Raw genomic sequence first — 57,671 nt, forward strand, 5'->3', positions numbered from 1 at the left:
GCCCAAAGAATTGATTATCGAGAAGCTATGGGGCTTCGATTCCGAGGCGGAGCATAATAATGTGGAGGTGTATATTTCTTTTTTGAGGAAGAAGCTTGTCCACTTGAATTCCAATGTAGGAATTAATACCATTCGCGGAGTCGGCTACGTGCTGGAGGTGAAGGGCAGTGTTTCGTAAGCTGCGAAATAAGTTCCTTCTGCTGAACATGGTCACCATCTCGGTCATGATGCTTCTGGCTTTCGCCTGCATTTATTTCATTATGTATCAAAATGTTAGCCGCGATATCGATATGGAGCTGCACCGGGAGGCGGATATCGGACGGAAATCGGGCAATATGGGCGGCCCGCCGAAGTCCGGCAATCCCATTGCCGAGCCTGGCAAAGGCGATAGGCAGCCTATGGCCCGCTCCATTTCCTTCATGCTCATTACCGATAGCCAGGGGACGATCAAAAGCACCCGCTCCAGCTTCGAGCTGGCCGAGGAAAGTTATCAGGAGGCGGCGAAGGCGGCCTTGTCCGGTAATGACCAGCAGGGCAAATTCAAGCTGGAGGACACTTCCTGGGCTTACCAAGTCCAAAAGCTTCCCGACGGCTTTGCGATCTCATTTCTGGATGTTACGGCTCAGCAGGCCTTTCTGACCAACCTGATCTATGCTTTTCTGCTTGTAGCGTTCGTTATGCTCTTCATCATATTCTTCACCAGCCGCTATTTCGCCAATCGTTCGATTGAGCCGGTGCAAGAGGCATTCGATAAGCAAAAGCAGTTCATAGCCGACGCTTCGCATGAGCTCAAGACGCCGCTGGCTGTCATCAACACTAACGTAGACGTATTGTTAGCTCATTCGGATGATACCATCCAGAATCAGTCCAAATGGCTCACGTTTATCAAATCGGAATCCGAGCGGATGGCGAAGCTCACGAACGACTTGCTCTATTTGGCGCAGATTGATCAAGCGAACACCGGCGTGATGATGGCCCCTTTTGATGCAAGCGATGCAGTGGAGCAGGTTGTGCTGACGATGGAAGCCGTTATTTTCGAGCGCGATCTTCATCTCTCCTACGAGATTGAACTCGGATTGAAAATCCGCGGCAGTCTGGAGCAGTTCAAGCAAGTGGTCATGATCCTGCTGGACAATGCCTTGAAATATACAAGCCCTAACGGCTCTGTAGAGATTGAGATGAGAAAACGCCATCAGCATATGGAGCTAAGCGTTACCAATTCGGGGGAAGCGATTTCCGAGGAGCATTTGGCTCGGATTTTCGATCGATTCTATCGCACCGATCCATCCCGTACGCGCAGCCAAGGCGGCTATGGGCTTGGACTGGCTATCGCCAAAGCCATCGTCGATCAGCATAAGGGCCGTATTTATGCCAAAAACAAAAAGGATCACAAGGTCGCGTTCGTCGTCGAGCTCCCGCTTCACTCGTGAGGCAATACAAAATCCACATCTTCCTATCCGATGTGGATTTATTTTGGATACAAGTAAGGGGTTGTCCCCCCGTTCTTGCTCCACTGTATTTAATTCCAGCTACATAGCGGCGTCGTCCGGACTATTGAATTACTCTTCGTTCTCCTCCACCGTAACGGCAAATACCAATCTCGCCACACATTCAAAGCAATTAGCTACGATGACAGTGACCAGTGTAGTGCCCGGATTGCGGCCGGTAACCGATGCACTTGTTCTATCGTTGGAACAAGTAGCAATCGAACAGTTCATGCTCGTGCAGTTTAAAATAAATTGCCCGTTTCTAAGAGGAATAGGTAACTTAACCGTATCGCCGACGGAAACGGTTATTTTTCTTGTATGGTTGTTTCCCATTCTTCTCACCTCCTTCTGAATTATTCTATGAAAATCTGCTAGAACCGGCTTGTACCTTTGTCATGCTAAGTGAAAAGAATTCATTTCTGGAGCTGGGTTTGAGCCCGGAAAATACCCCAAGAATTTCGATGCTTCTTCGCTTTATGAACGGGTTGATTTGCCTAAGGGAGGATGAGTCGTAAAATGCCAAAAAGAAGCTTGGCCACACCTGTTGGCAAAGCTTCTTTTCGTGTTTATGGAGCGCGTCCAGCTGGAGATGAACCGCTACCGGGTGGGTAGGCAAACTACCCGTTTCGGACATCGGATCGGGTCATGGATTTCAAGGCGCCGACCTCACCTTGTCATTTGTTCTTTTCTATAAGATGTTTGTTGATTCTAGTAAAAATAAGAGAGGGGAAGCTCCTTGAGCTTGAATGAATAAGCTTGCAAATATCATAGCCATTTTGCTTATCTAAGTGCATTAACAATGGCGTTGACCCATACATTCTGCTGATCAGGCCAAATCCGTAGCCCTCAATTTTGTATACATGATTTTCCTTCACACTTGAACGTTTTTTCAAGACCTCGCTTTTCTCCCATTCGTCCGCAAAAATCAAATAAACGTTAGATAAAAAACAAAGCTCATCGTCTCCTTGATAAAAAGCACCGACCAATTAGATCGATATTTTTTTCATTTTAACCATAAAAACCCGCACGAATATTTTAAAAAGCTTCAAGGAATATTAAACATACATGAAGGGGGAGTTCTGATTGAGAAATTCAAAAAAGACAGGAAAAGTGCTTTTTGTTTCGATGCTTTTGCTATTTTCCGTTACAGGTTGTACTTCGAACCCTCACGGGGCTTTACCACCAGGAAATTCAACAGGTACAGGCGGGGGGCATACGGTCGCACAAAGCACTCCTCCCCATACGAACAATGCTCCTCGTTATATTGGGGTCACAAAAACAGACTATGATGAAGCTGCAAAAGAAGCCAGGATAGAAGTTCAATCGGTAAATGAGTCGGATCTTCAAAATAATAATAATGAGGGTATCTTGGATACTGCTATTCCTGAAGGAATTGTAAATTTCGCCACCTCACAACTTCCTGGAAAAACTGTAAATCGTATTCGAGTAAAACATACTGGTTTAGGCGCTGAACTGTTCAATCTCCCTGTCACCGATTCAAGTAATTCTGCTCAAAGTGGAAACAGGTTTCAAGCTCAACAATTTACTGGAAACACAAGCACCCCTCTCCCTCCTCCAGGAGTAGAAATGGATAAAAACATTCAGCCACTGGCTTCGTTAAATGCAAGCTCGGAAGCAAAAGTCGCTGCCCTTCGTAAGATAGCCGAATCTAAGCTCGGTATGCCTTATGTTTGGGGTCACAATGAAGACCGCGGAGAGTATGGATTTGATTGTTCAAATTACACCTCGTATGTCTATCATCATGCTCTAGGATATTCGTTTACCACTAGCAGCCGAAATCAATACAGTTCAGTAGGTAAACCTGTACCCTTCAGTGACATGAGACCCGGTGATTTGTTAGCTTTTAAAGAAGGGGCGCATGTGGGTATTTATATGGGTGACGGACAGATGATACAGATGGGCGGCGGCACTGGTAAATGCTCCTATCTTCCGGTAACACCGGATTCGTTTTGGTATGGTGAGCTCTCTTCTGTTAAACGGATGTTCTAAACCATTAAGAAAAGCCGTTAGCGTTAGCTGCTGACGGCTTCTTTTTTGAGTTGAGGCATTAAAAAAGACAGCTGGCGAGACGAGGGGAGTGTATCGATATCTTTCCATCTCACTTCTCACGATGCCCATTCGACGAAGACAACCCTGTGGTAGATTTCGATCCCGTGCTCCTCCGCTCCGCTGCGATCCACGCGGACTGAACCCCTTAGCATGGGATCTCCTCCCCTTCATCCGGCAAAACCATAACCCGCTTGATGATTTGGCGACGAATTTAAAAATTTTGTTTAAATATCTTACAAATTACTCCAGTTATCAATAACTATTCAGCAGCAGGTGCTGCCTCATCAAATACTGTATCTGGTAGGTATTCCAATTGTTTAAACGATTCATGAAATACTTGTTTAACAACATTAAGCCAAGAATGGTTAATTGACATCCAATCAGCAGTCCAATTTGTACTTATATAATTATAAGCCTTGTACGGTTTTTCTTTTGAAGGAGCAGCATAGCCCAAGACATCTTCAATACAGTTCGTCAGCATAATACGTTTTTGTGCATCACCTACTGCCTCGAGAATAGGCAGATTAAAAATCTCTGCACGGTCGGTACCCGCATCAGCATCATGAATGACAACTGGGTTGATCCCCATAATTCTTAGATACTTTACAAGTGATATTATTGTTGCCTTCCCTCTAGCTTTAACAATTTGCCAGTTACATTGAATATCTTTCCTAATTTCATTGGGTAGACGCGCAATGGTTTCCCTAAGTACGATATCTTCAGTATCGCCTTCAACTATAAGTACATTTTTAGAGAAGAAGACGCGCGCAATATGATCGTCTATTTTTAAAAGCATTTTTACATACTCTTTATCATCTGACTGTAAGGAATTGAATGAGTCACTTGTGTTAAACGGAATACATTTTACTTTTTCAGTAAGTACTTTATTACCTTCTTTTAAAACAGAAAATTGTTCTAGTGATAAACTATTCAAGATTTGAGATGGCCGCTTACTCAAATCAATCATATATGGAGAATGAGATGTACAGACGATTTGATTGTTATCTGTTGAAGCAAGCTCGTATATTGTATCCCTCATCTGCTGTGCCGCATTAGGATGAAGATAGATTTCAGGCTCTTCAAAACCTATTAATAATGGACGCATATGTGGATTTCCAAATCTTCTATTTTCTCTTAGGTTCCTATATCTTAACAATGCAAAGACAGCAGATCTTATCATCCCTGTACCCTGTAGAGCTACAGGCGTTAATATATTACTGAACATTGATATTTTAAATTGCGGTTTAATAACCTTATCAGCATCTGATAAAGAAGTCTCTGCTTTTAACCCCGTATTTGGAAATACTTCCTTCATCACATCATTTAATTCTGACATCATTATTCCAAACTCACTTTGATTATCTGTGGGATCAAGTTCCCTTGCTAGCAACTCTAGATATTTTTGTGCTTCACGATAATTCACCGATGCTTCTCTAACATCATTAAAGAGTTCTGTCAATGTCGAAATTAATGTACCCGACGATTCGGACAATTCATTTGCTTTATCCTGTGCTGGAATCAACAAATACTTCGGTAACTTTTGAAGTACAATTCCAGGAATGCCTCCTGGATTCCTAAACCATTCTTCTTCATCTTCTTTATAGTCGTAAAGATCTTCAACTTCATCTATTATTTGCTGTTGTCTTGCTGTTAACCTTCTCTCCGGATCAATATCAGCCAATTTACTACCGATACCTGTTAAATCTAGTCCAGCCACTTTGTATTGATTTATTGTAGAACATTCATTATACTGTGCTTTCTTAGTCTTTACCTGTTCCCTAAGTTCAACTACATAATCTGCATTTGGAGCGAACGTCTTTCGGTAAATAATCCTTAAACCTGTGCTTTCACCCTCGTAATAAGTAAGAATACGCCCCTTAAAGCCTGTCCAATTCTTGGCATCAGCAGGTAATCCTCTGAACTCAGCTGTTAATACAATATTATCAGCAACTTTTAAATTACCTACTTCTCCATTGCCAGTAATGTGAAAAAACTCATCCTCTGAAATCTTCTTTATATCGTTTAACAAGTAATTAAGCGCAGCAAGGATTGAACTTTTACCTACATTGTTTTCTCCTATTAAGAAAGTAGCATCTGAAAAACGAACAGTTGTATCTATATGTCTACGGAATCCCTCTAACCTCAAACTATGTAGCTTCATTCGGCAACCCCACCTAGGTAATTATTGGTATATTGCTAGAATACTACCAGATAAAACCCCATATATTAACAACTATAAATATTTCTTTAGCAAAAAAACATAATACTAACTTTTAAATGAAATTCAAGATAAAGAATCCACAAGGTTGTGGATTTGGCTTATGGAGACGAGGGGAGTATCGAAATCCTCCATTTTCCTGCTCACGACGCCCACCCACGAAGACTACCCTAGTGGTAGACTTCGATCCCGTGCTCCCTCCGCTCCACTGCGGTCCGCGCGGACTGAACCCCTTGCAGGGCTTCGCCTCCCTCCTCGCGTCTCCATAATGCAAAAAAGCACCGACCGAATGGTCAGTGCTTTCTGCATTAGTATGGAGACGAGGGGAGTCGAACCCCTGTCCGAAGATAACGCCACATAGGCTTCTACGGGTGTAGTCACAGTTTTGATGTCACCCGAGCAGCGCCCCGTAACCGGCTCTGCGTTAGGTCAGCCTGGTTGTCTTCTTCAGCTAGCCGCAGGCGGAGACTAGACAGCGTATCCCACTATAGGTTGAGCCCCTATCCCGCCACATGGGCGATGGAGGGTAGAAGCGCTCCAGCAGTTTCTTAGGCTGCTAAAAGAGCAGGTTGTTGTTGTTTGCCATTTAATAGGCTTTAGCGTTGTAAAGTGGTCGCGTCCCCACTACCCGCTACCCATGCTCGAACTATCCCCGTCGAATCCAAGAACGTCCCCGCATAGGTGGGCTTTCTGCCAGGAAAGCCGCAATAGATAAAGCATGCATCCGCTTGGGATGCTTAATTAGTATATCATATTTCCAAGCAAAGTGAAGCACATCTTGTTGGAAATCGAACCAGCGCTAACCCACAATACCAAAGTAACGGTTACCGCGCCACCTTCTGCTTCTCGCGTAGAGCGCGCTGAATGTCGCGCTGAGCGTCCTTTTTCGCGGCGGATTCCCGCTTATCGTACTGCTTCTTGCCTCGGCCGAGACCGATCAGCAGCTTGGCGTAGCCGTTGCGCACATAAATTTTGAGCGGCACCAGCGTGTAGCCTTCCTGCTTCGCCAGACCGAACAGCTTGCCAATCTCCTGCTTCTTCAACAGCAGCTTGCGGGTACGCGTCGGATCCGTCGGATTGTGCCGGTTGCCCTGCTCGAACGGGCTGATATGAACGTTGTGGATGAACGCCTCTCCGTTGCGAATCGTCGCGAAGGCATCGCCAATGTTCGCTCGTCCCATCCGCAAAGATTTAATCTCCGTACCGGTGAGCACCATGCCGCACTCGTACGTATCTTCAATGAAATAATCATGAGAAGCCTTCTTGTTCTGTGCCAGAACCTTGCCGTCGGCTTTCTTGCTCATCGAATCCTCACTCCTTCCCCCACAGCGCTTTCGAAAAAAAAGGGATTGGAGTTCATTTTACCAACTCCAATCCCCCGAAGCAAGCGAAAAAGCTACTTTTTCGGCTTTTTCTTCCGCTTGCGAGGTCCGCCGGAACGGCTGCCTTCGCCGCTCGAGCGCTTACCGGCGGTGGCGCCACCCTCCAGCGCCCGAGCTTTGGCCGCTTCGACGCCGGTTCCGCGCGAAGCCCCGGCGGCGGCGGCGTCGAACACTCCGCTGTTGCCCGAGCCTTTGCGGGCACGGCCGCTCTTGCTGCCGGCGCTGGCGCCCGACTTGCTGCCGCGCTTACCGCTGCGCGAGGACTCGGCTGCCGCACGTTCGCGGTCTCCTCCGCGCCCGCGCGGGCCGCGTCCCGCTCCGACGGCGGCTTCGCTGCGACGGCCTCCGCGCTTCTTGTCGCGGCGTACCCCTTTCAGCGCGTCGACTAAGCTCACCTTCTGCTGACGCGGCTTCATATCCACCATCTCAAAATCGATGGTGTGCTCCTCCATGCTGACGCGGGCGACGCGCACCTTCACTTCATCGCCAAGGCGATAAATTTTCGACGTACGCTCCCCGATCAGCGCATGCTGCGCTTCATGGTAATGGTAGTAATCATCATGCATGTCGCTTAGACGGATCAGTCCCTCGACCGTATTGTCGAGCTCCACGAAAATACCGAAGTTCGTCACGCTGCTAATGATGCCTTCGAATTCTTCGCCGACCTTATCGAACATGAACTCCGCTTTCTTCAAAGCTTCCGTTTCCCGCTCGGCATCAACCGCAACACGCTCCCGCTCGGAGGATTGCTTGGCGATATCCTCCATCCGTCCGGCTAGATACTCGTTGCGCTTGTCGTCAAGCGTTCCGCTTTCGAGCACTTCCCGGATAACCCGGTGAATGATCAAGTCCGGATAACGGCGAATCGGCGACGTGAAGTGAGAGTAGAATTCCGCCGCAAGGCCGAAATGGCCGAGACTCTGCGCATCATACCTGGCCTGCTTCATCGAACGGAGCATGACCGTGCTGATAACCGTCTCTTCCTTCGTTCCCTTGATTTCTTCCAGCAGCGATTGCAGCGCGCGGGGATGAACCGTATTGCCTTTGCCGCGAACGACATAACCGAAGTTCGTAATAAACTCCATGAAATGCATCAGCTTCTCGGCATCCGGGTCCTCGTGAATCCGGTACAGGAACGGCACCTTCAGCCAGTGAAAATGCTCCGCTACCGTCTCGTTGGAGGCAAGCATGAATTCCTCGATAATCATCTCGGCAATGGTCCGGTCTCTTTTGATGATATCCGTCGGCTTGCCGTTCTCGTCGACCAAAATTTTCGACTCCTGGAAGTCGAAATCTATCGCGCCCCGATTCATCCGGCGCTTGCGCAGCTTCATGGCCAGCTCTTCCATCAGACGGAAGTCGTCCATCAAGTAGGCGTACCGCTCCACCAGCTCTTCTTCCGCTTCCCCGGTAAGCAGCTTGCGCACGTTCGTATAGGTCATCCGCTCGCTTGTCTTGATTACGCTCGTAAAAATATCATGGCGCACTACATTCAAGCTTTCGTCAAACTCCATCTCGCAAGACATCGTTAACCGGTCTACCTTCGGGTTAAGGGAACAAATGCCGTTGGACAGCCGGTGCGGCAGCATAGGAATAACGCGATCCACCAAGTAAACGCTGCAGCCGCGGTTATACGCCTCTCTGTCGAGCGGAGAGCCTTCCCGAACATAGTAGCTGACGTCCGCGATATGAACGCCCAGCACGTAGTTTCCGTTCGGCAGACGCTCAACATTAACCGCATCGTCCAAGTCTTTGGCATCTTCGCCGTCGATCGTTACGATACGCTTATTCCGCAAATCCCTGCGGCCTTCCAGATCGCTTTCTGCGATCACCTCAGGCACCCCCATAGCTTCTTCCAACACTTCATCCGGGAACGCCTCAGGCAGCATATGCTTGCGGATAATGGAGATAATATCGACTCCCGGATCATTTTTATGACCCAAAATCTCAATAACTTCCCCTTCCGCCGCAGCGCGTCCCTCAGGATAGGATACAATGCGTACGACGACCTTATGTCCGTCCATCGCTCCGTTAAAGGCATGCTTCGGAATAAAAATATCCCGAATCACCCGCTTATCGTCCGGAACGACGAATGCATAGCCTCCGTCGTGGGCCTGAAACAGCCCTACCATTTGCGAGTTCGCGCGGGTTACGACCCGTACAACCTCGCCCTCCAGCTTGCCGCCGTGGGCGCTTTTGGACGTAATACGTACGAGAATAATGTCCCCGTTCATGGCTCCGGCCATATCGTTCGCGTGAATGTACACGTCAGGATGATCCTTGTCATCCGGTATGAGGAAGCCGAAGCCTTTAGGATGCGCCTGCAGCTTGCCTCTCAGCAGGTTCATTCTTTCCGGAACGCCGTAGCGCTCCGTTCTTGTTCGCAATATTTGCCCCTCGTTCTCCAGTTCATTCAACAGCTTGAGAAATTCCTTGAAGTCGTGGGCGCTTTCGATTTGAAAATGCTTTTCCAATTCCTGATATGTCAACGGTTTATATGCCGTTTCCCTCATGAAATCCAATACTTGTTCTCTTGTAATCAATATGTCACCTTCCTTCTTTTCTTCTATAAAATAGGCTTTCGTTTCCGGACTGACTTTCCGGTCTTAATAACAAAAAATCAGTATATAGTGTAGTCTTACCCTTTTTCCGGCTATGAAAACATCAGGAGTACACCAGTTCACCGCGATTCTCCGCGCGCTCCTCATTTTGCAGTACGTCCATAACGAAACGATGGATATCCTCGAATACCCGTTCACGCTCCTCATCCAGCAGAAGCGCATGGGAAGATTGCGGATAATACATAAGCTGCTTCACTGCGGAAGACACCCGGTCATAAATGTAGGCTGCGCTTTTCGGGCGGACCACACCGTCCTTCTCCCCTTGCGCGATCAAGATCGGTGTACTTATTGCTCCGAGACTCACTTTCACCCGCTTCAACAGCTTTCGCAAATCGACGACACAGGGAATAGGCAGTTTGCTGTACGAGCAAGACTCCTCCACAATATGCTGTGCGACAGTGGGCTTTCTCTCAATATATTTGACAATATACTGCAGCAGAACGGCCAAAATCGTATTACGGCTCATCAAAAACATAGGGGTAGCCAAGGATACCAAACCATCCAAATGCCGCTCCATAGCAAGCTTTAACGCCAGTAAACCGCCCATGGAATGCCCGATGGCAATAATGCGCTTCCCGTTCTCTTGCGGAATGTCGTCATAACGGCTGATGACATGTCCCGTCCAATCGTTCCAGCCCGTCTTGATCATATCTTCCGGCGACGTTCCATGACCCGGCAGCAGAGTAGCGTCAACCGTATACCCAAGATCGTTCAAATAATAACCGAGCCGGCGGAACTCCGATGGAGAGCCGGTGAATCCGTGGATCATCATAATGTGCGTGGAAGCATTGTCCCCGTGGCCCTGCAAATAAAAAGGTTCCGTTGTCTTATAAATGCGGCTCATCATCCGACCTCCGTGCAGCCTCTCAAGGAATGGTTCCCGCCCGTTATTTCTGGAATATTCTGGACAGCCCCATATGTACAAAAAAACAGCAGGAGTATCATTCCCCTGCTGCATTGCTTTTATGTTACGCTTGTTTGACAAAGTAAGCAACGACGAGAGACAGAACGAAGAAAGCAACTGCCAACCCAATCGTCAAGCGCGATAAAAACAGCTCCAAGCCGCGCGCCTTTTGCTTCCCGAACAGATGCTCCGCACCTCCGGAGATGGCACCGGACAACCCTGAGCTCTTTCCTGGCTGAAGCAACACAACCGCGATCAAGCCAAGAGAGGCGATGACCAGTACGATTTTCAAAACAAGTTCCATGTTTCCACCTCCTGCGGACAATCATTCCTGTAAACAAGACCTAAGTGCAATCATGAATAAAGCCTAAAATAGACAGCATTTGTATTATACCACAAACTTGTCCAACCGGCAAACAAGGTATAAATGACTTGCAGCGCGTTTAGGTTTAATAATAAGGCTCTTGGGGCTGCTGCCGCACGGGACGCTTCTTTTTCCGTTCCAAAAAAGCAACGATGGCGTTCTTCGCGCACCAGAGCGAGAACAAGGTGAACAGCACGGCCCACCCAATGGCCGGAATCGGCGTGACTCGGCTTAAATTCGCCGCATCCCCCGCTGTCGCCGGATTTTCAAGCGCGTAGACGATCAAGGAAATCGGCCCCATGACCGATTCCTCCAAAGTCAGGAACGCAAGAAGCAGGTAGTAAAAATCCCGCAGCCAACGCGGCACCAAGGCCAGCATCACGATATTCAGCGCAATAAAACCGACCAGCCACATGACGCCGAACTCGTTGCGCACGAAGAGTACGAGAGCCATTATAGACACCACGGTCATGACCTGCAGCCCAAGCCGCTGCTTGCCCCCGGCCCGCATCTTGAACAAAAAGACGGCGAACAAGGACGCTGTCATATAGCCGGCGAGTGATACCGGAATCGAGCTCCAATTGTTCATAATCTGCGAATACGTAACCCCGCTGTGATTCGCGTACAGCTCGATGTACATCACTTTCCCGGACACGGCCAAGGTGATTATCGCATGCCCGAACTCGTGAATCATCGTATCCAGGTTGCGAAAAAAAGAAGAGAAAGGGATCAACCGCGTGAGAAAGGCTGACCCTATTAAAAAGAATACAGTCTTCAACCCATTACCCATGTTGATCCCTCCGGAGGTCCGTTATATGAATAGTGTTGAAACACTCGAAGCGTGTTCCGGCTATGGACTAGCAAGTCCGTTAAAATGACAACACTGCGCCGTCGGATCATTCTTCCGATCGCTCTTGTCCCTGAATTCCTAGAATTATTCCGCAGTAGCCGTTGGAATCCAGGGACAAAGGCGAACGCTATCGCTTCTCCAGAACGATTCCGCCCGCTCCGCTACCATTTTAACACAACTTATGAGATCCTCTGCCCTGTCATCGCGTTCGGTTGGTTTAAAACCTATTCATATAACGTTTTTATTATTAATAAGCACAAAAGACGGATTTCAAACCCGTCTTTTGCTTAAACCGATACTATATATCTTATTTGAAGTTTTTCAGGTTGTAGAACGCTTTTTTACCAGCGTATTGAGCTGTATCGCCCAATTGGTCTTCGATGCGAAGCAATTGGTTGTATTTCGCTACGCGGTCCGTACGGGAAGGAGCACCCGTTTTGATTTGGCCGGCGTTCGTAGCAACCGCGATGTCAGCGATCGTGCTGTCTTCGCTCTCACCGGAACGGTGGGAGATAACTGCAGTGTAGCCAGCGCGTTTTGCCATTTCGATAGCATCGAAAGTTTCGGTCAAGGAACCGATTTGGTTCACTTTAACGAGGATGGAGTTCGCGATATCTTGCTCGATACCTGTGGACAGACGAACTGTGTTAGTTACGAACAGGTCGTCACCAACCAATTGTACTTTGCCGCCCAATTTCTCAGTCAACAGCTTCCAGCCTTCCCAGTCGTCTTCGGAGCAGCCGTCTTCAATAGTGATGATTGGATACTTGTCTACCCAGTTAGCCAAGAAGTCAACGAACTCAGCGGAAGTATAGGATTTGCCTTCGCCTTCCAGGTGGTATTTGCCGTCTTTGTAGAACTCGGTGGAAGCAACGTCCATACCCAGGAATACGTCAACGCCTGGCTTGTAGCCTGCACGCTCAATAGCTTCAAGGATAGAAGTGATAGCTTCTTCGTTGGATGCGAAGTTAGGAGCAAAGCCGCCTTCGTCGCCAACTGCCGTGTTCAAGCCTTTTTCCTTCAATACGGATTTCAGGCTGTGGAAAATTTCTGCGCCTGTGCGAAGAGCTTCTTTGAAAGAAGGAGCGCCTACAGGAAGCACCATGAACTCTTGAACGTCAACGTTGTTGTCCGCATGCGCGCCGCCGTTGATGATGTTCATCATAGGAACCGGAAGCTGCTTAGCGTTGAATCCGCCCAGGTAAGTGTACAAAGGAACGTCCAAAGCTTCAGCCGCTGCGCGAGCTACCGCCATGGATACCGCAAGAATCGCGTTAGCGCCCAATTTGCCTTTGTTAGGCGTGCCGTCAAGCTCGATCATTTTGTTGTCGATGCCTACTTGATCCAAAGCATCCAAACCGATCAATTCAGGAGCGATGATGTCGTTTACGTTCTCAACGGCTTTCAGAACCCCTTTGCCCAAGTAACGGGATTTGTCGCCGTCGCGAAGCTCAACAGCTTCGTATGCGCCTGTGGATGCGCCAGAAGGAACGATAGCGCGGCCTTTTGCGCCGGACTCCAGGTATACTTCTACTTCAACAGTCGGATTGCCGCGGGAATCCAATACTTCGCGAGCATAAACATTAGTGATCATTGTCATGGTTTGAGTACACTCCTATTCGATTATCGTATTTTAGATGCTGCTACGAAAGCTTATACTAACGCTTTGCCGGTCATTTCCTCAGGCTGCCGCACTTCGAGAAGCTTCAGCACCGTCGGGGCGATATCCGCCAAAATGCCATCGTTTCTTAGTGTAACATGATTGTCGGTCACAATAAAAGGGACCGGGTTCGTCGTATGCGCCGTGTTGCGGCTGCCGTCCGAATTCGTTACAACGTCCGCGTTACCGTGGTCCGCCGTAATCAAGGCTACGCCGCCTTGAGCCAGCACCGCTTCGACGACTTTGCCTAGGCACTCGTCAGTCGCTTCTACCGCTTTAATAGTCGGCTCGAGCAGGCCGGAATGTCCAACCATATCCGGGTTGGCAAAGTTCAGGATGATTACGTCATGGCGTCCCGACTCAATTTCCTTCACCGTCGACTCGGCCAGCTCGTACGCGCTCATCTCCGGCTGCAGATCGTATGTCGCAACCTTCGGCGAGTTGATCAGAACGCGTGTCTCGCCCGGGAGCTCGACATCACGGCCGCCGCTGAAGAAGAACGTTACGTGCGGGTACTTCTCCGTCTCCGCCGTACGAAGCTGCTTCAGGTTGTTTTGCGCCAGCACCTCGCCGAGGGTGTTGTCGAGGTTTTTCGGCTTGTAGGCTACGAAGCCGTCCACGCTCTCGCTGAACAGCGTCAAGCATACATAGTACAAGCCCGACGGACATTTCGGCCCGCGGTCGAAGCCGCGGAAGTCGCTGTTCGTGAACACCTGGGACAGCTGGATCGCGCGGTCCGGACGGAAGTTGAAGAAGACGACGGAGTCGCCGGATTCAACAAGGCCTACCGGAGTCTCATCCGCTTTGACGATAACGGTCGGCATGACGAACTCGTCATACACGGACTTCTCATACGATTCGACGATCGCTTTCATCGGATCGGTATATTTCGGCCCTTCGCCGTATACCATTGCGCGGTAAGACTTCTCCGTACGCTCCCAACGCTTGTCGCGGTCCATCGCGTAATAGCGGCCTTGCACCGTAGCAATACGGCCTACGCCGACTTCAGCGATTTTGGCGAGCAATCGCTCCATGTACTGCTTCGCGCTGTCCGGCGCTACGTCGCGGCCGTCCAGGAACGCGTGGATGTACACTTCCTCGAATTGCTCCTTCTTGCACACTTCAAGCAAAGCGAACAAGTGCTCGATGTGACTATGTACGCCGCCATCGGAGAGCAGACCGTACAGGTGCAGCTTCTTGCCGGTTTGCTTAGCATTACGAATCGCGCCCAAAATCGTTTCATTCTCGAAAAACTCGCCGTCCCGAATCGATTTGGAAATGCGCGTCAAGTCCTGATACACGATACGGCCTGCGCCGATGTTCAGGTGGCCGACCTCGGAATTGCCCATTTGACCTTCCGGAAGTCCGACCGCTTCGCCGCATGCCGTCAACGTCGTATGAGGATATTGCGACCAGTAACGATCGTAGTTCGGCTTCTTAGCTTGCGCTACCGCGTTGCCCGTCACATCGTCCCGAAGACCGAAGCCGTCGAGAATAATCAGTGCTACCGGTTTTGGTCTGGACATCTTACTTGGCCCCCTCAACGAGAGCGATGTAGGAAGCAGGCTCCAAGCTCGCTCCGCCTACAAGAGCGCCGTCGATGTCGGACTCCTGCATATATTCGCCGATGTTGTTCGGCTTCACGCTGCCGCCGTATTGGATGCGCACCGCATCCGCCACTTGCTGGCCGTACAAGCCTGCAACCAGCTCACGGATGTAGCTGATGACTTCGTTGGCGTCTGCAGCCGTCGAAGATTTGCCCGTTCCGATAGCCCAGATCGGCTCGTACGCGATAACCACTTGAGCTGCTTGCTCTGCGCTCAATCCGGCAAAAGCCGCTTCCGTTTGCACTTTGCATACGGCTTTCGTTTCGCCCGCTTCACGCTCTTCCAGCTTCTCGCCTACGCAGACGATCGGCGTCAAGCCGTGCTTGAATGCTGCGTGTACTTTTTTGTTCACCGTCTCGTCGGTTTCCGCAAAGTAGGCGCGTCTCTCGGAGTGTCCGATGATAACATAGTCCACGCCAAGATCCTTCAGCATAACACCGCTGATTTCGCCAGTGAATGCGCCGTTGTCTTCAAAGTGAAGGTTTTGGGCTCCCACTTTCAACGTTGTGCCTTTCACTGCTTCAACCAGTGCAGGCAGATTCGTGAATGGAGCGCAGATAACGCTGTCCACGCCGTCTACTTCCGCTTTGCCTTTGACCTCGTTCACGAAAGCTACCGCTTCGCTAACGGTTTTAAACATTTTCCAGTTACCGGCAATAATCGGTTTCCGCATTGTCGTCACTCCTTCTTTGGTAAATCGCCTCTGCCGGCAGCCCCTCACAACATTGAGAATGCCGCCGAGAGTGTGCGAATGATCTAGAATTTACTTATCGTTCAATGCAACGACGCCTGGAAGAGCTTTACCTTCCATGAATTCAAGGGAAGCGCCGCCGCCTGTAGAAATATGGTCCATTTTGTCGCCCAGGTGGAACTTCTCCACTGCAGCCGCGGAGTCGCCGCCGCCGATAACGGTATAGCCGGATGCGTTAGCGCAAGCTTCTGCAACCGCACGAGTACCGTGGGAGAATGGCTCGATTTCGAATACGCCCATAGGTCCGTTCCAAACGATCAGCTTGGACTCGGCAATCGTTTTTGCGTATTTCTCGCGTGTCTTCGGTCCGATGTCGATGCCTTCCCAATCCGCAGGGATTTCGCTGATCGATACTTGCTTCGTGTTCGCCGTAGGGCTGAAATCGTCGGTTACGACAATATCTTCAGGAAGCAGGAAATTGACGCCTTTTTCCTTCGCTTTGTTAATGAAGCTGAGAGCCAGGTCGAGCTTCTCATTGTCCACGAGCGATTTGCCGATTTCATGGCCTTGTGCCTTCAAGAACGTGTAAGACAAGCCGCCGCCGATGATGATGTTGTCAGCGATGTTCAACAGGTTCTCGATGACATCGATTTTATCTTTAACCTTCGCTCCGCCCACGATAGCCGTGAAAGGACGCTCCGGATTGTTCAATGCTTTGCCCAATACGTCCAGCTCTTTCTCCATCAAGAGACCGGATACGGCAGGCAGATGGTGCGCGATGCCTTCAGTGGAAGCATGAGCGCGGTGAGCGGCGCCGAACGCATCGTTCACGTACAAATCAGCCAGCTCGGCAAAAGCTTTCGCCAATTCCGCATCGTTCTTCTCTTCGCCCGCATAGAATCGAACGTTTTCGAGCAGCAGGACATCGCCTTCGTTCAAAGCCGCTACTTGCGCTTTCACGGCATCGCCGATCGCTTCGTCCGCTTTCGCTACCGGTTTGCCCAACAGCTCAGCCAAACGAACCGCTGCCGGAGTCAAGCGAAGCTCTTCAACTACTTGTCCTTTCGGACGGCCCAAGTGGCTCGCCAAAATAACCTTCGCGCCTCTCTCGGTCAAATATTGAATCGTCGGTACCGTTTCACGAATCCGTGTGTCATCAGTGATTTGCCCGTTTTCCAAAGGAACGTTGAAATCCACCCGTACAAACACTCTTTTGCCTTTTACTTCTACGTCACGAACGCTTTTTTTGTTCATGTTCTCCCACGCCTCCTTTTTTTCTGCCGCCCTTGTACTGCCTGATCTACATAACCTATTTACACAAAAAATGTGGTTGTGCCTGATCGTCGCTTCATCGCGTCGCCGCCAAAAAAACAAGAGGGGATGTACTGCAGAGCGTCAGCGTGGTTTTCCTTTGAGATTGTATTCATACTGCTATGAAGTCAAATCACAAGAATACCAACTCAACAGAACCCGGAAGTACATCCCCTTTGCCAAATAGCGCGGAACGTGTTGAAACTTAGGTCAGTTCATAACCACAATGTTTTTTCTTACAGACCTTTTTTCGCGATGAAAGCTACCAAGTCAACAACACGGTTGGAGTAGCCCCACTCGTTGTCGTACCAGGAAACCACTTTCACCAGGTTGTCGCCAACTACCATAGTGGACAATGCGTCGATTGTGGAGGAAGCTGGATCTCCGTTGTAGTCGCTTGATACAAGCGGTTCTACGGAGTAGTTCAAGATGCCTTTCAAAGCGCCGTTAGCCGCTTCTTGCAAAGCTGCGTTCACTTCGTCAACCGTTACGTTAACTTTCAGCTCAGCAACAAGATCGGTTACGGATACGTTCGGAGTAGGAACGCGGAATGCCATACCGTTCAATTTGCCTTTCAGCTCAGGCAGTACCAAGGATACCGCTTTAGCAGCGCCTGTAGTGGAAGGAATGATGTTCTCAGCCGCTGCGCGAGCACGACGAAGATCTTTATGCGGAAGATCAAGTACGGATTGGTCGTTAGTGTAGGAGTGAATAGTAGTCATCATCCCTTTAACGATACCGAACTTGTCGTTCAATACTTTTGCGAATGGAGCCAAGCAGTTGGTTGTGCAGGAAGCGTTGGAAATGATAGTGTGGCTAGCTGGATCGTATTTATCTTCGTTAACGCCCAATACGATAGTGATATCTTCGTCAGTAGCAGGAGCGGAGATAATGACTTTCTTTGCGCCGCCTTTCAAGTGCATGGAAGCTTTTTCTTTCGCTGTGAAAATACCAGTGGACTCAACAACGATTTCAACGCCGTTAGCAGCCCAAGGCAGGTTCTCAGGGTTACGCTCAGCAAATACTTTTACTGTTTTGCCGTTAACGATCAAAGCGCCTTCAGTAGCTTCAACCGTACCGTTGAATTTACCATGAGTTGTATCATACTTCAGCAAGTGAGCCAAAGTGTTAACGTCAGTCAAGTCGTTGATTGCTACGATTTCAACATCTGGGTTGCTGAAGGATGCGCGGAATACGTTACGACCGATACGTCCAAAACCGTTAATACCTACTTTAGTTGCCATGTGAGTAGCCTCCTAAAAATAATGTTTGATGTTTATGTCAAGACAGGCAGGACCTGTCAAGATGGCAATGCTTGAACAATTTCCAATGCGGCCGCTTCATCAATGACCAGAATGTCCTCCCGGCCAAAACGGAGTACGGCCATGATCGCTTCGCCTTTGCTCTTGCCTCCGGCTACTCCGATCACACAATCCATATCCTGGATGTCTTCGATTCTCAGTCCCACGGTGGGCATTTTGTGCAAAATGGTGCCTTCGCGGTCAAAATAGTACCCAAATGCTTCTCCGAGCGCCCCGTCGTTACGAAGGCTTGCCGTCGTCTCTGCGTCCACCTTCCGCCGTCTGGCCATCACCATAGCTTCTCCCATGCCGTGTATGACGATACGGGCTTTGCGGATAAACTGGATAATCTCCAGAATGGTGTCATCCTGCATCAAGGTCTGGTAAGCTTCCTCGCCGAGATGATCCGGAACGTGAAGCAATCGGTACTTGGCGCCGGTCTTCTTCGCCATCGTGGATGCGATCGTATTCGCCTGCAGCTCCACGCTCTCGCCTAGCCCGCCCCGTGCCGGTACGAACCAGCTGCCTTTGAGCGAGGTGGTCGAGGACAGATGGTAGGCAACCTCCGCCATAGTGGATCCGCCCGTTACCGCAATCACTTCGTCTTGGGATACATACTTCCTCAGCACCGCCGCTCCCGCGCGCCCCAGTTCCTTCTTCGTATGAGGAGAGACGTCGGAATCTCCGGGAACAATGACGACTTGCTTTAAACCGAAATGGGACCGGATTCGCTCCTCCAGCTCGGTCAATCCGAACAGGTCCTTGACCAACGGCTCGATCTTCTCGAGCAGCTGCCTTCCGGCTTCGCTGATCCTCATTCCCGATGCATCGACATCCAGCAGGCCTTGGGCTTTCAAGAACTCGACCTCGCTTCGCAAAATACGCTCCGTCGTGTTAAGCGACACCGCAAGCGTCCTGCGTCCGACCGTACCGGACACCATGATGTGATGCAGAATCGTGTACCGTTCCTTCAACGTGTCCAGTAAGTCCGGCAGAAGCTGCTTTTGAATATCGAGTAACTCTCTCATGAGAAAAACACGCTCCCGCCAAAGATATGGACAGTTAATGTCCCAGTACTACATTTTTAGTCCCACAACTTCCAAAAAAACAACTAAGCTTTCACTTAGCTGTTCTCATTATATAAAATCTGTCTGACAATTTCAACAAACAAAACACCATTTAGACAAAAATTTACGTTCTCTTCATATTAAGCACGGACAATCCTTGCTGCGTCTACAAATTACGACAATCTTCTTACGCTTAAAAGCTCATCCTGCGGTAGCGATTGTGTACGTTGCGAGAGCCATTTCGAAGGTCATTAAGGAGCGAGCCGAAGAATGGGCTGATCGAATAAATGCAGCGCCATCCGACGTCGAGCGCGCTTTTTACGCTTGCGTCAGTCATGGCTCGATGCCGGAATCAGACACTGCACGCGCTAATTAATTCTCGCGCATGGACGGCTTTGAACAAGCTAGCTGTTTTTTTCTGGTAGGGGTTGCATTTTGGGACGCGATATCATATAATAACTCTTGCTTCTCAATTTTTGAGACAAAGCTATGCGCCCGTGGTCCAATGGATATGACGTAGGCCTCCGGAGCCTGAGATTAAGGTTCGATTCCTTACGGGCGCGCCATTACTTTAATAACGAATGAATCGTACAACCTCTAAAACTTGCCGTGACCGGTGAGCTTAGAGGTTTTTTTGAAACTATTGTTTGACCTTTCTTGACCTTAGTTTGCTTTTGCGCTATGATGGTTATAGTGTTACCATATATGAAATTTAAGGAGGCTGCAGCTTATGAGTTTCATTCCAATGGTCGTAGAACCGGATGCAAGAGGAGAGCGCGCTTATGACATTTACTCCCGCTTGCTGAAGGATCGCATTATTTTTCTAGGGACTCCGGTTAATGACGTTGTGGCCAATGCTATTATTGCCCAACTGTTGTTCCTGGCCGCACAAGATCCGGATAAAGATATTCACTTATATATTAACAGCCCGGGCGGCTCCATCACTGCGGGGATGGCCATCTATGATACCATGCAGTTCATCAAACCGGACGTGTCCACGATCTGCGTAGGTATGGCCGCTTCCATGGGAGCGTTCCTGCTGGCGGCAGGCGCCAAAGGCAAACGCTTCGCGCTGCCGAACAGCGAAGTCATGATTCACCAGCCGCTCGGAGGCGCCGAAGGGCAAGCAAGCGATATCGAGATCCGCGCGAAGCGCATTTTGAAAATGCGCGACAAGCTGAACCACATTTTGGCCGAGCGCACTGGCCAATCGTTTGAACAAATCGAGAAAGATACCGATCGCGATAACTTCATGTATGCCGAAGAAGCGGCCGCGTACGGCTTGATCGATAAAGTCATCGAGCGCGTATAACGTACTCGATGCAGCTTTGGAAGCCCGTGCTGTAAGCTGGTTATCCCGCTTGCAGCACGGGCTTTTTTTGTTTGGCGCGAGCTGTAGGTTGGTTTACGGCTCATCAGCCGCGTAACGAAAAAAAGTCCTGTCTGCAATAATACAGACTGGACTTTATCGCTTTATAACTCTTGAAAGTTGAAAAGCGTGAGCGGAGGAGAAGGGATTTGCTGCAGGAACGAAGTGTTTGCCTTTGAAATCATGAATACACCACAATTGCGGATAATCCCTATTCATGATTTCAACAGCGACCGGAAGCACACCCTTCTCTGGAGCACCACGCTTTTGCAACTTCCCCCTCTTCTTACTTCTTATCTTCCAAAGGATAGAAGATCAGGTCGATCGGGAAGGCCGAGCCGGCCGGAGGCGTAAATTCGATGTCGAGCGAATCTTCCTCGCCCGTAGTTTTCGCCAGAATCTGCATGCCGTCAAATGCGGTCAGCACGCCGGACTGCGGCACCAAATGCATTTCCCCGTTAATTTTGAACGGGCCTTTGAACACGCCGCCCAGAGGCTGGATCATGATAGCCATTTTGCGCGGCTTATCGGCATGAATTTTGTACACGACGCCATAGTTGCCGTCGTTCGTGACATTTTGTTTACGCATCGTATCGTAGCCCGGCTGGAACGGATCGCTCTTGCCATCGCCGATAATGAGGCGAGACGGTGTAGTAAACGAGCTTGCATCCACATACCACTTCACCTCGGATACCGGGAACGATCCGCGGACGTGTCCGGTGAACGGCAGCAGCGGGAGCTTCAGCGTATCCTGCGTAATTTTATCCGTTGCGACGAACGAGAATTCAATCTCACCGTCGGTTTCTACGTCGTAGAACAAGTTAACGCCTTGTGCCGGGTAGAAGTCCGGCATTTGCGAATAAATGAACGTCTGCTTCGGCGGTACCGTCATTTCTTCGTTGTACGTATCGTTCATCAGGAAATCGACGGAAGCTTCGTTGCCGATCAAATTCGCATACACGGACGGGAATACTTCGCCCTTGTTGGTCGTTTTGATTTTTACCGGCTTATCGGTCGTATTTCTGGCCAAGATAGCCATCGTCACTTTTTCCTTCGTACCGTTGATATGATCGGCATACAATCTTCCTTTACCGTTCACTTTATCTTGGTACAAGATGCCTTTTTCCGTAAACTCTTCAGGGCTATCGCTGACAAGCAGCTTTCTCGAGGAATCCGACGTCACTTGCTTAGGAAGCTCCGGCAGTTTCCAGAAGTTGCCCCAGATCATGCTCCAATCCGTCTTAATATAGCTGCCCGGAGGCTTCGTATAAATCGGATATTCCACCGCGTTCAAATACGTTTCCGTTCCGATGGTAATATTGCGCGTGTACGCCGTACTCTGATTGCCATGGGCGTCCCAAACCGTCAATGTAATAGGATAGGTCCCAGGCGTGAAGAACGCCTCCTGGTTGCCTTTCCATTCGTATCTGGCGATCCCTTCCGCATCCGGGTCATAGCTTAAATCGATGTACTTGACCGGCTCGCCCAGACGATACGTCTCTTTGCCGAAAGCGAATTTCGCTACCGGTTTGGAGTTGCCGGAATTCGGTATGTACACCCCATCCGGTGTTTTCGTATGAAGAACCTCCACACGTCTCAGCTCGTCGTTGTACGTGTATCTCGCACCCATATAATCAGCCAACCAGGTCAGCTTGATCAGCAGTTTGCCTTCCGGGCTAATAGCCGCCACGGAATCGAACGGTTCCATCATGCCGTTAATCCACACGGATTTCCGGTCGCTATCGAGCACAATGTTGTAGCCTGGCGTTACCATTTCAATCTGGCGTGTCTTCTCATTCCATTCTACCTTCAAGCCCATTGCATCTCCCAAAAACTTGGCGGGAACAAACATTTTGTCTTTAATGATCGTTGCAGGAGATTCTAGCGTGACCTGCTTGCCGTTCAAAAAAGCCTCCGTCTTATCGACATAGAGCAATACGTGCGTCGAAGCCGACGATACGCCTTGCGCCATAGCCAGCGGAGTAAAGAGAACCGTGCACAGCAGGGCGATGATCATCATCAAAGACACTTCTTTTTTCATCTGGTTCATTCTCTCTCGAACTCCTTTTATGAATAAAAAATAAGCACAGCAAAAAACCTTTCCTACAGAAGACACGTCATTATAGACGCTCAACTAAAGAAAAGGTTGCGCTTTTACGAGTATCCCAATCCAACCATCATATGCCATTTCATAAAATGGACAAAAAGAGGGAAAACAGCAAGAAGCAAGCACGCTAAAACGGCTTCATCCGAAGCGTATAGCAGGTATTATTGGTTTTCGAGTTCCTCTTTGCTGACCAATGCGACTAAAGCGTTTACAGCCTGCTCGGCGTCCGAACCTTCAGCGCTAATGTAAACTTCAGTACCAGTGCTGATTGCTAAGCTCATGATACCCATGATACTTTTGGCGTTAACTTTCTTCTCGTCCTTCTCCACGAAGATTTCGGAAGAAAACTTATTCGCTTCCTGAACAAAAAGTGCCGCTGGTCTGGCATGAAGGCCTGTTTTCAACTTTACAACTACTGGGCGTTTCGACATTCCAACCCATACCCCCTACTATCTTAATTGCAAATGACCATTTACATAAATGACCATATGAAAAAGCGATTTTTCATCCATTATACCATTTTTCCATGGGTTACACTAGGAGTATCCTGAAATTACACAAAAAATCTATATTTCCGCCCAAACACTTATGATCTGCGGATTTTCTCGGCAAGCTCGTCGATTTTACGCAACCGGTGATTGACCCCCGATTTACTGACGGCTCCCTTTAGCAAGTCGCCGACTTCCTTCAGGTTCATGTCCGGGTGCATGAGACGGATTTCCGCGACCTCGCGAAGCTTCTCGGGCAGATTTTCGAGACCGATTTCTTTTTGCAGCAGCCGAATATTATCGATCTGCCTAACGGCGGCACCGATCGTTTTATTCAAATTAGCCGTTTCGCAATTGACCAGCCGGTTGACGGAATTACGCATATCTTTCATGATCCGCACATCCTCGAACCGTAGAAGCGCTTGATGCGCGCCGATCAGGTTGAGAAATTCGATGATTTTCTCGCCTTCTTTGATGTAGAAAACAAAGCCTTTTTTCCGTTCGATGCACCGGGCGTTCAAATCAAACTCGTTGGCCAGATCGCACAGAGCCTGACAGTGCTCCTCGTACATCGAGGAGATCTCCAGGTGATAGGAGGAGCCTTCGGGATTGTTGACCGAGCCCCCTGCGAGGAAGGCTCCGCGCAAATAAGCGCGTTTGCAGCAGTCCTCCTGAATAATAGCCCGCTCTATTCCCGGAGTAAAGATAAATCCTTCCGAAACGATGTGCAGCTCCGACAAAATCTCCTGTACCTGATTCGGTACCCGGACGATGTAGACGTTATTTTTTTTCAACCGCATCTTTTTGCGTACAAGCAGCTCGGTATGAACGCGAAATTTCTTCTTTAACAACGAGTACATCCGACGTGCGATAGCCGCATTCTCGGTTGAAACATCCAATACGATACGCTGGTTGGTCAGCTGAACGGACCCGTTCATGCGAATGAGCGCGGACAGCTCAGCGATTTCACAGCAATCATCGGACTGGATCATGGTAAGTTCTTTTTTCGTTTGTGCGGCGAAGGACATGGGCTTATCACCTCTTCTTGAGCATCCAGCTCTCCACCAGTTGATAAATGTGTTGGCTTAGTTTTTCTGCATCGTGACGCAAATACGTACGGAATAAAACCAATTGATCCGCTATTACTTTATAGCCTCGACTCGTAACCTCTTCCAGATCGAGAGGGACGACTCGCGCGCCCTTCTCGGCATATCGCTTCTGAACCTGAGGAGGAATATCCCCATTGTTGACGATAATATAATCGAACAAATGGTGGCCAACGTGATTGTACATGGCTTGCAAATGGTCGCTAACGGAGTAATTATCCGTTTCACCGGGCTGTGTCATCACGTTGCATACGAACATCTTTAGCGCCTGCGACTCCACAATGGTGCGCGCGATTTCCGGCACAAGCAAATTCGGCATGATGCTGGTGTACAAGCTGCCCGGCCCGACAAGAATGGCATCGGCTTTCTTCAGCGCATCCACCGCTTCGTCCAATGGCTGCACGTTCGACGGCTCGATAAACACCCGCTTGATCACTTTGCCCGACTTCGGAATTTTGGACTCACCCTCGACGATGGTGCCGTCCTCCATTTCGGCCTTCAGTACAATGGCGTGATTCGCTGCGGGAAGCACACGGCCCCTCACAGCGAACACACGGCTCATCTCACGCACGCCGGCGACAAAATCACCGGTAATATCCCTCATTGCTGCCAAAATTAGATTGCCCAAACTGTGCCCCGCCAATCCCTGGCCTTTCTCGAAACGATATTCGAGCATTTTGCCGAGCAGCGGCTCTACATCGGCCAAGGCGGTGAGCACATTACGGATATCGCCCGGCGGCACCATCTCCAATTCTGATCGGAGAATACCGGAGCTCCCCCCGTCATCAGCAACCGTAACGATCGCCGTTATGTCTATCGGCTTTTCCTTCAAGCCTCGAAGCATAACGGACAGCCCCGTTCCACCGCCGATAACGACAATGCGCGGGCGGTCGCTTTCCATGCTGTCTGGGGTCATTTCTTCACCTCTACCCTGTCCCGTTCGGAGTCACGATGGCTGACGCGTACCGTTTCCGTCTCGCTGTTGCCCATCACTTTGCCCAAATATTCGGCGATGGCGACGGAGCGATGCTTGCCGCCTGTACAGCCGATACCGACCACGACCTGACTCTTCCCTTCCTTTTTGTATTGAGGCACGAGAAAGTTCAGCATATCCAGCAGCTTGGTAAGAAACTCCTGCGTCTCATTCCATTTCATAACATAATCGTACACTTCCGGATCCTGGCCCGTATTAGGGCGCAGTGTCTCCACATAGTGCGGATTCGGAAGGAACCGCACATCGAAGATCAGGTCCGCATCGATCGGCACGCCATATTTGAAGCCGAAGGATATGACGTTGATGGAGATGCCGTCGGACTCGAGATTTGTGAATCGCGATACGATCCGCTCCTTCAGCTGCGCAGGCTTCAAGCTGCTCGTATCGATGACCTGCGTCGCCATCCCTTTCAGCTCCTCAAGCAGCTTGCGCTCCTGCACAATGCCTTCGAGCGGTGCACCCGTCGGAGCCAGCGGATGCTTACGGCGGCTTTCCTTATACCGTTGAACGAGGATAGCGTCCGTCGCATCGAGGAACAAAATTTCATACGTAAGCGACTGATTTTCCCGAATATACCGGAGCGACTCGGATAAGGAAGTGAAGAATTCTCTTCCTCTCAAATCGATAACCAAGGCGACCTTACCGATTCGGCCCTTGGATTGCTCTATGAGCTCCGCAAATTTCGGAATCAGTACAGGAGGCAGGTTATCCACGCAAAAAAAGCCCAAGTCCTCCAAGCTTTGCACGGCTATCGTCTTGCCTGCACCTGACATGCCGGTGATAATAACCAGTTTGCCTAAAGTATGCATCTCTTCCATGGGTGTTCCACCTCCAGGTTGTTAATCCACCTTGACCGGTTGCTCGATATTACCGAATAAAATACGTTGTTCCATGAAACAATAAATAATGGATCCATCCAGCCTAAATCTATGAAACAACCAAAAATTAGGAACGCAAGTTCAATCCTGCCGCTCCCACAACACCGGCGTCGTTGCCAAGTGTAGCCGGAACGATCTCTACGCCTTCCTTAGCGGACTCTTGAGCATACTCGTTGTAATAGCCGCGAATGGCATCGAACAAAATATCTCCGGCTTTCGATACGCCGCCGCCGATAATAAACCGCTGCGGGTTCAAAACAATGGATACGGTCGCCATCGATTTGCCCAAATAGAGCGCAGCGCGATTAATAATGCGGAGCGCTACTTCATCTCCCGATTTGGCCGCGTCGAACACATCCTTGGCCATAATGTTCTCAACCAGCGCCAGCGAAGTATGCTCGCCGCGCTCCACCGCTTCCTTGGCCATACGAATAATGCCGGTTGCCGACGATACCGTTTCGAGACAGCCTTTCAGACCGCAAGCGCAGTTAATGGCTTCCAGATCAGGTACGACGGTCATATGGCCCAGCTCGCCCGCCATGCCGTTAAAGCCTTGATGTATGTTGCCGTTTATAATAACACCGCCGCCAACCCCTGTGCCCAGCGTGTAGCATACGAGATGAGGAATGCCTCTACCTGCCCCTCCCCACGCTTCGCCCAAAGCGGCCACGTTGGCGTCATTGTCGATCTTGACCGTCTTGCCGAGCTTTTCCTCCAGGATTTTCTTGATGGGCACGTTGCGCCATCCCAAATTCGGGGACAGCTTAATGAAGCCTTCCGGAATGTCCATAAAGCCGGCGATGCCCGCTCCGATACCTGCTACCTGTTCCCATTCGTAAGGCGAATCCGCTACCAGCTTGCGCACGTATTGTGCAATGTTTTCAAGAACTACATCAACGCCTTGCTCTGTTCCGGTTGGTCCTTCGAACGTCTGCAGCAGCATTCCATTTTCATCGCAAAGCCCTACCTTGATGGCTGTGCCTCCGAGATCGACTCCAACGTAAACTTTCTCTCCCATTATACAAGTCACCTCATAAACTATAATCACGCAAAAAAGCTCTCAGTTCCAACTATAAGCCAACCCTTCGGGCAGGTCAAGAAAACGTTCATGACAATTGCCCGTCCTTCCCCGGCTGATTCATCATGACATCCGCCCCAGTTCATACCACGCCGGATAGCCTACACACAGAAAAAACGTGGAACTTCGGTCCCACGTTTCGTTATGTTACAAGCTTTGACTCCAATCATGTACAGCATGGCCTTCCAAAAACTTCTCACAATCGAGTGCCGCCATACATCCGCTGCCGGCTGCCGTTATCGCTTGGCGGTATTTGCTGTCCTGTACGTCACCGCAAGCAAAGACGCCCTCGATGTTCGTTTGAGTCGTACCCGGTTTGACTACGATATACCCGTGATCGTCGGTCGTAATCTGGCCGCCCAGGAAGCCTGTATTCGGCGTATGCCCGATAGCGACGAAAATGCCGTCCGTCTCGATAATTTCCTCTGAACCGGTTTCGTTGTTTTTCACCTTCAAGCCGATCACGCCCTTGTCTCCCGATACGACGGCGAGCGGCGTCCGGTTCAAGCTCCACGATATTTTGGAGTTGTCGCGCGCGCGATCCTGCATGATTTTGGAAGCCCGGAGCTCGCTGCGCCGGTGCACCAACTGCACTTCCGATGCGAATCGGGTCAGGAAGTTCGCCTCTTCCATCGCCGAATCGCCGCCGCCCACGACGATAATTTTTTTGCCGCGGAAGAAAAATCCGTCACAGGTCGCGCATGTGCTTACTCCGCGCCCTATGCTTTCCTTCTCGTTCTCAATGCCGAGCAGCTTGGCTGAGGCTCCGGTGGATATAATGACGCTCTCGGATTCGATGTCGCCTATCCCTTCTACGGTCAGCTTGAACGGCCTACTGGATAAATCGACCTTGTTGACCCATCCGGTTTTGAACTCGGCTCCGAACCGCTCCGCCTGCTTGCGCATATTGTCCATCAGCTCAGGACCCATAATGCCTTGCGGAAATCCCGGGAAGTTCTCAACCTCCGTCGTGGTCGTCAGCTGACCGCCCGGCTCAGGACCCTCGATAACCAGCGGGCTCAGATTGGCGCGAGCCAAATAAATCGCCGCCGTAAGCCCTGCAGGACCGGTTCCGATGACTATGGCTTTGTACATATCCAGTTCCTCCTTAACTCCTTAATGGATTCTCTATCAGAGGTTGTTCAAAAAGCTGAATCCCAACTTATTGAACACGTAATATTAGTTTAAGTATTACCCAACTGTCGAGAAGAAAAAAACTGAATTTTCATAAGCTCGGAACATCGGACTTGAAGAGCGTATTCTTTATTTATGGTCAAAGTTTGCGTACGCCGGGAAAATGGCTTCCATTTTCTCACGAATACCGCAAGCCTCATCGATCATTTTCACATTCTTGCTTATGGTCGCGACGGATACGTTGTAACGATGCGATAGCTCATGAAACGAAATGGCGCGGCGGTGCATCTTGGCCGTCAAATACTCCAGAGCGGCGGACCAGCCCTCCGTCTTGGTAATTTTTGGCACACTCGGGTATACCCTCGATAAATACTCGACCCACAATGTCTGCAGATCGTACTGCTGCACCATATCGTACCTGCGGCTCATTTCCTGCATCGACCGGTCCATAATATCCTGCCATTTACGCTCCCACACAGGCAAATTCGGCGAAAACGGCGATGCCGGAATCGTCAGGCGATTGCCGTCAAGCACCGCGGTCACCGGCTCATTCAGCCCGATGCTGCGCAGCACGAAGATAGCGACCTTCTTCAAGTAATCGTTCTCCTGCGGCTCCTGAATAAACTCCAGCAGTGCATCCTTCACCTCGTTGTCGCCAATGAGACCGAACGCCTGCAATACTTGCAGCTTCGTCTCCGTGTCGCCGTGGCGCAGCGCCCAGAAAAAGGACGAACGCACAAGAGGATCCCGTTTCAAATGATCGGGTAGTCCTTCGGCGGACTTCTCCAATCCGCGGAATTGTTCCTCGAACGGAAGGTGATAATGGTAGCTGACCGGCGGCTTTACTTGCTCGTGACGCGATTTATCCAGCAAATTCAAGTAAAACTTCGGAATTTCCGAGCCCGGATCGAATTTATCCGCATGACGCCATTGACGCTCCGCTTCGTTATATCGCTTCGTATTGTAAGCCGCCACCGCCGTATAGTGGAACAAGCACGGGTCGAGACCCGCTTCGCCGGTTTTCAGCAGCCTTTTGAACAAACGGTACGCCGTTTCATGCTCACTTAAGATGCCCATCGTTGTGGCCAGCTTAAACACATGATCCTGATGGAAAGGATAGGTTTTGCGCAATACCTCAAGCAGTTCCTTCAAATTATCTTTATCGCCGAAATGCTGGTAAAAGATCGCCAGATTGCACAGCGCGTGCAAATTGCCGTGATCGAGCTCCAATACCTGCTTGATCATTTCAACGGATTTTTCAAAATGCCCCATGTAGTAATAGGCCAACGCCAAATTGTTGCGCGCAGCCATAAAATCCGGGTGCTTCTTAATAATCTTCTCCAGGATGCGAACCGCTTCGCCGAACTTGCCTTCCTCCAGCATGCTGCGCGCCCGGTCGTGTTCAAACATGCCTTCGCGGCTCTTGATCGACGTCAGCTTGGTCGGACGGTCCAGCTCATAGCTGAGCAGCTCGATCATTTCCTCGGATTCTTCGAGAAATTGTCCCGTCGGGTCGTTCTCCAAATAATGGATAATCGCTTTTTCCGCCGACTCGTAGTTTTCCATGTTGGCAAAATTGTTCGCCATATAGAAGTAGCATTCGGTCATCGTAGGATCGATCTGATCCAGCACGTGCTGAAGAATACGGTTGGATTCCTCGTAATTTCCCATCTCTGAGAGAAGCCCGGCCAGGTTACAATGATTTACCGGATTTTCCGGCTCGTAATCGGCTGCGCGACGAAAATACTTTAATGCCTTATCGTAATGATATCGGTCCAAAGATTGCACGGCTCGTTCGAAAAAGAACGTGGCATCCATTTTCACCGGGATAATGTTGCTATGTTGAGTTCTGACAGCACGCTTTTTCTTCCCCATTAAGTAAGGCACCTCCGGTTCCGTCTGGAATTCACAAGGAAACCAGCGTTATTTCGATAAGAAAAGTATAGCATAAATGATAACAAATCCATAAAGAGTGTTTAATTAAATCTATCTATTCCGACTGCAGTTTATACCCCGCCGTATTTGAACAAAGAACTTATCGAACCGCCGTCTTTAATAATCCGGATCGCATTGGACAACAGTCCCGCTACGGAAAGCACCTGGAAACGGGAGGAGTGATCGTCTGGAATCGCAATGGAGTCGGTAATGACGACTTCTCTAATGTTCGGGTGGTCAAGACGCTGCAGCGCCGGTCCGGAGAATACCGGATGTGTCGCACAGATGAAGACGTCGTTCGCTCCTCTTTCCTTTAACCCTTCCACGACATTGACAATGGTTGTTCCGGTATCGATCAAGTCTTCGAAAATAACCGGTGTTTTGCCTTTTACATCACCGATAACGTGAGTCACTACCGCCTCGTTGTGCGCATAACGCTTTTTGAACATCATAGCGATAGGCGCTTCCAGCACGTTCGCAAGGTTCTCAGCTCTAGTCACGCCGCCCGCGTCCGGGGATACGACGATAAGGTCATCGATTTGCTTTTGTTTAATATGAGCGCTAAGCAAGTCCAAAGCCGTCAAATGGTCCACCGGAATGTTGAAGAAGCCTTGAATTGCAGGCGCATGAAGGTCAATGGTAATAACGCGGTCCGCTCCGGCTGCATTGAGCAAATCAGCAACCAATTTCGCGGAAATAGGTTCCCGTGGAGCCGCTTTCCGTTCCTGACGGGAATATCCATAGTAAGGTACGACAAGGTTGATTGTTCTGGCTGACGCGCGCTTGGCCGCATCCATCATAACCAACAGCTCCATGAAATTCTCGTTGATCGGATGGGAGAACGTTTGGACCAAGAACACATCACAGTTCCGAATGGTTTCTTCATAGCAGCAGTAAATTTCCCCGCATTTGAACCGGGAAAGCTTGACTTGGCCGAGTGAAACGCCTAGCTCATTACAGATTTTCTCTGCGAGCTTAGGGTTGGATGATCCGGAAAAAATCTTCAATTTGTCGCTAAACATGGTTAAAGGTTACCTCCGCTATGGATTGTTTACGTAAATTATGTGGGCTGCAGTTCCGATGCATCTATTGACATCAAGAGTCATTATACTATAAAAATGTCCACAACCCTCATTATACATGAAAAATAATGTTTAAGAAAAAGGCATTTCCGTGAAAATCGCAGGGAAAACCTGCATAACGGCGCCCTATTTGCCAGTTTCGGTTACAGATTCCAGCAAAAACCGCTGGATCCGGGCGGCTTCTTGACACAGAGCAAGGGCATGAACTTCAGCGGCCCAGCATTTGGGTTGCCTACTATTCTATGCCCTTTTTGGTATCGTCCCATTCGTCCGGCACCGATAGTCACTCGGCAGCCATGTCATTTGTCATACGCTTCCCAATACGTGATACGGTGCGGGATGGTTTCGATTATTTTTTGGAATTGTGGCGGTTATCTAATTCGCGCATGACGTCGTCCAAAGGAAGCTTGGCTTCGCGCAGCAGCACCATCAGATGGAAGATCAGGTCGCTTGCTTCGTAACGGAGCTCGTCGTTGTCGCGGTTTTTGGCGGCGATAATGACTTCGGCCGTTTCTTCGCCGACCTTTTTCAATATTTTATCGATTCCCTTCTCGAACAGGTAGGTCGTATAAGCGCCCTCCGGACGCTCCGCATCGCGCTGGGCGATGACCGATTCGAGCTTGGACAGCATCGCGAAGCGATCGCCCACATTGGCCGCCTCTGAGGATTCAGCTTGACCGCCCACCTGCACTTCGTTGAAGAAGCAGCTGTACTGCCCCGTGTGGCATGCCGGTCCTGTCTGGTTCACGAGCACAAGCAGCGTATCTCCGTCGCAATCGTATTTCAGCGAGCGCACCTTCTGAATGTGGCCGGAGGTCGCTCCTTTATGCCACAGCTCGCTGCGGGAACGGCTCCAGAACCACGTTTCCCCTGACTCCAGAGTAAGTCTCAGCGATTCTTGGTTCATATAAGCCATCATCAATACATCTTTGCTTGCCGCGTCCTGAACGATGGCGGGAACGAGACCTTGAGCGTCCCATTTGATCGCTGACGTCAGCTCTTCCCAGGATTGCGGAGCTTGTTGTTCGTTTGTCATCGCACTTCGACTCCTTTCTGCCGGAGGTTGTCTTTAACCTCACCAATCGTAAGCTCTTTATAATGAAAAATCGTTGCGGCCAATCCCGCATCCGCTTTGCCTTCAGCAAACACATCGTAAAAGTGGTCCTTCGTTCCGGCCCCGCCCGAAGCGATAACCGGAATGGTCAGCAGCTCGGATACAGCGCGAGTCAGCGGCAGATCGAAGCCGTCCTTGGTACCGTCGGCATCCATGCTCGTCAGCAAGATTTCACCGGCGCCCAGCTCCTCCGCCCGCTTCGCCCATTCCAGCGCCTTGATGCCGGTGCCGTTGCGTCCGCCGTGGGTGAACACTTCCCACTCGCCCCAAGCTTCGTTGTAACGAGCGTCGATAGCGACCACGATGCACTGCGATCCGAACTTTCTCGCACCGTCGGAGATCAGATCCGGATTTCGGACCGCGGCCGTGTTAATGCCGATCTTATCGGCTCCGGCGCGGAGCAGCCGCTTCATGTCGTCCACGCTCGATATGCCGCCGCCGACCGTAAACGGAATCGTAATTTCGCCTGCGGTCTGCTTCACCACCTCGACCATCGTCGCCCGGCCTTCTACGGAAGCCGAAATGTCGAGAAATACTAGCTCGTCGGCTCCCTCCCGATCGTAGATCGCCGCCAGCTCGACCGGATCGCCCGCATCGCGCAAATTCACGAAGTTGACGCCCTTCACGACCCGTCCGTCTTTAACGTCCAGGCAAGGGATTATTCGTTTGGCAAGCATTGGTTAGCCCCCGTTCCCATGATATCTGTTGCTAATGATTTCGATTGCAGCTCCAGCTGGAGACAAACAGTAAGCCCCCGGGCCGCGGCTCGGGCTCTTATCGTTTGCACAAGGCGAGAAAATTGCCCAGCAGCTGCATTCCGATGCTGCCGCTTTTCTCCGGGTGAAACTGCATGCCGTACACATTGCCGCGTCCTACGATGGCGGTTACCTGCTGATGATAGTCGGTCGTTGCCAGCAGGTCCGACGGCTGCTCGGGCTGCACGTGATACGAGTGCACGAAGTAGACGTGGCCCTCCTCGATGCCGCTGAACAGCGGGCTTGGCTGCTTGAACTGCAGCCGGTTCCAGCCCATGTGCGGCACCTTGTAGCTCCCGCGGAAGCGGACGACCTGTCCCGGCAGCAGGTTCAGCCCCTCGTGGGAGCCATGCTCCTCACTCTTGCTGAACAATAGCTGCATTCCGAGACAGATGCCGAGCAGCGGCTTGCCGGTTGCGGCGAATCGTCCTACCGCGCCATCCAGGCCGGATGCGCGCAGCTGCTCCATGGCGTCGCCGAAGGCGCCCACGCCCGGCAAAATCGCTCCGTCGGCCGCAAGGATCTGCGCCTCGTCGGAGGTGATGACGGCTTCGAAGCCGAGCCGTTCAACCGCTTTGCTGACGCTGTGCAGGTTGCCCATGCCGTAGTCGATGATGGCGATCATCCTTACAGCACTCCCTTCGTCGACGGCACGCCTTTCACGCGCGGATCGATGCTCGTCGCTTCGTCCAGCGCACGGCCGAGCGCCTTGAATACCGCTTCGATCATGTGATGCGTATTTTGCCCGTAATGGACGATGACGTGCAGCGTTATGCGCGCCTCGAGAGCAAGCTTCCATAGAAACTCATGCACCATCTCCGTAGAGAAGCTGCCTACTTGCGCCGACGGATACTGCGCCCGGTATTCGAAGTGAGGGCGGTTGCTCACGTCGATAACGACTTGCGCCAGCGCTTCATCCATCGGAATGAACACGTTCGCGTAGCGCTTGATTCCTCTCTTGTCGCCCAACGCTTCGCGAAGAGTGTGACCCAGACAAATGCCGATATCTTCAACCGTGTGGTGGTCATCGATGTCGATGTCGCCGATCGCTTTGACCTTCAGGTCGAATTGGCCGTGCTTCGTGAACAAATCAAGCATATGGTTTAAAAACGGCACGTCCGTCTCGATCTCCGATACGCCGGAGCCGTCTACGTTAAACGTCAATTGAATATCCGTTTCATTCGTTTTGCGGGCAATCGATGCCGAACGCTCGTTGGTTTGTTGGTCAGCCACGGGAATTCCCTTCTTTCTCGAGTCGTATTTGAATCGCCCTCGCGTGGGCTTCGAGCCCTTCGTGGCGAGCTAGCGTAATAATTTTGTCCCCGTCCCGGAGCAGCGCTTCTTTGCTGTAGTAGATGACGCTGGACTTCTTCATGAAGTCGTCCACGTTGAGCGGAGAAGAGAACCGTGCCGTCCCGTTCGTCGGCAGCACATGGTTCGGGCCGGCGAAATAGTCTCCGACGGGCTCCGAGCTGTACGGTCCGAGGAAGATCGCGCCTGCGTTCTCGATGGCGCTCAAGTATTGGAACGGCTCGCTCACGATGACCTCGAGATGCTCCGGCGCAAGCCGGTTCACGGCGTCCACGCCCTCCTCGAGGCTCGCTACCGTGAGGATCGCCCCGTAGTCGCGGATCGACTGCTCCGCGATGCCCCGCTTCGGCAGCGTCTCAAGCTGGCGGGCTACCTCCGCCTGCACCGCTTCGGCGAGCGCTTGCGACGGCGTGATGAGAATCGCCGACGCCATCTCGTCGTGCTCGGCCTGCGACAGCAGGTCCGCAGCCACATACGCGGCGTCGGCCGTCTCATCGGCCAGCACGACGATCTCGCTCGGGCCGGCGATGCTGTCGATGTCGACCGCGCCGAACACGTACCGCTTGGCCAGGGCTACGTAGATGTTGCCCGGGCCCACGATTTTGTCGGCAGCCGGGATCGACTCCGTGCCGTAGGCGAGCGCTGCGACAGCTTGCGCGCCGCCGACGCGGTAGATCTCGCGCACGCCCGCTTCCGCTGCGGCCACGAGGATGTGAGGGTCGATGCCCTCAACCCCGGCCGTCGCCGGCGGCGTCACCATCACGATTTCCGGCACGCCCGCAACCTGGGCCGGAATCGCGTTCATCAGGACGGACGACGGATACGCCGCCTTACCGCCCGGCACATACAGCCCGACCCGGCGCAGCGGCCGGATCACTTGCCCCAGGATGCTGCCGTCCGGCTGCAGATCCATCCAGGACGTCCGCTTCTGCTTCTCGTGGAAGCGGCGAACATTGACCGCTGCTTCCCGAATCGCAGCGAGAAACTCCTCGTCTACCGACGCATAGGCGGCCTCGATTTCGGCTTCGCTCACGCGCAGCTCGTCGACGGTTACGCCGTCGAACTGCTGAGCGAAGCTCTTGAGCGCCGCGTCGCCTTCGCGGCGCACGCTCTCAATAATGCTTTTGACCCGCTCGTTCTGTTCCTCCGAGCCGTATTCCACTTCGCGCTTCAGCGCGAACTCGCTGGCCGGCACAATTTTCATCGCCTGCTCCCCCTTTTCCTATACAATACTTGCTCCCGTGCTTGCTTACGCGCTTCGTTCTTGCTCCCGCATCTATCCGTTCACTTGCATTATTTCGCAGTAATGGAAGCCGTCAGCTGCTGCAGCTTGTCGCACAGCGCTTGAATCGATTCATTTTTCATCCGGTAGCTCACCCGGTTGGCAATCAGCCGGCTCGTGATCGAGAAGATCTGCTCCTGCTCGACCAGTCCGTTCTCCTTCAAGGTCTGGCCCGTCTCGACCATATCGACGATCCGGTCCGCCAAGCCGATCAAAGGCGCCAGCTCGATGGAACCGTTCAGCTTGATCACTTCCACCTGCTGTCCTTTTTCACGGAAATATTGCGACGCCACATTCGGATATTTCGTCGCCACACGCGGATTCAGCACCGGCTTCCAATCCGGAAGGCCGATGACCGACATCCGGCAGCGCGCGATTCCGAGGTCGATCAGCTCGTATACATCACGGTTTTCCTCCATCAGGACATCTTTGCCGACGACTCCAATGTCTGCCACGCCGTATTCCACATACGTCGCTACGTCGACCGGCTTCGCCATGATGAATTCGAGTCCTGCTTCCGGCACCGGAATGATCAGCTTGCGCGAATCGTCCATATCCTCAGGGATCGGATAGCCCGCGTCACGAAAAAGCTTGGAAGCCTGCTTGTAGATGCGCCCTTTGGGCATCGCCACTTTCAATACATCCTGCATATCCCTGCTCCTTTATTTAAACGTGATGACGTCCCGGTAGACCGTGCCGTTGACCAAATACGTTCCGTCTTCCTTGCGCGTCGATCCGATTTCATCCGATCCGTCCTGCAATAACCGCGTTTCCACCATCGTGCCGCCTTGGGACCGCAGCTCCTGAGCTTTGGCGAACGCCTCGGCCCGGTTAGGAGCTTTATAAGCTATCAGCACCTTGCTAGGCGCCTCTACTGTCCCCTGCTTGCCGACTACCTCCATAATCCGGTTCGTTTTCAGCGCGAACCCTGTCGCCGGAGCCGGACGCCCGAATTGCGTCAGCAAATTGTCGTACCGACCTCCGCTGCATACAGGGAACCCGAGATCCGCAGCGTAGCCTTCAAACGTCATACCTGTATAGTAGGAGAAATCTCCAATCATCGTTAAGTCAATCAGCACATGCTCGCTCACGCCGTACGCTTCGAGCACGTCCCACACTTCGCACAAATGGGCGATCGATTGCTGCGCCATCGGATCGTGTGTCACCTGCTGCGCCTGCGCGCAAATCTCCTGCCCCCCGCGAAGTCTCAATATCCCTTCCAGCTCCCGCTGAACTTCGGCGTCGAGGCCAAGGCCCTTGATCGTATCCCGATAGCCGACGTAGTCCCGGTTAAGCAAACATTCCTTCAATGCTTGCTGAGGTTCCGTCCGGTGCTGCAGCGTCTCGTTGAACAGTCCGGTTAGAAAACCGACGTGACCGAGGGCGATTTTGAACTGCTGTACCCCTGCCGCCTGCAAGCTGGCAATCGCCAGTGCGATAACCTCCGCATCCGATTCCGAAGAGCCGTCACCTACAAGCTCCACGCCGGCCTGGAAAAATTCTGCGTCTCTGCCCGCTTCCGCCTCGAAGGCGCGAAATACATTCGCATGATACGAGAGCCGGATAGGAAACGGCTGGTCCTTCAGCAGCGACGACACCACCCGCGCTATCGGAGCCGTAATATCGGACCGCATAACCAATGTCGTTCCGTTGCGGTCAAGCAGCTTGAACAGCTTGCGGTCTTCCGTAGAGCTCGCTACTCCCACGGTATCGTAAAATTCCAAGGTAGGCGTCAAGATCTCCCGGTACCCCCAACGCTCCATGCATTGCAGTACGTTCGTTTCAATAGCGCGCAGCTTCGCTACCGCTTCAGGAAGATAATCTTTGACTCCAGTCGGTTTTTCAAACACTTTCGGTTTCGACACCGCTCTTCACCCGCCTATATTAACAATGTTCACAAATGCTTTAGTTCGCTAATATGCTACCAAATTAAAGGATGTATTCGTAATATAACACTGAACACCTGCGGCGTCAATGAGCAATACGGATAAATTAGAGAGGAACTTGCCGTCTCTTCCCTACAAATCCCTCTCTTCGTCCAGAGCCGCAGACTTCAGCTTCTATAGGCAAAACCACCTCGTCTGCCGATCATAAATCATGCAAAATGCTACGGCTCAAGGTCTTCTGTTCTCTTCTTGCTTTAAGTGATGGCGAATGCCTTGCCCGGCAAATGGCTCGTCTTTGAAACGGGGAATCACATGCAAATGAGCGTGTAAAACCGTCTGCCCGCCCACCGCGCCGCTATTCCACCCTACATTATATCCGTCAGGCTTGTACCGCTCATCCAGGTAAGCCTTTGCTCTTAACAGCAGACCGCGGGTATCCCTAAATTCCTCATCCGTCAAATCGAATACTGTCTCCCGGTGCGCCCTCGGTATGATCATGCAGGACCCGACAAGCACCTTATCCTTGTTCGTAATCAATACGCAATATTCGCTTTCCAACACAATCTCGTCACTCTTCAGCGGTTCGCAGAATGGACACGGTTCGGTCATCAACTTATCTCCTATACAGCCTCAGCCTTAAGCTCTTCCGCTGCAATAAGCTACGACAACACGGTAAGGAAGCTTGCCTCCGAAAATATCCAGCGCGCTGCCGACGGTAATATCCAGCTTGTCTTGTCCTAGTGTACGGAACAGCTCCAAGTCCTCCATAGACCGTGCTCCGCCTGCATAAGTGGTCGGAATGGTCACACCATTCGCCAAATGGCGGACTAGGCTTTGTTGAATGCCGGATTGCTTGCCTTCCACATCCACGGCATGAACCAGGAATTCATCACAATACTGCTCTAGGTAACGGATATTGTCCAACGTCACCTCGAAATTGCTGAACGTCTTCCACTGGTTGGTCACGACGTACCATTTGCCGTCCTTTTCTTTGCAGCTCAAATCGATAACGAGACGATCCTTCCCTACCTCGGAAACGATCTTGTTCATGTTCTCCGTATTCAGCTCGCCGTCCCGAAAGATGTAGGAGGTCACTATGACATGGGACGCGCCCTGCTCCAAATAAGACGATGCGTTATCCGCGTTGATCCCCCCGCCGATTTGCAAGCCGCCCTCGTATTGCCGCAGCGCTTTTACCGCCGCTTCTTCATTGCCGCTGCCCAGCATGATGACGTGGCCGCCGGTTAACCCGTCCCGTTTGAACATGTCGGCATAATATGCTGAATCATGCTCCGAGACGAAGTTTTCTACAACCCCTTCGCCCTGTCGGCCCGCATTTAATGTTTCGCCTACTATTTGCTTTACTTTCCCTTGGTGAAGATCAATACACGGTCTGAATTTCAATGAGGCTCCCCTGCCCTTCATTTCATAATTCTGTCGGCTTCACGCCGCATCCCTAGGTTCCCGCTTTCGAATCATCCGTTCTAACGTCCTCACGAATGACACGCAGCGGATTGCCCGCTACGAAGCTGTACGGCGCCACGTCCTTATGCACGACCGAGCCTGCTCCCACGACCGCATGGTCGCCGATCGTAACACCGGGCAAAATCGTCGAATTGGCGCCGATCATCACATTCGAACCGATACGAACCGTACCGATGCGGTATTCCTTGATCAAGTATTCGTGGGTCAAAATCGTCGTATTGTAGCCGATGATGGAATTGCTGCCGACCTCTATCCGCTCCGGAAAGAACACATCCACCATGACCATTAACGCAAAGGAGGTATGCTGCCCTACCTTCATTCCAAGCACATGGCGATAAATCCAGCACTTGAACGACAGGAAGGGTGCATACCGTGTAAGTTGAATAAACATAAAATTGCGGACCGCTTTCCAGAAGCTGACCGTACGGTACATTTGCCACAGCGAATTCGGCCCTTCGACCGGAAACTTATCCGTTTGTCTCAATCGATATCCCCTCGACTCCAGCAATAGGGAGAATTTCTCTTATATCATCGATGATATAGGTAGGATTGTACTGCTTCAAGTATTCGACGCCTTTCATGGACCATGCCACGGCAGCCGAAGGGATTCCCGCATTATGTGCGGCTTCCACGTCGTAATGGCTGTCGCCCACCATCATCGCTTGATCCGGTGTGGAGCCGAGCTGCTTCAACGCCTTGATTATTCCTTCCGGATCCGGCTTCGGCCGCTCTACGTCGTCCACCGTCACGATCGTTCCGAAATAGTCGAACAATCCGGTCAGCTTCAGTCCCATCTCGGTCGTCAACCGTACCTTGCTTGTTACTACGCCCAATTTGATTCCTGCTTCGTGCAGTTTTTGCAGCGTCTCGCGGACATGCGGAAATTCCTTCACAAGCGCGTCGTGGTGCTCCACGTTATATTTGCGGTATTTTTGCACCAGATCGTCCACGACATCTCTGCCGGTAAAAAACTTCATTTGCTCGACAAGCGGTCTTCCCATATTCGGAATAATATGCTCTCGAGTTACAGGCTCCTGGGTCACCCCTTCGAAGGTGTGGAGAAACGATTGAATGATCAGCTCGTTCGTATCGACAATCGTTCCGTCCAAATCAAACAACACCGTATCCAACATATTGTAAGCTCCTTTTCATGCTGTAGTTGTATCCAATGAAAGGCCTGTTGTATTACGTTTGCGGATGTTCCTTGTTGGCCGAGTTCTCTGTATCTCCTGCCGCTGCAGAAGCAGAGCTGCCGTTGTTCCCTTGATCGCCCGCCGCATTGGCGCCAATCGGCTCGTTCGGCTTCAGACGCTCGATTGGATGGGAATAGCGTACCGAAGCGGCCCCGGTCTTTCTGCGGATTGCGATCAATACGAAAGCAGCAATGACGATCAGCACAGCGAGCAGCTGCGAGATTCTTATATTTCCTCCATAAGTCATAGCACCCGCTTCAAAGCCTAACCAATGCATCGGCGCCCACAGTCCATGCAGCAAAGATGCCAGCCATTCCGGACCCGTGAAGTCCAGGCTGTCCGTTCTCAAGGCTTCAATGAAGAAGCGGCCGATCGAATACCATATAAAATAGCTCATGAACAGCTCGCCCGCCCGCAGGAACGTTCTGCGACGCAGCACGAACAGCAGCAGCAGCCCTACGATATTCCAGAGCGATTCGTACAGAAAGGTCGGATGATAGTACTCACCGTCGATATACATCTGATTGACGATAAAATCGGGAAGATGCAGCGAGCTGCGAAGGAACGCTTCGCTTACCGGCCCACCGTGCGCCTCCTGATTCATAAAGTTGCCCCACCGGCCGATCGCTTGTCCCACAATTAAGCCGGGCGCGCAGATATCGGCAATCCGCCAAAAAGAGTAGCCCTTTTTGCGGACATAGATCAATGCCGCGATAATGGCCCCGATCAGAGCGCCATAGATGGCGATGCCGCCATGCCACACTTTAAACACTTCGGATAAATTGTCTTTATAATCTTCCCATTTGAATGCTACATAATAAATTCTAGCCCCAATGATGGCCGAAGGGACGCCGATCAGCACCAAATCCATGAAGAAGTCGGGATTCATCCCGAAGCGCTTTCCCTCTTGAATCGCCAACAGCAAGCCGACCAAAGCGGCGGTTCCCAGAATGATACCGTACCAGTGCACTTGCAAAGGTCCGATTCCGAACGCAATCGGATCGATAGCCAAAAACATGAAGTTCCTCCTTTGAGCGTCACGCTCCCGCATTCCTCTTATTCCATGTCGTCAATATCTTCAGACAGCGATTCGGTCAGCTTGTTCGTGAACTGCAGCGCGGCATTGTATCCCATTCGCTTCAATCTGTAGTTCATCGCAGCTACCTCGATAATTACCGCCAAGTTACGGCCCGGACGAACCGGAATCGTCACAAGCGGAATGTCTGTATCGATGATTCTCGTCGTTTCTTCGTCCAGCCCCAGGCGGTCATACTGCTTATCCTGCTGCCATGTCTCCAGCTTGACGACGACGGAAATTTTCTTCACATTACGGACGGCCCCCGCACCAAACAGCGTCATCACGTTAATGATACCTACGCCGCGGATTTCCAGCAGGTGACGGATCAGCTCCGGCGCGTTCCCGATCAGAACGTGGTCCGCCGTTTGCCGGATTTCCACCGCATCATCGGCAATGAGCCGGTGGCCGCGTTTGACCAGCTCCAGCGCCGTCTCGCTTTTCCCGATTCCGCTGCTTCCCGAGATCAGCATGCCGATCCCGTATACATCGACCAATACGCCGTGAATCGTTGTCGACGGAGCCAGCTTATTCTCGAGAAATCCGGTGATCCGGCTGGCCAGAATCGTCGTCGATGTTTTGGTGCGCAGCACCGGAATGTTGTAATCGTTGGCTGCAGCAAGCAGCTCTATAGGAATGTCCAGTCCGCGGCTCACCAGTATACAAGGCGTATCCTCGGGAGCGCACAGTTTCTTCATCCGGTCCATCCGTTCATCCGACGAAAGGCCGTCGAAGAACGTCAGTTCCGTTTTCCCGAGTATTTGCACCCGCTCCGTAGGATGAAACTCGTAATAGCCCGCCATGGCCAAGCCAGGCCGGTACAAATCGGCTACCGTAATCGGACGCTTAAGACCCGAGTCGCCGCATATAACTTCGAGATGAAATTCTTGAACCAGGTCAGACACTTTCACTTTTCTAGCCATCTCTGCTCCGTCTCCTTCGTTTTTCCCAATAATCCCATCGTATAAAAAAACGAACGATAAATCAACCAACCGTTGACATTTCGGCCTGTTTCTTTACGTCATTTTAAATTGCTTCAGCTTTTGAACGAACATTTTGACCGCCATCGTTTCTGCGGCCGGCTTCTTATCCTGCAATATAAGAAAGTCTCTTGTAAATCGGCTATCCTTCACCGGAATGCTGCATAACCCCCCGGATTCCAGCTCCTTGCGGATGACCAGCCTGGATAGGATCGCTATCCCGAGTCCTGCGGCTACGGCTTCCTTAACGCCCTGGCTGCTGTTGAATACAAAAGACCGCTTCACCCTTATGGCCGATTCGGCAATAAATTGATCGCTGAACGCCCTCGTTCCGGACCCGCTCTCTCTCATCACCCATACCTGATCATGCAGCTCGGACAGCTTGATACTCTTGCGGCTGCACAAAGGGTGATGCGTTTGTGCGACCAGCACCATCTGGTCCTCCATGAACGGCGGCTGGACCACGAGCTCGGGGTACTCGACTTCGCCCTCAACCAGACCGATATCCAGCTCATTCGAGTGAACGCCGCGGGCGATTTCTTCGGTATTCGCTATCGTCACGTTCAGATCGATATGCGGATATTGCTTCGCGAACTCCGCCAATACATGAGGCAGTATATATTCCCCGATCGTAAAGCTGGCCCCGACCTTGATCGTCCCTGTCACTTCGTCGCGCAGCAGGAATATTTCTTCCTTCGCCGATTCGTATAGCGCAAGCATATGCTTAGCTTTTTTGTATAAAATCTCTCCCGCTTCGGTCATCTTCACATGCTTGGAGGAACGATGGATCAGTTTTACGCCAAATTCGTTCTCCAAATTCCGGATATGCAGGCTCACTCCCGGCTGGGATAAATTCAACAATTCCGCCGCTCTGGAGAAGTTGCTCTGCTCCACTACGGCAACAAATACTTTCAGTGTATCAACGACCATGCTCCCTTGACCCCGCTATTCCTCTATCCCTCTTGTTGTAACCCATTGTATCCTTTTCAAAGTTTGCAAACAATCCCGGCCGTCAGACGCCCAATCATAATGATTTGTAATAGTTCGGATAGCATATCGGTATTTCACTTTTCTTCCGCTTCATTTTATATTGGCGTTAAGCAAAGCAATTCTAATAACTAAATTCTTTTAAAAAGGAGCGGATAGGAGCATGAGCCACACTCAAGCACTTCCTGCACATAGCAAGAACAAAAGGAACTTCGGTTTCTCTATGGGGATCGGCCTGACTTTGCTAATTGCCCTGACGGCCAAATGGCTGGCCTATATCCCGCTGTTAAGCATTATGGGGCAGCTCGTTATTGCCATTCTTATCGGCATCCTTTGGCGGGCCGCTATCGGCGTTCCGGATAAAGTCGCGGCAGGAGCCGGCTTTTCCAGCAAAAAGCTGCTGCGTGCCGGAATCATTTTGCTAGGGATGAGACTGAACCTGATGGATATCGTCCATGCCGGACCCAAGATCATGATCATGGCTATCGTTGTCATCGCTTTTACATTATCGGTTGTATATGGACTGACCCGATTATTTAAGGTAGAGCAGCGGCTCGGCATCCTGACCGCCTGCGGCACGGCTATATGCGGCGCTGCGGCCGTAGTGGCCATTGCACCGCAGATCAAAGCCAAAGATGACGAAACCGCCATCGGTGCAGCCACGGTTGCGATTCTGGGAACCTTGTTCACATTGATCTACACGCTTCTGTTCCCGGTTCTTGGTTTATCACCGCTAGGCTACGGAGTATTTTCCGGCGCCACGCTTCACGAGATCGCCCATGTCATTGCAGCCTCCGCTCCTGGAGGCCAAGCAGCCGTGGATATGGCGGTTATCGTTAAGCTGACGAGGGTCGCTCTGCTGGTCCCTGTCGCTATTATCATCGGCATCTGGGTCAACCGTACCAAGGCCGCGGCACAGGAAGGCGCGAACAAAGCCTCCTGGAGATCGATCCCTATCCCCTGGTTTATTGTGGGATTTCTGGCCGTAAGCGCGATCCACTCACTCGGGATCATTCCTCCCGCTGCCGCCGACAGCATCGTCACCGCTGCTTATATGCTCATTGCCATGGCCATGGCCGGTCTCGGGCTGAACGTCGATCTTGCCGCCTTCCGCAGGCTGGGTATGAGATCTTTCGCCGCCGGCTTTATCGGCTCGGTGCTGCTGTCCGCTCTGGGCTACCTGCTTGTCCGCCTGTTCGGGCTCTCCTGATGGAACGAAGGCAGGTCTAGAGCAGACACCTGATGATGTACCGCCCTTCGCGCTAATTTACCGTGACAACGGATATAATTGACCATGGGTCAGTTTTGCCCGTTGTCTTTGTCTTGTCTTTTTGCTTAAACCTCAACAAGCTGTTGAGCATCGGAAGAAGGATCGATGCTCCTGCACCTCTGTTTTACAAGCAATGCACTGCAATCATCCCTTCCGTAAAGCTTGCCCTGAACGCAAAAAAGGCCAGTCGCAATGACTGGCCTCGATTATTTTCAATTAGTTAGCAAGGATGGACAACGTAGTTTGTTGATCGAAGAAGTGAACTTTGTTCATGTCGATCGCCAATTTGACGTTTGTGCCTTCTTTGAAGCCAGCGCGGCCGTCAACACGAGCCACTACGCTGTTTTTGCCGATACCGTTCAGGTACAAGAACATTTCGTGACCCAAGTTCTCGGATACCTCGATGTGAGCATTCACGATTGTGTTAGGGGAAGCTTCCAGGAATACTGGCTCTTCGTGGAAATCTTCAGGACGAACGCCCATAATGACTTCTTTACCTACATAGCCTTTTTCGCGAAGCACTTTTGCTTTGCCTTCAGGCAGCTCAACGTTAACGCCATTCGATTTGAAGTATACGCTGCCGCCTTGATCTGCCAAAGAACCTGTAACAAAGTTCATGGAAGGAGATCCGATAAAGCCTGCAACGAACATGTTCAACGGATAGTTGTAGATTTCTTCCGGAGTAGCCGCTTGTTGAATGATCCCTTTGTCCATAACGACGATACGGTCGCCCATGGTCATAGCTTCTGTTTGGTCATGCGTTACGTAGATGATTGTAGTTTCAAGACGCTTGTGCAGCTTGCTGATCTCAGCACGCATTTGTACGCGCAATTTGGCATCCAAGTTGGACAAAGGTTCGTCCATCAGGAACACTTGCGGCTCACGAACGATCGCACGGCCCAAGGCAACACGTTGGCGTTGACCACCGGAAAGAGCTTTTGGCTTACGATCCAGCAAATGTTCGATATCGAGGATTTTGGCAGCTTCGCGTACGCGAGCGTCGATGTCGGCTTTCTTGAACTTACGAAGCTTCAAACCGAAAGCCATGTTTTGATACACGTTCATATGCGGATACAATGCGTAAGATTGGAAAACCATCGCGATGTCGCGGTCTTTAGGTGCAACGTCGTTTACCAAACGGTCGCCAATGTAAAGCTCGCCTTCAGTGATTTCTTCCAAGCCTGCAATCATACGAAGAGTTGTGGACTTACCGCAACCGGATGCGCCTACAAGAACCAAAAACTCTTTATCTTTGATTTCAAGATGAAAATCTTTCACTGTCGCTTCTTCAGCACCTGCGTATCTTTTAACGATGTGGTTTAAACGTACACCTGCCATGGTTTTATTCCCCCTACGAATTAGTATCAATGTTATACAGTTATCTTACCGTAGGATCGGATATGTGACTATGCACAATCTTCACAAAAAAATTACTTTCTTTTCGTTACTTTGTACAAAAGCAATGCAATCTTCACCAACACGGCATCGTTAAATGTGCGGACGTCGAGTCCCGTTTCCTGTTTGAACTTGTCCAGTCTGTATAACAGCGTATTGCGGTGAATATACAGCTTCTTCGCGGTTTCGCTGACGTTGCAGTCGAGCTGAAAAAATTGCTCCAGCGTCGTCATCGTCTCCGCATCGAGCGCCACATCGAGCCGCTTCAGTACCCGTTCGAGGAAATTTGTTTTTTCCGCTTCGGGGATCAGATTGATAAGCTTCTCCAGCTGCAGCATCCAGGGAAGATGCATATTGTTACCCATATGGTATGTTCGGCCCAGCATCATCGTCTCTCTAAGCTGCAGCACCGTAGCGTAGAGCGATTTGGACGGAATGATAGGATAATGGATGGCCAAATGGCACTCTCCGACCCATTCGTTCTCCAGCATTTCATGCAGCCCGTACCCTATCGCGGCGAGCGTATCCTCCAGACTATCCTCTTCGCCATACTCCTTCTCGTCCGCGCCGTCCATCGACAGCATTTTCTCCGAGCCGAGAATGAGCCACTCTTTATCCATTAAAGGGATAAGGATGATTTCGGCTTCGAAGAACGATTCGAGAAGCTTCTTCAGCTCCTGATAGCTTACTTTGCGGGATTGCGAATAATCGCCATAGAGCAGAAGCGGAATTTTCGTCGTATATAGCGACAACTGAGAAACGAGCGTATCCGGCATCTCCGCATTGGACAGCCCCACATCCTGCTGCTGCTTGAACCAGTCGCGAACCATCCCGACTTTTCGTTCTTCCTCGCTGACAGATACGGCAGGCTTCTTGTCCTGGACTCGTCTCGACTCCAGCATCAATTCTACAAGCTGACGTTCCGATGCAGTCAGTCCGCCGGCTTCGACGGTCAGTACAAGCGCTTCTTGCGCTTCTTTATGGACTAAAAAGACGACCTGCTGGTCGTTGCTCAAGCTTTTGGGCGGTGCGCCTTTGCCTTTCGCTTCGGTATCCGCCTCTCTCAGCCACTGCTCCCATGTCCATTTCGACAACCTAACAGGTACTTGCAAAATATGTTCCAGCTGCTGCCTCAACGGTTCCCAATCCATTCCCGAGCTCCCAACGTTATGAATTTATCTTTATATTTTTATCATAACAAAAAAATCTGCGTCATAAAACCAACAAAATCAAATGCATCCATGCATATTCCCACCTCATGCTTCCGCAAAGCTCCTATCCTCTCCTCTTTATCCTGGATTTTCATCCAACGCCTGTGGTAAAAATGACCTCCTGCCGGCTCCCGGCTTTCTAGGATATTTCGCAGGCTAATGGAAATAATTGAACTGTTCGTGTTCATCATTTCATGGAGGAGGAGCCGCAATTTTTTACATACCTTACGGCACGGGCACCGTTCCTCTGGATATCCCTGATACACAGCCCTATGATGTCGTCAATTACCGCATGAACGAAAATGACGGAGACGAAGCGGTCTCTCTCACCCGCATTCGCGATACGTTGAACCGCCCGGACGGGACCCCTCCATTGCGTGAGCTCGCCCGCGGAAAGAAGCACGCAGTTATTATGATCAGCGATGGGACGAGACTATGTCCAAGCCACATCATTCTCCCTCTTCTGCTGGATGAGCTGAACCTAGGGGGAGTTCACGACGATGCCATTACCATTCTGATTGCGTTAGGGATGCACCGCCAGCATACGCCACAGGAAATGGAACGGCTGGTCGGAGCACGGGTATACACGCGCGTCCGTGTCCTTAACCATAGCGCTGCCGCGGAAGATTGCATTTATCTCGGTACGACGTCAGCCGGCACTCCTGTCGAAATCAACCGGATTGCGGTAGAGGCCGATCTGCGGATCGTTACGGGCAACATCGAGCCCCATGCGATGGCAGGCGTGTCGGGAGGCGTCAAGGCCGTCATTCCGGGAATTGCTTCCGAACGGTGCATCCAGCATAATCACAGCTTGTCCATGAACGGCAGAACGGTGCCTGGTGAGACGGATAATCCCGTACATCGCGACATGGCGGAGGCTCTCAGGTTTATTAACATCGATTTTATGCTCAATGTGATCGTTAACCATAAACAGCACATTTTGGAGGCAGTAGCAGGCCACGTGATCCAGGCGCATCGAACCGCTATCGACAAGGCGGGAGCCCGGTTTATCGTACCGTCGCAGACCGATTATGATGTAACCGTCGTTTCTCCCGGAGGCCATCCGAAGGATATGCAGATGTACCAGTCCATTAAAGCGCTGCGCAATGCTTCTGCTATTACGAAGCCCGGAGGGACGATTTTGATGGCGGCGGAATGTGCCGAAATGATGGGTAATGGGACACTCTCGCTATGGGTAGAGACGATGAGGGACCGCAAGCGGGCGGTTGATAAGCTGAAGCAGCAGTTTCAGCTCGGAGCGCACAAGCTCCTTCATCTGGACGACGTATTGTCGCGTCACACGGTCTATTTGCATTCATCTATTCCGCGGCCGATCGTTGAGCTACTCGGCTTCATTCCAGCCGAAAACCTGCAATCCGCCTTTCATTTGGCATTGACCAATAAAGCCGTCAAATTGGCTGTCATGCCGTTTGGCTCGCTCACCTATCCGCAAGTGCTTCAAAAGCCTCAAAGCCCGCCAAAATGAACCTACGGAGGTTGTACCATGCATTGGACACAATGGACGCTGGATCGAATGATCATACTGTTCGTCGCAATCGCCTTTTTTGCCATATGGGTACAGGTCACCTTATCGCATTACCGCCAAAATTTCCACCACAAATCCATGTGGGCGCCTATCATAGCATCGCCGCTGTTCAGCGTAACCGGTCTGGCTCTAGCCATGGTTCATGCCGGCTGGCTTGTTTGGCTGTTCACCGGCTTGATGTGGGTCGGAGTCTTGATTGGATCCGCAGGATTCTACTACCATTTCCATGGGGTCGGTGTGCGTGTTGGAGGCTGGACCATGCGTAACTTCTTAGTCGGACCTCCCGTTATTATGCCGGTTTTGTTTATTGCGATGTGCGCTCTGGGCTTGATAGTTATGTACTGGAGGTAGCCGGATGAACAAAGACACTTATTATCCAACCTACGACGTAATGGCCGCACAGCATGAATGGGATCCTCATACCCGCGCTATCGTCAATGAACGGCTGCATACGGGCGGAGATTACTTGTCCCTTACGGTGGTGGAAGCGGAAACTTTGCGGATATGGTGCAGCTTGCTCATGGACGACGATAGAGGGGAAATTATTCAATACGTCATAGAGCATCTGGATCGCAGCCTCTCCTCGGGAGTCGAAAGCGAGAGAAAACAAGGCCTCCCTCCTTCTTCGGTTCTCGTGAAATCCGGTTTGGAAGCATTGGACGATTCGTGCCAGCTGCTTTATACCGAGCGTTTTTTTCATTTGGAGGATGAGCGCCGGCTCGAGATCATGACCGCTATCAGCTCCGGCGAAGCGACACCTTTCGAAGTCTGGAAGCCGGTACCCCAGGAAGCGTTCTTCCGCAAGCTGCTCACCTTAACAACGGAAGCGTATTATTCCCATCCGCGCATATGGTCCGAGATTGGATACGGCGGTCCCGCATACCCCCGTGGGTATGTGCGGATGCATCCCGGACAATTGGACCCTTGGGAGGCGAAGCCGAAGTATGAAGCGTAAATACGAAGGAGAAGAAGTTGATGTGGTCATTGTTGGTGCCGGTGCGGCCGGAGGCGTTCTTGCCAAAGAGCTGAGTGAAGCCGGAATGAGCGTTGTCGTGCTGGATGCAGGGCCGCATCTTGATCCGCAGCGCGATTTCGCGAGCGACGAATTATCCATGCAGCGACTGGGCTGGCAGGACACCCGGATTGTCGATGGACAAGATCCACTACAGATGGGACATAACAACTCGGGCAAAGGGGTAGGCGGGGGCACGGTTCATTTCACCGGCGTCTTTCTTCGCTTCCATGAGTCGGACTTTGCTGCCAAAACCCGTGACGGCGTTGCGGACGATTGGCCGATCCGCTACGAAGACCTGGCCCCCTACTACGATAAAGTTGAAAAAGAAATTGCCGTATCCGGGCCGAAGCATTTTCCATGGGGCAGCTTCCATGGACCTTACCCGTATCCGGAACGAGATCCTTTAAGCCCCAATGCCTTCGTTTTCCAAAAAGGCTGCGAGCAGCTCGGCATCCGTTCTGTCGTGACTCCGCTTGCCATTTTATCAGCGCCTTTTGAAGATCGCCCTCCTTGCATTAACAGGGGCTTCTGCAATCAAGGCTGCATGCCCAACGCCAAATTCAGCACGCTCATCGTTCATATCCCGAAAGCGGTCCAGGCCGGAGCCGAAGTGCTTGGCGATTGTATGGTGACGCAAATATTAACGAATGACAGCGGATTGGCAACCGGCGTCACGTTTATCCACCAAGGACAGACTTACGAGCAGCGTGCTCGGCTAGTGATCGTCTCCGCCTATGTAGTGGAAACGCCGCGGCTGCTGCTGAATTCGGCAAACTCCCGATTTCCTGACGGGCTCGCCAACAGCAGCGGCTGGGTTGGTAAAGCATTCATGACGCACAGCAGTCAAGATGTTTACGCCAAATTCAACGAGGAGATCCGTTTATATAAAGGAACTCCCGTATTGGCGAGTACGCAGGACTTTTATGAAACGTCGGCCGACCGCGATTTTGTAAGAGGCTATACGCTTCATGCCCATGGCGCCAGACCGGTTGGTTTTGCTGCCGGGGTTACCCGTTCCTCCAATACACCGATATGGGGCGCACGACTTCGTAGTACGATGCTAGACTACAACTACTACGGCCGAGTAACGATGGTTGGCGAAGTGCTGCCGAATCCGGACAACTCCATTGCGCTGAGCGAGGAAAAGGATCAATACGGACTTCCTCGTGCAAAAGTGACGTTCAGCTACGGTGAGAATGATCAGCGCTTAATACGTCACGCCGTAGACCAAATGAGCGCCATTCTTGAAGCGGCAGGGGGCAAACCGGAAATCGTCGTACCCGATACGGCACACTTGATGGGCGGCTGCAGGATGGGCAATGACCCGGCCACCTCCGTCGTCAACTCTTACGGGCAAACACACGATATCCCGAACTTGTTTGTTTGCGACGCCAGCATCTTCGTCACTTCCGGTGGAGGCAACCCTACCAACACGGTCATGGCTCTTGCAGCCCGAACCGCCGATTACATCAAGAGCAAAGCTACACGGCTTGAATTGTAGGCTAGTCTTATAGTGCGGTTCCGGCTTTTCACTCCCTCTTGCCTTGGATCTCTATCTGACAGGGTAAGAGGCTTTTTTCGTTTGAAGCATGTCTATACAACCAGTACAATAGAGGTATGTAAATGTAGATGTACTAAAGAATCAGGAGGCGCACGAAATGGCTATTGCCGAACTAACGATTATCCCTATTGGCACGAATACGACCAGCTTAAGTCAATATGTTGCCGATATACAGCAAGTATTGGAACAGGCCGAAGAGCCGATTCATTATGAAATGACGGCCATGAGCACGATCATCGAAGGATCGCTGGACGACCTGATGAACGTCATTCGCCGGCTTCATGAGGTTCCTTTCTCACACGGTGCTCAGCGGGTTTCGACATCCATCAAACTTGATGACCGGAGAGATAAATCGGGCTCTATCGAGCAGAAGCTGAAGTCTGTAGCGGAGAAAATGAAGAAGTAATTAATGTGGCGGCAGGTAGTCGGAGAGCTCTTGTGTGTGAGGTTGGATGGGAGCAGTTCGTCATACAATACAAAGATGTGAAATAGGCGTTCTAGAGCATAGCATACGTATCTATACTGTAGTAGCGTTAGTGGCAGGTGCGATGGCGATCTACAGATGCTGCTTACTGCATGATTGCTTGGGAGCAGGCGGTCCAAACCGGGCCGCTTTTTTCTGATTGATCCATGGTCTTCAAGATCACAGTATATAATGAAATAAAAAAAAGACCTCCGAAGAGGTCTGCTAATTTCGATTATAAAAACATGAGTCATGTAGGACTCGAACCTACGACACCCTGATTAAAAGTCAGGTGCTCTACCAACTGAGCTAATGACTCATAAAAACATGGTGGAGGCTGATGGATTCGAACCACCGAACTCGTCAGAGAACAGATTTACAGTCTGCTGCGTTTGGCCACTTCGCTAAGCCTCCATGTTTCGGCTAATCTAATATTTAGAAAGCCAATGGTGGCTCGGGACGGAATCGAACCGCCGACACGAGGATTTTCAGTCCTCTGCTCTACCGACTGAGCTACCGAGCCATATGTAATTAGTTTGTCCTGTTTCGAGACAGGCTATGAAAAAAAATGGCGGAGCCGACGGGATTCGAACCCGCGGTCTCCTGCGTGACAGGCAGGCATGTTAGGCCTCTACACCACGGCTCCGCATTAAGTAAAACATGGTGCCGTCGAGAGGACTTGAACCCCCAACCTACTGATTACAAGTCAGTTGCTCTACCAATTGAGCTACAACGGCATATTGATGGTGGAGGCTGACGGGATCGAACCGCCGACCCTCTGCTTGTAAGGCAGATGCTCTCCCAGCTGAGCTAAGCCTCCATCTTTATGAAGCAAGTCGAACCATTTAAAAATAAATATGGTAGCGGCAGAGGGGATCGAACCCCCGACCTTACGGGTATGAACCGTACGCTCTAGCCAGCTGAGCTACGCCGCCACGATACGGAGAGAGAGGGATTCGAACCCTCGCACCACTTACGCAGTCTAACCCCTTAGCAGAGGGTCCCCTTGAGCCACTTGGGTATCTCTCCAAGATCAAGAACAATCTTGTTTGTTCCTTGAAAACTAGATACGAAACGATGCGTGTAATGAGCAAGTGTATTGCATCTCCAACCATACTTCGTATGGCATGGATAAGCCCTCGACCGATTAGTATTCGTTAGCTCCACACGTTGCCGTGCTTCCACCCCGAACCTATCTACCTCGTCGTCTTCAAGGGGTCTTACATACTGGGAAATCTCATCTTGAGGGGGGCTTCACGCTTAGATGCTTTCAGCGCTTATCCCGTCCGTACGTAGCTATCCAGCCGTGCTCCTGGCGGAACAACTGGTACACCAGCGGTACGTCCATCCCGGTCCTCTCGTACTAAGGACAGCTCCTCTCAAATTTCCTACGCCCACGACAGATAGGGACCGAACTGTCTCACGACGTTCTGAACCCAGCTCGCGTACCGCTTTAATGGGCGAACAGCCCAACCCTTGGGACCTACTTCAGCCCCAGGATGCGATGAGCCGACATCGAGGTGCCAAACCTCCCCGTCGATGTGGACTCTTGGGGGAGATAAGCCTGTTATCCCCAGGGTAGCTTTTATCCGTTGAGCGATGGCCCTTCCATTCGGTACCACCGGATCACTAAGCCCGACTTTCGTCCCTGCTCGACCTGTTTGTCTCGCAGTCAAGCTCCCTTATGCCTTTGCACTCTTCGAATGATTTCCAACCATTCTGAGGGAACCTTGGGGCGCCTCCGTTACTTTTTAGGAGGCGACCGCCCCAGTCAAACTGCCCACCTGACACTGTTCCCCGACCGGATTACGGCCGCGGGTTAGAACTCCGATACGATCAGGGTGGTATCCCAACGTCGCCTCCACACAAGCTGGCGCTCATGCTTCTCAGGCTCCCACCTATCCTGTACAGATCGTACCAAAGTCCAATATCAAGCTGCAGTAAAGCTCCATGGGGTCTTTCCGTCTTGTCGCGGGTAACCTGCATCTTCACAGGTATTAAAATTTCACCGGATCTCTCGTTGAGACAGCGCCCAAGTCGTTACGCCATTCGTGCGGGTCAGAATTTACCTGACAAGGAATTTCGCTACCTTAGGACCGTTATAGTTACGGCCGCCGTTTACTGGGGCTTCGGTTCATAGCTTCGGGTTGCCCCTAACCACTCCCCTTAACCTTCCAGCACCGGGCAGGCGTCAGCCCGTATACTTCGCCTTGCGGCTTCGCACAGACCTGTGTTTTTGCTAAACAGTCGCTTGGGCCTTTTCACTGCGGCCCCCTCGGGCTATTCACCCTACCGAGGCACCCCTTCTCCCGAAGTTACGGGGTCATTTTGCCGAGTTCCTTAACGAGAGTTCTTCCGCGCGCCTTAGCATGCTCTGCTCGCCTACCTGTGTCGGTTTGCGGTACGGGCACCTTCTCCCTGGCTAGAGGCTTTTCTTGGCAGCCTGAACTCATGACCTTCGCTACTATTAATTTCACTCCCCATCACAGACCAGCCTTAACGATGTGCGGATTTGCCTACACATCAGCCTCTCTGCTTGGACGGGCATCCATCAGCCCGCGTCACTATCCTTCTGCGTCACCCCATTGCTCATAACGGTTCACGGTGGTACAGGAATATCAACCTGTTGTCCTTCGACTACGCCTTTCGGCCTCGCCTTAGGTCCCGACTTACCCTGAGCGGACGAGCCTTCCTCAGGAACCCTTAGGCTTTCGGCGGACAAGATTCTCACTTGTCTTTTCGTTACTCATACCGGCATTCTCACTTGTATGCTGTCCAGCCGTCCTTACGATCGACCTTCAACCTACATACAACGCTCCCCTACCAGAACAGATTTATCATCTGCAATCCATAGCTTCGGTGGCGTGTTTAGCCCCGTTACATTTTCGGCGCAGAGTCACTCGACCAGTGAGCTATTACGCACTCTTTCAATGGTGGCTGCTTCTAAGCCAACATCCTGGTTGTCTGCGCAACTCCACATCCTTTCCCACTTAACACACACTTGGGGACCTTAGCTGATGGTCTGGGCTGTTTCCCTCTTGACAATGGATCTTAGCACTCACTGTCTGACTCCCGGGATAAAGTATGTGGCATTCAGAGTTTGACTGGACTTGGTAACCCTTGGCGGGCCCCGCACCCAATCAGTGCTTTACCTCCACTACTCATCTCCCGAGGCTAGCCCTAAAGCTATTTCGGGGAGAACCAGCTATCTCCGAGTTCGATTGGAATTTCTCCGCTACCCCCACCTCATCCCCGAATTTTTCAACATTCGTGGGTTCGGGCCTCCAGTGCGTGTTACCGCACCTTCACCCTGGACAGGGGTAGATCACACGGTTTCGGGTCTACGCCCACGTACTCATTCGCCCTATTCAGACTCGCTTTCGCTGCGGCTTCGGCTTCTCACCTTAACCTTGCACGGGAACGTAACTCGCCGGTTCATTCTACAAAAGGCACGCCATCACCCATTAACGGGCTCTGACTTCTTGTAAGCACACGGTTTCAGGTTCTATTTCACTCCGCTCCCGCGGTTCTTTTCACCTTTCCCTCACGGTACTGCTTCACTATCGGTCACTAGGGAGTATTTAGCCTTGGCAGATGGTCCTGCCTGCTTCCCACGAGGTTTCACGTGTCTCGCGGTACTCGGGATCCGTCTAGCGATACGTTGGTTTTTAGCTACAGGACTGTTACCCCCTATGGTGAGCCTTTCCAGACTGCTTCGCCTAACCAACTTTTCGCACATTGACGTCCCACAACCCCAGAGGGCAAGCCCTCTGGTTTGGGCTGTTCCGCTTTCGCTCGCCGCTACTGACGGAATCACTTTTGTTTTCTTCTCCTGAGGGTACTTAGATGTTTCAGTTCCCCTCGTATGCCTCTGCACACCCTATGTATTCAGATGTGAGTAACTGAGAATTACCTCAGCTGGGTTCCCCCATTCGGACATCCCCGGATCAAAGCCTGCTTACGGCTCCCCGAGGCGATATCGTCGTTCGCCACGTCCTTCTTCGGCTCCTAGTGCCTAGGCATCCTCCGTGTGCTCTTATTAGCTTAACCTTGCTAATACACTTTGTTTGCTCTACGCAATTCATTTCGTTATCTAGTTTTCAAGGAACAATCTGTAATTCATATGGTGGAGCCAAGCGGGATCGAACCGCTGACCTCCTGCTTGCAAGGCAGGCGCTCTCCCAGCTGAGCTATGGCCCCATAATGATGGAAAACTCCATCAAAACTGAACAAATGATGATTTGAATGCCTTATTATGTCCGATGACCTGCAGTCATCATGGACTCCATAGAAAGGAGGTGATCCAGCCGCACCTTCCGATACGGCTACCTTGTTACGACTTCACCCCAATCATCTACCCCACCTTCGGCGGCTGGCTCCTTGCGGTTACCCCACCGACTTCGGGTGTTGTAAACTCTCGTGGTGTGACGGGCGGTGTGTACAAGACCCGGGAACGTATTCACCGCGGCATGCTGATCCGCGATTACTAGCAATTCCGACTTCATGCAGGCGAGTTGCAGCCTGCAATCCGAACTGAGACCGGCTTCTAAGGATTGGCTCCACCTCGCGGCTTCGCTTCCCGTTGTACCGGCCATTGTAGTACGTGTGTAGCCCAGGTCATAAGGGGCATGATGATTTGACGTCATCCCCGCCTTCCTCCGGTTTGTCACCGGCAGTCACTCTAGAGTGCCCAACTCAATGCTGGCAACTAAAGTCAAGGGTTGCGCTCGTTGCGGGACTTAACCCAACATCTCACGACACGAGCTGACGACAACCATGCACCACCTGTCTTGGGTGCTCCGAAGAGGGCGCCTATCTCTAGACGTTTCACCCAGATGTCAAGACCTGGTAAGGTTCTTCGCGTTGCTTCGAATTAAACCACATACTCCACTGCTTGTGCGGGTCCCCGTCAATTCCTTTGAGTTTCACTCTTGCGAGCGTACTCCCCAGGCGGAGTGCTTACTGTGTTTACTTCGGCACCAAGGGTATCGAAACCCCTAACACCTAGCACTCATCGTTTACGGCGTGGACTACCAGGGTATCTAATCCTGTTTGCTCCCCACGCTTTCGCGCCTCAGCGTCAGTTACGGTCCAGAAAGTCGCCTTCGCCACTGGTGTTCCTCCACATCTCTACGCATTTCACCGCTACACGTGGAATTCCACTTTCCTCTCCCGCACTCAAGTCATCCAGTTTTCAGTGCGATCCGGGGTTGAGCCCCGGGCTTAAACACCAAACTTAAATGACCGCCTGCGCGCGCTTTACGCCCAATAATTCCGGACAACGCTTGCCCCCTACGTATTACCGCGGCTGCTGGCACGTAGTTAGCCGGGGCTTTCTTCTCAGGTACCGTCACCCACAGGGCAGTTACTCCCCATGGCGTTCTTCCCTGGCAACAGAGCTTTACGATCCGAAAACCTTCATCACTCACGCGGCGTTG

48 protein-coding genes, 10 tRNA genes, 2 rRNA genes and 1 other RNA gene (2 of these 61 only partly in view) are annotated in these 57,671 nt (G+C 51.3%); 11 read left to right on the forward strand and 50 right to left on the reverse strand.

All coding sequences use genetic code 11. The features are described from left to right. Together DVH26_RS35755 and DVH26_RS35760 are read left to right on the forward strand one after the other, a co-directional pair. On the forward strand, window positions 1-178 hold the 3' portion of the coding sequence (locus tag DVH26_RS35755; protein WP_239630345.1) for a response regulator transcription factor. 509 nt of this gene lie to the left of the window's left edge; the window shows 178 of its 687 coding nt (coding positions 510-687); its start codon lies beyond the left edge, outside the window; its stop codon occupies window positions 176-178. Continuing rightward, the gene (locus DVH26_RS35760) at window positions 168-1,430 is read left to right on the forward strand and encodes a sensor histidine kinase (RefSeq protein ID WP_239630346.1); all 1,263 of its coding nucleotides are present in this window, start codon (window positions 168-170) and stop codon (window positions 1,428-1,430) included. The genes DVH26_RS35755 and DVH26_RS35760 overlap by 11 nt, the downstream gene beginning before the upstream one ends. A gap of 129 nt (window positions 1,431-1,559) precedes the next feature. Here the strand turns inward: DVH26_RS35760 and DVH26_RS35765 are convergent, their stop codons facing one another. Then, complete coding sequence (locus DVH26_RS35765) at window positions 1,560-1,820, reverse strand: hypothetical protein (protein ID WP_239630347.1); 261 nt, start codon at window positions 1,818-1,820, stop codon at window positions 1,560-1,562. A gap of 750 nt (window positions 1,821-2,570) precedes the next feature. Here DVH26_RS35765 and DVH26_RS35770 point away from each other — a divergent pair. Continuing rightward, window positions 2,571-3,497 (forward strand): C40 family peptidase, encoded by a 927-nt coding sequence (locus tag DVH26_RS35770; protein ID WP_239630348.1) that lies wholly within the window; start codon window positions 2,571-2,573, stop codon window positions 3,495-3,497. Between the two features lie 319 nt (window positions 3,498-3,816). Here DVH26_RS35770 and DVH26_RS35775 read toward each other — a convergent pair whose 3' ends face one another. From DVH26_RS35775 to DVH26_RS35835, 13 genes are all read right to left on the reverse strand, one after another. Next, window positions 3,817-5,718, reverse strand: a complete 1,902-nt coding sequence (locus DVH26_RS35775) for an ATP-dependent nuclease (RefSeq protein ID WP_239630349.1) — start codon at window positions 5,716-5,718, stop codon at window positions 3,817-3,819. A gap of 368 nt (window positions 5,719-6,086) precedes the next feature. Next, window positions 6,087-6,450: a transfer-messenger RNA gene (ssrA, locus tag DVH26_RS35780) on the reverse strand. 149 nt (window positions 6,451-6,599) lie between these two features. Further along, window positions 6,600-7,079 carry an SsrA-binding protein SmpB gene (gene smpB, locus DVH26_RS35785; RefSeq protein ID WP_239630350.1) on the reverse strand — a complete coding sequence of 160 codons (480 nt, stop codon included), beginning with the start codon at window positions 7,077-7,079 and terminating at the stop codon, window positions 6,600-6,602. A 92-nt stretch (window positions 7,080-7,171) separates the two neighbouring features. Beyond that, the gene (gene rnr / locus DVH26_RS35790) at window positions 7,172-9,700 is read right to left on the reverse strand and encodes a ribonuclease R (protein WP_239630351.1); all 2,529 of its coding nucleotides are present in this window, start codon (window positions 9,698-9,700) and stop codon (window positions 7,172-7,174) included. 121 nt (window positions 9,701-9,821) lie between these two features. After that, window positions 9,822-10,625, reverse strand: a complete 804-nt coding sequence (locus tag DVH26_RS35795; RefSeq protein WP_239630352.1) for an alpha/beta hydrolase — start codon at window positions 10,623-10,625, stop codon at window positions 9,822-9,824. Between the two features lie 121 nt (window positions 10,626-10,746). Continuing rightward, complete coding sequence (secG, locus tag DVH26_RS35800; protein ID WP_239630353.1) at window positions 10,747-10,986, reverse strand: preprotein translocase subunit SecG; 240 nt, start codon at window positions 10,984-10,986, stop codon at window positions 10,747-10,749. Window positions 10,987-11,131: 145 nt separating this feature from the next. Then, window positions 11,132-11,836, reverse strand: a complete 705-nt coding sequence (locus DVH26_RS35805; RefSeq protein WP_239630354.1) for a M50 family metallopeptidase — start codon at window positions 11,834-11,836, stop codon at window positions 11,132-11,134. Between the two features lie 367 nt (window positions 11,837-12,203). Further along, entirely contained in the window at window positions 12,204-13,496 is a 1,293-nt protein-coding gene (gene eno, locus DVH26_RS35810; RefSeq protein WP_239630355.1) for a phosphopyruvate hydratase, read from the reverse strand. Window positions 13,497-13,549: 53 nt separating this feature from the next. Next, the gene (gene gpmI, locus DVH26_RS35815; protein ID WP_239630356.1) at window positions 13,550-15,082 is read right to left on the reverse strand and encodes a 2,3-bisphosphoglycerate-independent phosphoglycerate mutase; all 1,533 of its coding nucleotides are present in this window, start codon (window positions 15,080-15,082) and stop codon (window positions 13,550-13,552) included. 1 nt (window position 15,083) lies between these two features. Beyond that, entirely contained in the window at window positions 15,084-15,836 is a 753-nt protein-coding gene (tpiA, locus tag DVH26_RS35820; RefSeq protein WP_239630357.1) for a triose-phosphate isomerase, read from the reverse strand. Window positions 15,837-15,926: 90 nt separating this feature from the next. Continuing rightward, window positions 15,927-17,108 (reverse strand): phosphoglycerate kinase, encoded by a 1,182-nt coding sequence (locus tag DVH26_RS35825; RefSeq protein ID WP_239630358.1) that lies wholly within the window; start codon window positions 17,106-17,108, stop codon window positions 15,927-15,929. Between the two features lie 293 nt (window positions 17,109-17,401). Further along, window positions 17,402-18,409 carry a type I glyceraldehyde-3-phosphate dehydrogenase gene (gap, locus tag DVH26_RS35830; protein WP_239630359.1) on the reverse strand — a complete coding sequence of 336 codons (1,008 nt, stop codon included), beginning with the start codon at window positions 18,407-18,409 and terminating at the stop codon, window positions 17,402-17,404. A gap of 56 nt (window positions 18,410-18,465) precedes the next feature. Further along, window positions 18,466-19,494, reverse strand: coding sequence for a sugar-binding transcriptional regulator (locus DVH26_RS35835; protein WP_239630360.1), 1,029 nt, complete (start codon window positions 19,492-19,494; stop codon window positions 18,466-18,468). Between the two features lie 530 nt (window positions 19,495-20,024). On the opposite strand from DVH26_RS35835, the gene DVH26_RS35840 reads away from it, so the two are divergent. Further along, a tRNA-Arg gene (locus DVH26_RS35840) sits at window positions 20,025-20,099 on the forward strand. Window positions 20,100-20,263: 164 nt separating this feature from the next. Then, window positions 20,264-20,845, forward strand: a complete 582-nt coding sequence (gene clpP, locus DVH26_RS35845; protein WP_239630361.1) for an ATP-dependent Clp endopeptidase proteolytic subunit ClpP — start codon at window positions 20,264-20,266, stop codon at window positions 20,843-20,845. Between the two features lie 343 nt (window positions 20,846-21,188). Here clpP and DVH26_RS35850 read toward each other — a convergent pair whose 3' ends face one another. The 23 genes from DVH26_RS35850 to DVH26_RS35960 all read right to left on the reverse strand — a co-directional run bounded on the left by DVH26_RS35850 (window position 21,189) and on the right by DVH26_RS35960 (window position 43,715). After that, window positions 21,189-22,952, reverse strand: coding sequence for a stalk domain-containing protein (locus DVH26_RS35850; RefSeq protein ID WP_239630362.1), 1,764 nt, complete (start codon window positions 22,950-22,952; stop codon window positions 21,189-21,191). 218 nt (window positions 22,953-23,170) lie between these two features. Then, window positions 23,171-23,440 (reverse strand): HPr family phosphocarrier protein, encoded by a 270-nt coding sequence (locus DVH26_RS35855; protein WP_028548982.1) that lies wholly within the window; start codon window positions 23,438-23,440, stop codon window positions 23,171-23,173. 155 nt (window positions 23,441-23,595) lie between these two features. Then, window positions 23,596-24,525, reverse strand: coding sequence for a DNA-binding protein WhiA (whiA, locus tag DVH26_RS35860; RefSeq protein WP_239630363.1), 930 nt, complete (start codon window positions 24,523-24,525; stop codon window positions 23,596-23,598). A 7-nt stretch (window positions 24,526-24,532) separates the two neighbouring features. Beyond that, window positions 24,533-25,519 carry a gluconeogenesis factor YvcK family protein gene (locus DVH26_RS35865; protein ID WP_239630364.1) on the reverse strand — a complete coding sequence of 329 codons (987 nt, stop codon included), beginning with the start codon at window positions 25,517-25,519 and terminating at the stop codon, window positions 24,533-24,535. Beyond that, window positions 25,516-26,415 carry an RNase adapter RapZ gene (gene rapZ, locus DVH26_RS35870; protein WP_239630365.1) on the reverse strand — a complete coding sequence of 300 codons (900 nt, stop codon included), beginning with the start codon at window positions 26,413-26,415 and terminating at the stop codon, window positions 25,516-25,518. Before rapZ ends, DVH26_RS35865 begins: the two co-directional genes overlap by 4 nt. Before the next feature lie 127 nt (window positions 26,416-26,542). Then, the gene (locus tag DVH26_RS35875; RefSeq protein ID WP_239630366.1) at window positions 26,543-27,493 is read right to left on the reverse strand and encodes an ROK family glucokinase; all 951 of its coding nucleotides are present in this window, start codon (window positions 27,491-27,493) and stop codon (window positions 26,543-26,545) included. Between the two features lie 207 nt (window positions 27,494-27,700). Beyond that, complete coding sequence (gene trxB, locus DVH26_RS35880; protein ID WP_239630367.1) at window positions 27,701-28,648, reverse strand: thioredoxin-disulfide reductase; 948 nt, start codon at window positions 28,646-28,648, stop codon at window positions 27,701-27,703. Window positions 28,649-28,816: 168 nt separating this feature from the next. Continuing rightward, window positions 28,817-30,562, reverse strand: a complete 1,746-nt coding sequence (locus tag DVH26_RS35885) for a tetratricopeptide repeat protein (RefSeq protein ID WP_239630368.1) — start codon at window positions 30,560-30,562, stop codon at window positions 28,817-28,819. Window positions 30,563-30,693: 131 nt separating this feature from the next. Then, entirely contained in the window at window positions 30,694-31,644 is a 951-nt protein-coding gene (locus tag DVH26_RS35890; protein WP_239630369.1) for a ribose-phosphate diphosphokinase, read from the reverse strand. Between the two features lie 409 nt (window positions 31,645-32,053). Next, a complete protein-coding gene (gene hisIE, locus DVH26_RS35895; protein ID WP_239630370.1) occupies window positions 32,054-32,740 on the reverse strand; it encodes a bifunctional phosphoribosyl-AMP cyclohydrolase/phosphoribosyl-ATP diphosphatase HisIE in 687 nt (228 codons plus the stop codon). Continuing rightward, window positions 32,737-33,495: an imidazole glycerol phosphate synthase subunit HisF gene (hisF, locus tag DVH26_RS35900; RefSeq protein WP_239630371.1), complete on the reverse strand. Its 759-nt coding sequence runs from the start codon at window positions 33,493-33,495 to the stop codon at window positions 32,737-32,739. The genes hisIE and hisF overlap by 4 nt, the downstream gene beginning before the upstream one ends. A gap of 97 nt (window positions 33,496-33,592) precedes the next feature. Beyond that, a complete protein-coding gene (gene hisH, locus DVH26_RS35905; protein WP_239635603.1) occupies window positions 33,593-34,198 on the reverse strand; it encodes an imidazole glycerol phosphate synthase subunit HisH in 606 nt (201 codons plus the stop codon). Between the two features lie 2 nt (window positions 34,199-34,200). Next, window positions 34,201-34,806, reverse strand: coding sequence for an imidazoleglycerol-phosphate dehydratase HisB (gene hisB / locus DVH26_RS35910; protein ID WP_239630372.1), 606 nt, complete (start codon window positions 34,804-34,806; stop codon window positions 34,201-34,203). Next, window positions 34,799-36,088: a histidinol dehydrogenase gene (hisD, locus tag DVH26_RS35915; protein WP_239630373.1), complete on the reverse strand. Its 1,290-nt coding sequence runs from the start codon at window positions 36,086-36,088 to the stop codon at window positions 34,799-34,801. Before hisD ends, hisB begins: the two co-directional genes overlap by 8 nt. Window positions 36,089-36,177: 89 nt before the next feature. Then, window positions 36,178-36,816 carry an ATP phosphoribosyltransferase gene (hisG, locus tag DVH26_RS35920; protein ID WP_239630374.1) on the reverse strand — a complete coding sequence of 213 codons (639 nt, stop codon included), beginning with the start codon at window positions 36,814-36,816 and terminating at the stop codon, window positions 36,178-36,180. Between the two features lie 12 nt (window positions 36,817-36,828). Further along, entirely contained in the window at window positions 36,829-38,031 is a 1,203-nt protein-coding gene (locus DVH26_RS35925) for an ATP phosphoribosyltransferase regulatory subunit (protein WP_239630375.1), read from the reverse strand. A gap of 249 nt (window positions 38,032-38,280) precedes the next feature. Then, window positions 38,281-38,661 carry an HIT family protein gene (locus DVH26_RS35930; RefSeq protein ID WP_239630376.1) on the reverse strand — a complete coding sequence of 127 codons (381 nt, stop codon included), beginning with the start codon at window positions 38,659-38,661 and terminating at the stop codon, window positions 38,281-38,283. A gap of 27 nt (window positions 38,662-38,688) precedes the next feature. Further along, window positions 38,689-39,456: a phosphoribosylformimino-5-aminoimidazole carboxamide ribotide isomerase gene (gene hisA, locus DVH26_RS35935; RefSeq protein WP_239630377.1), complete on the reverse strand. Its 768-nt coding sequence runs from the start codon at window positions 39,454-39,456 to the stop codon at window positions 38,689-38,691. 52 nt (window positions 39,457-39,508) lie between these two features. Further along, window positions 39,509-40,021 (reverse strand): acyltransferase, encoded by a 513-nt coding sequence (locus DVH26_RS35940; protein ID WP_239630378.1) that lies wholly within the window; start codon window positions 40,019-40,021, stop codon window positions 39,509-39,511. Further along, entirely contained in the window at window positions 40,005-40,670 is a 666-nt protein-coding gene (gene ppaX / locus DVH26_RS35945) for a pyrophosphatase PpaX (RefSeq protein ID WP_239630379.1), read from the reverse strand. Before ppaX ends, DVH26_RS35940 begins: the two co-directional genes overlap by 17 nt. A gap of 52 nt (window positions 40,671-40,722) precedes the next feature. Continuing rightward, a complete protein-coding gene (lgt, locus tag DVH26_RS35950) occupies window positions 40,723-41,748 on the reverse strand; it encodes a prolipoprotein diacylglyceryl transferase (protein WP_239630380.1) in 1,026 nt (341 codons plus the stop codon). 38 nt (window positions 41,749-41,786) lie between these two features. Then, the gene (hprK, locus tag DVH26_RS35955; RefSeq protein WP_239630381.1) at window positions 41,787-42,728 is read right to left on the reverse strand and encodes an HPr(Ser) kinase/phosphatase; all 942 of its coding nucleotides are present in this window, start codon (window positions 42,726-42,728) and stop codon (window positions 41,787-41,789) included. Window positions 42,729-42,821: 93 nt separating this feature from the next. After that, entirely contained in the window at window positions 42,822-43,715 is an 894-nt protein-coding gene (locus DVH26_RS35960; RefSeq protein ID WP_239630382.1) for a LysR family transcriptional regulator, read from the reverse strand. Window positions 43,716-43,935: 220 nt separating this feature from the next. Between DVH26_RS35960 and DVH26_RS35965 the strand changes: the two genes are divergently transcribed. Further along, on the forward strand, window positions 43,936-44,982 hold the full coding sequence (locus DVH26_RS35965) for a YeiH family protein (RefSeq protein ID WP_239630383.1): 1,047 nt from the start codon (window positions 43,936-43,938) through the stop codon (window positions 44,980-44,982). 276 nt (window positions 44,983-45,258) lie between these two features. Here the strand turns inward: DVH26_RS35965 and DVH26_RS35970 are convergent, their stop codons facing one another. Together DVH26_RS35970 and DVH26_RS35975 are read right to left on the reverse strand one after the other, a co-directional pair. After that, on the reverse strand, window positions 45,259-46,380 hold the full coding sequence (locus tag DVH26_RS35970) for an ABC transporter ATP-binding protein (protein ID WP_239630384.1): 1,122 nt from the start codon (window positions 46,378-46,380) through the stop codon (window positions 45,259-45,261). 92 nt (window positions 46,381-46,472) lie between these two features. Further along, window positions 46,473-47,588, reverse strand: a complete 1,116-nt coding sequence (locus tag DVH26_RS35975; protein ID WP_239630385.1) for a PucR family transcriptional regulator — start codon at window positions 47,586-47,588, stop codon at window positions 46,473-46,475. A gap of 229 nt (window positions 47,589-47,817) precedes the next feature. On the opposite strand from DVH26_RS35975, the gene DVH26_RS35980 reads away from it, so the two are divergent. From DVH26_RS35980 to DVH26_RS36000, 5 genes are all read left to right on the forward strand, one after another. Then, window positions 47,818-49,134, forward strand: coding sequence for a nickel-dependent lactate racemase family protein (locus tag DVH26_RS35980; RefSeq protein ID WP_239630386.1), 1,317 nt, complete (start codon window positions 47,818-47,820; stop codon window positions 49,132-49,134). Between the two features lie 18 nt (window positions 49,135-49,152). Next, on the forward strand, window positions 49,153-49,545 hold the full coding sequence (locus tag DVH26_RS35985; protein ID WP_239630387.1) for a hypothetical protein: 393 nt from the start codon (window positions 49,153-49,155) through the stop codon (window positions 49,543-49,545). 4 nt (window positions 49,546-49,549) lie between these two features. Continuing rightward, window positions 49,550-50,149, forward strand: coding sequence for a gluconate 2-dehydrogenase subunit 3 family protein (locus DVH26_RS35990; RefSeq protein ID WP_239630388.1), 600 nt, complete (start codon window positions 49,550-49,552; stop codon window positions 50,147-50,149). Continuing rightward, entirely contained in the window at window positions 50,139-51,710 is a 1,572-nt protein-coding gene (locus tag DVH26_RS35995; protein ID WP_239630389.1) for a GMC family oxidoreductase, read from the forward strand. Before DVH26_RS35990 ends, DVH26_RS35995 begins: the two co-directional genes overlap by 11 nt. A gap of 157 nt (window positions 51,711-51,867) precedes the next feature. Then, the gene (locus tag DVH26_RS36000; protein WP_239630390.1) at window positions 51,868-52,176 is read left to right on the forward strand and encodes an MTH1187 family thiamine-binding protein; all 309 of its coding nucleotides are present in this window, start codon (window positions 51,868-51,870) and stop codon (window positions 52,174-52,176) included. Window positions 52,177-52,479: 303 nt separating this feature from the next. Here the strand turns inward: DVH26_RS36000 and DVH26_RS36005 are convergent. The 11 genes from DVH26_RS36005 to DVH26_RS36055 form a co-directional block, all read right to left on the reverse strand. Next, window positions 52,480-52,552: transfer RNA gene (locus DVH26_RS36005), tRNA-Lys, on the reverse strand. 9 nt (window positions 52,553-52,561) lie between these two features. Beyond that, a tRNA-Tyr gene (locus tag DVH26_RS36010) sits at window positions 52,562-52,647 on the reverse strand. A 33-nt stretch (window positions 52,648-52,680) separates the two neighbouring features. Beyond that, a tRNA-Phe gene (locus DVH26_RS36015) sits at window positions 52,681-52,756 on the reverse strand. Window positions 52,757-52,802: 46 nt separating this feature from the next. After that, window positions 52,803-52,879: transfer RNA gene (locus DVH26_RS36020), tRNA-Asp, on the reverse strand. Window positions 52,880-52,894: 15 nt separating this feature from the next. After that, window positions 52,895-52,970: transfer RNA gene (locus DVH26_RS36025), tRNA-Thr, on the reverse strand. A gap of 7 nt (window positions 52,971-52,977) precedes the next feature. Next, window positions 52,978-53,053, reverse strand: a tRNA-Val gene (locus tag DVH26_RS36030). Between the two features lie 38 nt (window positions 53,054-53,091). Beyond that, window positions 53,092-53,168, reverse strand: a tRNA-Met gene (locus DVH26_RS36035). A 6-nt stretch (window positions 53,169-53,174) separates the two neighbouring features. Further along, window positions 53,175-53,262, reverse strand: a tRNA-Ser gene (locus DVH26_RS36040). A 98-nt stretch (window positions 53,263-53,360) separates the two neighbouring features. Continuing rightward, a 23S ribosomal RNA gene (locus tag DVH26_RS36045) occupies window positions 53,361-56,283 on the reverse strand. Window positions 56,284-56,357: 74 nt separating this feature from the next. Continuing rightward, window positions 56,358-56,433 (reverse strand) — tRNA-Ala (locus DVH26_RS36050). A gap of 91 nt (window positions 56,434-56,524) precedes the next feature. Then, window positions 56,525-57,671 (reverse strand): 16S ribosomal RNA (locus tag DVH26_RS36055); it runs 386 nt beyond the window's last position. Together the 16S and 23S rRNA genes with 9 tRNA genes alongside form the textbook arrangement of a ribosomal RNA operon.

It is taken from the genome of Paenibacillus sp. H1-7, from assembly GCF_022354825.1.
In the GTDB taxonomy this organism is placed as follows: Bacteria; Bacillota; Bacilli; order Paenibacillales; family NBRC-103111; genus Paenibacillus_S.

What these genes read in the sequence shown, in the direction of transcription:
- DVH26_RS35960 (WP_239630382.1), bottom strand. Translation starts at nt 43,715, where the DNA reads ATGGTCGTTGATACACTGAAAGTATTTGTTGCCGTAGTGGAGCAGAGC.
- gpmI (WP_239630356.1), bottom strand. Translation starts at nt 15,082, where the DNA reads ATGTCCAGACCAAAACCGGTAGCACTGATTATTCTCGACGGCTTCGGT.
- DVH26_RS35855 (WP_028548982.1), bottom strand. Translation starts at nt 23,440, where the DNA reads ATGTCGAAACGCCCAGTAGTTGTAAAGTTGAAAACAGGCCTTCATGCC.
- DVH26_RS35885 (WP_239630368.1), bottom strand. Translation starts at nt 30,562, where the DNA reads ATGGGGAAGAAAAAGCGTGCTGTCAGAACTCAACATAGCAACATTATC.
- DVH26_RS35975 (WP_239630385.1), bottom strand. Translation starts at nt 47,588, where the DNA reads ATGGATTGGGAACCGTTGAGGCAGCAGCTGGAACATATTTTGCAAGTA.
- eno (WP_239630355.1), bottom strand. Translation starts at nt 13,496, where the DNA reads ATGACAATGATCACTAATGTTTATGCTCGCGAAGTATTGGATTCCCGC.
- smpB (WP_239630350.1), bottom strand. Translation starts at nt 7,079, where the DNA reads ATGAGCAAGAAAGCCGACGGCAAGGTTCTGGCACAGAACAAGAAGGCT.
- DVH26_RS35775 (WP_239630349.1), bottom strand. Translation starts at nt 5,718, where the DNA reads ATGAAGCTACATAGTTTGAGGTTAGAGGGATTCCGTAGACATATAGAT.
- DVH26_RS35995 (WP_239630389.1), top strand. Translation starts at nt 50,139, where the DNA reads ATGAAGCGTAAATACGAAGGAGAAGAAGTTGATGTGGTCATTGTTGGT.
- trxB (WP_239630367.1), bottom strand. Translation starts at nt 28,648, where the DNA reads ATGTACAAAGCCATAGTCATCGGAACCGGTCCTGCAGGGCTTACGGCG.
- tpiA (WP_239630357.1), bottom strand. Translation starts at nt 15,836, where the DNA reads ATGCGGAAACCGATTATTGCCGGTAACTGGAAAATGTTTAAAACCGTT.
- gap (WP_239630359.1), bottom strand. Translation starts at nt 18,409, where the DNA reads ATGGCAACTAAAGTAGGTATTAACGGTTTTGGACGTATCGGTCGTAAC.
- ppaX (WP_239630379.1), bottom strand. Translation starts at nt 40,670, where the DNA reads ATGTTGGATACGGTGTTGTTTGATTTGGACGGAACGATTGTCGATACG.
- hisIE (WP_239630370.1), bottom strand. Translation starts at nt 32,740, where the DNA reads ATGACAAACGAACAACAAGCTCCGCAATCCTGGGAAGAGCTGACGTCA.
- whiA (WP_239630363.1), bottom strand. Translation starts at nt 24,525, where the DNA reads ATGTCCTTCGCCGCACAAACGAAAAAAGAACTTACCATGATCCAGTCC.
- hisG (WP_239630374.1), bottom strand. Translation starts at nt 36,816, where the DNA reads ATGCAGGATGTATTGAAAGTGGCGATGCCCAAAGGGCGCATCTACAAG.
- DVH26_RS35765 (WP_239630347.1), bottom strand. Translation starts at nt 1,820, where the DNA reads ATGGGAAACAACCATACAAGAAAAATAACCGTTTCCGTCGGCGATACG.
- hprK (WP_239630381.1), bottom strand. Translation starts at nt 42,728, where the DNA reads ATGGCTAGAAAAGTGAAAGTGTCTGACCTGGTTCAAGAATTTCATCTC.
- DVH26_RS35835 (WP_239630360.1), bottom strand. Translation starts at nt 19,494, where the DNA reads ATGAGAGAGTTACTCGATATTCAAAAGCAGCTTCTGCCGGACTTACTG.
- hisF (WP_239630371.1), bottom strand. Translation starts at nt 33,495, where the DNA reads ATGCTTGCCAAACGAATAATCCCTTGCCTGGACGTTAAAGACGGACGG.
- hisH (WP_239635603.1), bottom strand. Translation starts at nt 34,198, where the DNA reads ATGATCGCCATCATCGACTACGGCATGGGCAACCTGCACAGCGTCAGC.
- DVH26_RS35930 (WP_239630376.1), bottom strand. Translation starts at nt 38,661, where the DNA reads ATGACCGAACCGTGTCCATTCTGCGAACCGCTGAAGAGTGACGAGATT.
- DVH26_RS35965 (WP_239630383.1), top strand. Translation starts at nt 43,936, where the DNA reads ATGAGCCACACTCAAGCACTTCCTGCACATAGCAAGAACAAAAGGAAC.
- DVH26_RS35875 (WP_239630366.1), bottom strand. Translation starts at nt 27,493, where the DNA reads ATGGGAGAGAAAGTTTACGTTGGAGTCGATCTCGGAGGCACAGCCATC.
- DVH26_RS36000 (WP_239630390.1), top strand. Translation starts at nt 51,868, where the DNA reads ATGGCTATTGCCGAACTAACGATTATCCCTATTGGCACGAATACGACC.
- DVH26_RS35865 (WP_239630364.1), bottom strand. Translation starts at nt 25,519, where the DNA reads ATGACCCCAGACAGCATGGAAAGCGACCGCCCGCGCATTGTCGTTATC.
- DVH26_RS35850 (WP_239630362.1), bottom strand. Translation starts at nt 22,952, where the DNA reads ATGAACCAGATGAAAAAAGAAGTGTCTTTGATGATGATCATCGCCCTG.
- DVH26_RS35990 (WP_239630388.1), top strand. Translation starts at nt 49,550, where the DNA reads ATGAACAAAGACACTTATTATCCAACCTACGACGTAATGGCCGCACAG.
- DVH26_RS35970 (WP_239630384.1), bottom strand. Translation starts at nt 46,380, where the DNA reads ATGGCAGGTGTACGTTTAAACCACATCGTTAAAAGATACGCAGGTGCT.
- DVH26_RS35825 (WP_239630358.1), bottom strand. Translation starts at nt 17,108, where the DNA reads ATGAACAAAAAAAGCGTTCGTGACGTAGAAGTAAAAGGCAAAAGAGTG.
- secG (WP_239630353.1), bottom strand. Translation starts at nt 10,986, where the DNA reads ATGGAACTTGTTTTGAAAATCGTACTGGTCATCGCCTCTCTTGGCTTG.
- DVH26_RS35795 (WP_239630352.1), bottom strand. Translation starts at nt 10,625, where the DNA reads ATGATGAGCCGCATTTATAAGACAACGGAACCTTTTTATTTGCAGGGC.
- lgt (WP_239630380.1), bottom strand. Translation starts at nt 41,748, where the DNA reads ATGTTTTTGGCTATCGATCCGATTGCGTTCGGAATCGGACCTTTGCAA.
- clpP (WP_239630361.1), top strand. Translation starts at nt 20,264, where the DNA reads ATGAGTTTCATTCCAATGGTCGTAGAACCGGATGCAAGAGGAGAGCGC.
- rapZ (WP_239630365.1), bottom strand. Translation starts at nt 26,415, where the DNA reads ATGGAAGAGATGCATACTTTAGGCAAACTGGTTATTATCACCGGCATG.
- DVH26_RS35805 (WP_239630354.1), bottom strand. Translation starts at nt 11,836, where the DNA reads ATGGGTAATGGGTTGAAGACTGTATTCTTTTTAATAGGGTCAGCCTTT.
- DVH26_RS35890 (WP_239630369.1), bottom strand. Translation starts at nt 31,644, where the DNA reads ATGTTTAGCGACAAATTGAAGATTTTTTCCGGATCATCCAACCCTAAG.
- hisD (WP_239630373.1), bottom strand. Translation starts at nt 36,088, where the DNA reads ATGAAAATTGTGCCGGCCAGCGAGTTCGCGCTGAAGCGCGAAGTGGAA.
- DVH26_RS35985 (WP_239630387.1), top strand. Translation starts at nt 49,153, where the DNA reads ATGCATTGGACACAATGGACGCTGGATCGAATGATCATACTGTTCGTC.